This is a genomic window from Geodermatophilus arenarius (genome assembly GCF_042654585.1).
GTDB classification, from domain to species: domain Bacteria; phylum Actinomycetota; class Actinomycetes; order Mycobacteriales; family Geodermatophilaceae; genus Geodermatophilus; species Geodermatophilus arenarius.
In genome coordinates, this window is the sequence record NZ_JBHSGR010000030.1 from 1 (window position 1) to 48,403 (window position 48,403).

Here is a 48,403-nt window from a genome sequence, read left to right on the forward strand (position 1 = left end):
GCCGCCGAGAAGGGCCGCCGGGAGGCCGAGGCGGCGGCCGCGCGGGCGCGGGCGCTGCCGGAGCGGGCCGCGGAGGTCCGTCGCGGCGCCGCCTCCGTCCGCACCCGCCGCGAGGCGCTGGGCACCCGGCACGAGCGCCTGGCGCCGGTGATGAGCGAGCTGCGCCGCCGCTACCCGCTGACCGCGTGGTCCGACGTCGAGCGCGCACCGCAGCGGGCCGCCGAGGCGCTCGCCGAGGGCGACCGGGCGCTGGAGGCGCTGGAGGGTGCGCTCGGCGCGCCGGTCCTCGACGTGACCGTCGCCGCCGCGCTGCTGGCCCGGGTGCGGGCGGCCGCCGGCCGGGTCGACGACGAGGTGCGCGCCGCGACCGGGCGGCTGCAGCGGCTCGACGCCGTCGCCGCCGACCCCGGGTCGCTGCTCGGCGAGGTGCAGCGCGCCGTCGTCGACGCCCGCCGGTTCCTCGGCGGGCTGCCCGAGGAGCGGGCCCGCCGCTTCCGCCGCACGTTCGAGGACCTCGCCCGGCGGCTGCCGCCGCTGGAGGAGGCGGCCCGGGGCCGCCGCCCGGACTGGGGTGCGGTGCTGCGCGAGGCGCAGTCGATCGAGGACGGCCTGGACCGGCTGGTGCGGACCGCGCGGGCGGACTAGCCCGCGCGGTCGAGCAGCCAGCGGACGATCTCCTCGCCCGCGGCGGCGCCGCTGGCCGCGGTCACCGCGACTCGCGCGCCGGTCCAGCCCTGCTCGTGCAGCTCTCCGTGCGCGGGGCGGACGGCGGCGTCGGCGGCGAGCAGCATCGGCGCGTCGAGCAGGCTGTCGCCGGCGCACAGCAGCCGCGGCGCGGGCCCGCCCCCCGCCAGCAGCCGGCGCAGCCGGAGCAGCCCGGCGGCCTTGGACAGCCCGGCGGGGACGACGTACACCTTGCGGCCCTGCACCGACAGCGTCGCCCCGGCGGCGGCGACGGCCGCGCCGGTCCCGTCGAGCCAGTCCTGCGGGATCGCCTCGCGGGCGTGCGCGACCAGATAGCAGAACAGCCCCTCGGCGGCGCGCACGGTGCGCACCCACGGTTGCCCGGCCACCGCCTCGAGCAGGCCGAGCAGCTCCGGCAGCGGCGCGGCCTGCGCGGCGGTCGCCGCCGCCCAGTCGTCCCACCCCGGGTCGCGGACGCCGTCGGCGAGCAGCACCCCGCCGTTGGCGCACAGCGCGTACCGCGGGACGACGGGCAGCCGCACCCGCCCGTACTGCGCCACGGTGCGGGTGGTGACCGGGACCAGCAGCGCCCGCCCGGCCAGCTCGGCGAGCAGCCGCCACGACGCCGGCGTCGCGTGCGACAGCGGGGCGCCGTCGAGGTGCTCGACGACCTCCAGCCCCTCGGTCGTCCCCGCCGCGGCCGCCGAGTAGATGAGCGTGCGGTCGAGGTCGACGGCGGCCAGCGTCGCCGTGAGGACCGCGGTCACCGGCCCACCGGCCGGATCAGGCCGACGCAGGAGTACGGCAGGTCCGGCACCTCGACCAGCGGCACGCCGCGGGCCCGGGCCAGCGCGGCGACGTGCCGCAGGTCCTCGGCGCGGTCGGGGCGGACCAGCACCTGCCAGGGCACCCGGCGCAGCAGCACCCGCGTCGTCTCCCCCACCCCGGGCTTGACCAGGTTGACGTCGGCGATGCCGTGCTCGGCGGCGATCCGCTCCACCGCCGCCCACCCGGCCCAGGTCGGCCGGCGGTCGGCCGCGGGGACGTCGTCGGCCGGCGGCCGCGCCGGGAACGCGGCCGCGACGGTGTCGACGAACAGCGCGGAGACGTCGGCGCCGGCGAGCTCGGCGTAGTACTTCGCGCCGTGGAACATGCCGGGGCCGATGAGGTCGTCGCGCAGCACCGTCCGCGACACCAGCCCGGACACCGTGCTGTTGAGGCAGGCGCTCGGGATGAGGAAGTCGTCGCGGGTGCCGTACAGCTCGGTGCACAGGCCCGGGTCGGCGAGGACGGCGAGCCGGTCGTCGAGGGCGGCGTCCTCCGGGTGCGCGGCCCGCCAGCCGGCGACGGCCTCGGTGAGCTGCCGCTGGATCGCGCCCTTGCCGGTCCAGCCGTCGACGAAGCGCACCGCCGACGCCGGGTGCCGGGCGAGCACGTGCGCCGTCGCGACCTGGTCGATGCCGCGGCCGCGGATGATCGAGACGGTGTAGTGCGGCACCGCGACGCCGCGGGAGGCGAGGAACCAGCGGCGCAGCAGCACGCCGATCGGCGTCCCGGCGCGGGCCAGCGACACCAGCACCGGCGTCTGCCCGTGCGCGGCGGCGGCGTCCCAGACCAGCTCGCCGACCCGGGCGACGGCGTCGGCGAGCCGCCCGGCCGACTGCTCCAGCGCGGCGGTGAACAGCGCCAGGTAGTCGTCGTCGGGCTGGTACTCGACCGGCAGCATCTCCGAGTAGTGGGTGCCCGACTGGATCGCCTCCTCGCGGTCCTCGGTGCCGCGCTCCAGCGCGACCGAGGACAGGTCGGTGAGCAGCCAGGTCACCTCCTCGGGCGCGTAGGAGCCGAACCGGCCGGGGACGGCGGGCGCGAGGCCCGGCTGCACGGCGGTCACGGGGCCGGCTCCGCGAGCGGCACCGTCACCAGGTGCACGGCGCGGGTGGCGAACGGGCGCAGCGCCTGCACCATCGGCGCGCAGTCCTCCGCCGGGGCGTCCACGACCACGACCACGTCGTCGGCGCGCTGGTCGGCCCAGCGGCCGTCCGCGGGGACGGCGGCGGGGTCGGCCAGGTTGTGCACGCGGGAGACGCGGGCGGGCTCGTCGGGCGCGGGGAAGGACAGGCTGCGGCGCAGGGCGTAGCCGGGGTCGTCGGCGGCGTGCACGGGGCTCCGGGTGGTCGACTGGGTGGTGACGGGGACGCCGGGCAGCCGCCCGGCCAGGCGTGCCGCGACCACGGTGGGCGCGTGCATGAGCTCCTCGGTGCCCAGCACCAGCACCCCGCGGCTGCCGGCCAGCTCCGGCGCGAGCGCGGCCGCGACGGCGGCGGCCGCGGCGGCGAGCCGGGCGCTGCCGGCGGGGGTCAGGCCGTGGCGGGCGGTGGTCGGGACGCCGGCCGGCCACAGGCCGGCGTGCGTCCGGACGGCGCCGGGCGCACCGGCCGGGACCAGCGGCCGGCCGCGCAGGGCGGTGAGGTCGGCGAGCACCCGGTCGAGGACGTCGGCGGCGAGGGCGAGCTCCGTGGTGAGGACGGCGGCGACGTCGACCCGCACCCCCAGGGCCTGCGCGCGCCCGGCGAACGCGGCGCGGGCGGCCGGGGTGCGCGCGTCGAGCAGCGTGGCGACGACGTAGTGCTCGCGCGGCCAGCGGGCGTGCAGCTCGGCGACGGTGTTGAGCGCGGTGCGGCCGGAGGTGAGCTCGTCGTCGACCAGCACCAGCGGGCCGGGCGCGTCCAGCGTCACCGGCCCGGCCGGCTGCAGGGCGTGCGCGACCGCGTGCGAGTGCTCCTCCTCGAACGCGGCGGCCACCGGCACGCCCGGGTGCACGCGGCGGGTGGTGTGCAGGTAGGCCGCGCCGAGCCGGTCGGCGGCGGCGTGGCCGAGGCCGGTCGCCGTCTCGCAGTAGCCGATGACCAGGCCGGGTGCCTCGCCGTCCAGGACCGCGGCGACGGCGTCGCCCACCGCGGCCCCGGCACCGAGGACGGCGGCCGGTGCGACCGGCACGTGCTTGCCGAGCACGCGGGAGACGACCAGGTGCGCCCGGCGCGGGTTGTCCCGCAGCGCCAGGCCGCACAGGTCCGCGAAGCGGGCGGGGTCGGCGGCGGTGACGTCGAGCAGGCGGGAGACGGTGCCGTCGAGGCCGACGGCACCGGGGAGGGTCGCGGTCACGCGCGCTGCGCCTCCCCGCCGGCGAACACCTCGGCCAGCCGCCGCTGCCCCGCGGACAGCAGGTCGACCAGCGCGGCCTCGTCGGCGACGACGCCGTAGACCGCGGCGCGGCGGCTGATCAGCTCCGCCCACAGCGCGTGCGGGCCGATCTCGTTCATCCGCCCGTTCCCGGACACCGCGATGCCGCCCTGCCCGCGGGCCATGAGGATCTCGAGGGCGTCGTCGTACTCCGAGCGGGAGACGGTGAGCAGCGCGTTGACCACCGAGACGTGCGCCGGGTGGATGACGGTCTTGCCCAGCACGCCGTTGGCCTTGTCGAGGGTGACCTCGCGGATCAGCCCGTCGAGGTCGCCGGCGATCATCCGCTGCCGCAGACCGCCCTCGTGCTGGTCGCTGAACGGCGTCTGGCGCAGCTGCGGCTTGAACAGCCGGGGGCCCGGGATGTGCTCCCAGACCGCGCCGGTGACCACGTGCTCGCCGCCGCGGGTGAAGGTGTTGACCACGTCGGCCAGGCAGTCCCGGACGACGGCGACGTCCCAGATCGTGGTGTCGCGGTCGCGGCGCAGGCCGAACAGCCCGGACAGGTCGGTGCCACCCACCCGCAGGCACAGCACGGACTCGCGGTGCGCCTCGACCACCGCGGCCAGCGCGCCGAGCGCCTCGGCGCGGGTCTCCCGCCAGGCGAGGTCGGGCGTCTCCAGGATCGGCATGCCGTACAGCGGCTGCCCCAGCACGGCGGCGACCTCCTCGACCGCCGCGAGCATCGGCGCGAGCGTGGCGCCGGTGGCCTTGGGCAGGCTGAACCCGGTCAGCCGCGCCAGCGCCGGCCCGGCGGCGCGGGCCACCGAGCGGATCTGCTCGGGCGTGCGCACCCGCACGAACAGCAGCGGCAGCGCCGGCTGCTCCCCCTCGGCGGCGCGCCGGTCGACCCGCTGCAGCGCGGCGACGACGTTGGCCTCGGCGTCGGGGACGGCCGCGTGCGGGATGGCGTCCTCGAGGCACCAGACCATGCTCGTGGCGCCGACCGCGGCCGCGCGGGCGGCGTCGGCGTCCAGCGCCGGCCGCGTGCCCGGGCTGTAGAGCGTGGCGCCCAGGGCCAGCGCGAGCATGCCGCGCGGCGTCGCCGGGCCGACCTCGCCCGGGGGGACGGCGAACAGCTGCTCGCGCTCGCCGTCGGTCAGGTGGGAGAAGTGACGCACGGTCGGTCCCTCCTGCTGGGCGGTCACCGGAGCAGGCCCTGGGCGCGCGCCCGGCGCAGCCAGTCGGGGTACTCAGTCATGAGCCGGTCGAACAGCGCGTCGTCGCTGATCGGCCGCCGGCCCATGAGGTCGCCCTCGCTGACCGCGAAGAAGTCGGCGTTGTCGGTGTAGCGGCCCTCGAGGTCGTCCAGGCGCTGCAGGTAGCTGAACTGCCGCTCCGGGCCGATGCCCATGAACTGCCAGAACACCGGCTCGAAGGACGCCGCCTTGAGCTGCTTGGTCGCGACCGACTTGTCGCTGGGCGCGCCGTCGGTCAGGAACATGACGTAGACCGGCACCTGCGCCGGCTGCGGCTCCACCCGGTCGCGGCTGTCGCCGAAGTAGGCCTTGCGCACGGCGGCCATCGCCGCGCCGTAGCGGGTGTCGTACTCCAGCCGGTACTGCCGGGTGAGGTCGGCGATGTACTGCTGGTGGCCCTCCAGGCGCAGGCCCGGGGGCTGGTGCACGTCCTTGCCGAACAGGAAGACGTCGACGACGCCGTCGTCGTCGAAGCGCAGGCCGAGGGCGAGGACCCGCTCGGCCAGCCGCTGCACGGCGCCGGTGCGGTAGAGCTCGGCCATCGAGCCGGAGATGTCGAGGACCAGCGCGACCCGGGCGGTGTGCTCGCCGAGGCCGCGCTTCTCCAGGCTGACGCCGGCGGTCTTGACCAGCGAGAGCATCTGCGGGGCCGAGGACGACAGCTTCTTCTCGAGGTCGACCAGCCGCTTCTTCTCCATGCTGACCGGAGGAGCGGCCGGCGGCGGGGCCGCGGCGGGCGCTGCAGGGGCGGCGGCCGCGGGGGCGGGCTCGTCGTCGACGCTCACGCCGACGTCGGTGGCCATCCCGGCCAGGCCGGTGGTGAAGCCCTGCCCGACGGCGCGCACCTTCCACTCCGCGCCGCGGCGGTAGACCTCGGCGAACACCAGTGCGGTCTCGGGGCCGGCGGCGAGCTCGCAGCGGATCGCGGGCGCCGGGGCGCCGTCGGCGGCCACCTCGACGGCGAGCCCGGACAACCCGCCGAAGGTGCCCGCGCCGTCGAGGGAGGCGCCGATGACGACCTTCTCGACGTCGGCGGGCAGCGCGGCCGGGTCGATGCGGACCTGGTCGACGGTGGCGCCGCCGCGGGCGGTCTTGCCGAGGTGGCGCACCGCGCCGCCGGCGCCGCTGGGCTGGTTGTAGAAGACGAAGTCGTCGTCGCTGCGGACCCGGCCCGCCGCGGTGGTGAGGAACGCCGACAGGTCGGCGTCGACGCCGGGGGCCGGCGTCCAGGTGAGCGTGACGACGACGGGGCCGGTCAGGCCGGCCTGGGCCAGCCCGACGTTGCCGCCCCGGGTGAGGACGTGGACCACTCCGGTGCCGCTCAGACGGACCCGGCGGCGGCGGTCACGGGGCGGGTGCGGTCGGGCATGACGACGGGGACCTCCGGCTTCTCGGGGGCTGGTGCTTCTCGGGGGCGGGTACGGGCAGGGCGGGACCCCGGCGGGCGGGGTCCCCGCACCGCCGGGGGTGCCGGGCCCGGACGGGCGTCCGGGCCCGGCGGGGATCAGCCGACGTTGACGCCGAAGTCCTGGGCGATGCCGCGCAGGCCGGAGGCGTAGCCCTGGCCGACGGCGCGGAACTTCCAGTCGGCGCCGTTGCGGTAGAGCTCGCCGAAGACCATGGCGGTCTCGACCGAGGCGTCCTCGGTGAGGTCGTAGCGGGCGATCTCCTGGCCGTTGGCCTGGTTGACCACGCGGATGAACGCGTTGCGGACCGCACCGAAGTTCTGCTTGCGGTTGTCGGCGTCGTAGATGGACACCGGGAAGACGATCTTGTCGCAGGTCGGCGGCACGCCGGCCAGGTTCACCTGGATGACCTCGTCGTCGCCCTCGCCCTGGCCGGTGAGGTTGTCACCGACGTGGACGACCGAGCCGTCCGGGCTGCGGAGGTTGTTGAAGAAGACGAAGCCCGAGTCGTCGGGGGTGACCTTGCCGTTGGCGTCGAGCATGATCGCCGACGCGTCGAGGTCGAAGTCGCCCCCGGAGAACGTGTTGACGTCCCAGCCGAGGCCGACGTTCACCGCGGTCAGGCCCGGCGCCTCCTTGGTCAGCGAGACGTTCCCGCCCTTGGAGAGGCTGACACCCATCAGTTGGACTCCCATGTCACCGTCGGGGAGCGCAGCGGCGGTCGCCGCTGCACCGGACACCGGATGGACCGGCGCCGCCGGGGGACGCGGGCGGTGTGCCCGGCGCGTCCCCCGGCACCGCTGCGCGGGGTGCCGGTCGGGCACCCAGCGGAGCGGACGTGTCCTGGATCGTGCCGCACGATCACCGGGAGCAACAGGCACACCGGCGTCGTCGGCCTGCCGTCCTCCCGGTGGTCACCCGCGCGTCACCCGGAGCGGCCGTCCGTGCGCTGCGCCGGCGCCGCGGCGGGGCGCTCACCCGGCTCGTGCTGCACCGTCGGCACGCCGGTCTCCCCGGCGACCGCGGCGGCTCCCCGCCCGGCCTCGGCGTGCGGCACGGCCTCGCGGGCGTCGCGGCGGCTGCGGGCCAGGCTCGCGACCGTGGTGACCAGCAGGGTGACGACGATGACCGACAGCGACAGCCAGGTCGGGATCTCCGGGATGGCCGTGACGTGCTCGCCGCCGTTGATGAACGGCAGCTCGTTCTCGTGCAGCGCGTGGATCAGCAGCTTGATCCCGATGAAGCCGAGGATGACCGCCAGGCCGTAGTGCAGGTACACCAGCCGGTCGAGCAGGCCGTCGATGAGGAAGAACAGCTGCCGCAGGCCCAGCAGCGAGAAGGCGTTGGCGGTGAAGACGAGGAAGGTCTCCTCGGTCAGCCCGAAGATCGCCGGGATCGAGTCGACGGCGAAGAGGATGTCGGCACTGCCGATGGCGACCAGCGCGATGGCCAGCGGGGTGATGTGGCGCTTGCCGTCCAGCCGGGTGGTCATCCGGTCGCCGTGGTAGTCCGACGTCGTCGGGATCACCCGGCGGACCAGCCGCAGGAAGCCGTTCTCCTTGAACTCCTCGTCCTCGTCCCCGCCGGCCCGCGCCTGGGCGACGGCGGTGTAGATGAGGAACGCGCCGAACAGGTAGAAGACCCAGCTGAAGTTCTCGATCGCCGCGGCGCCGAGGAAGATGAAGACGGTCCGCAGGACCAGGGCGAACGCGATGCCGAACAGCAGCACCTTCTGCTGCAGCTCCCGGGGCACCGCGAAACTGGCCATGATCAGGACGAAGACGAAGAGGTTGTCGACCGACAGGCTCTTCTCGGTGATGTAGCCGGCGAAGTACTCCCCGCCGTACGTCCCGCCGGCGAAGACCCACACGCCGATGCCGAACAGCACCGCGATGGCGACGTAGACCGCCGACCAGGTCGCCGCCTCCTTCAACGACGGGGCGTGCGGCGTCCGCACGTGGCCGACGAAGTCGAAGACGATCATGGCCACGATCGCGGCGATCGTGATCGCCCAGACGAAGAAGGGGACGTCCAAAGTGGTTACCTCCGGTCCACTGGCAACAGTCAGCACCGGAGGTCTCTCCCACCGGCCGCGACGGCGGCCGGCCGGTGGCGCCGGGGTACGCGTACCCGTGCTGACGACGCCACCGCGGGCGGGATACTCCCCTCCACGGCTCCGCGGGCACGGCGCAGCGCACCCGGCGGAGTCACAGGGCAGAACGGACGAGGGGCGCCCGGGGTTCCCGGACGCCCCTCTCCCCGTCGACCGGGGTCAGCTCACCCCCGCGCCGGCCGCCGCTGGCTAGGCGTGGGCGGCGTCGAACTGGCGCAGCTCCTTCTTGAGCTCGGCGAGCTCGTCGCGCAGCCGGGCGGCCACCTCGAACTGCAGCTCCCGGGCGGCGGCCAGCATCTGCTCGTTCATCTGCGTGATGAGGTCGGCCAGCTCGGCGCGCGGCAGACCCTGGACGTCGATCGCGCCGGCCTTGGACCGGCCCTTCGACGACAGCCCCGGCACCGGCGCCTTCCCCCGCGACTGCTGCCGGCCCGACCCGCCGATCAGCTCGGTGGCGGCCTCGGCGTCCTCGGACTCGCGGTAGATGCCGTCGAGGATGTCGACGATCTTCTTGCGCAGCGGCTGGGGGTCGATGCCGTTGGCGGTGTTGTAGGCGATCTGCTTCTCGCGGCGCCGGTTGGTCTCGTCGATCGCCTGCGCCATCGACGGGGTGACCTTGTCGGCGTACATGTGCACCTCGCCGGACACGTTGCGCGCCGCGCGGCCGATGGTCTGGATCAGCGAGGTGGTCGACCGGAGGAAGCCCTCCTTGTCGGCGTCGAGGATCGCCACCAGCGACACCTCGGGCAGGTCGAGGCCCTCGCGCAGCAGGTTGATGCCGACCAGCACGTCGTACTCGCCCTGCCGCAGCTCGCGCAGCAGCTCCACCCGGCGCAGCGTGTCGACCTCCGAGTGCAGGTAGCGGACCTTGATGCCGAGCTCGAGCAGGTAGTCGGTGAGGTCCTCGGCCATCTTCTTGGTGAGCGTGGTGACCAGGACGCGCTCGTCCTTCTCGGTGCGCTCGCGGATCTCGCCGACCAGGTCGTCGATCTGGCCCTTGGTCGGCTTGACCACGACCTCCGGGTCGACCAGGCCGGTGGGGCGGATGACCTGCTCGACGAACTCGCCGCCGGTGCGGCCGAGCTCGTAGGGGCCCGGGGTGGCCGACAGGTAGACCGTCTGCCCGATCCGGTCGGTGAACTCCTCCCACTTCAGCGGGCGGTTGTCCATCGCCGAGGGCAGCCGGAAGCCGTGCTCGACCAGCGTGCGCTTGCGGCTCATGTCGCCCTCGTACATGCCGCCGATCTGCGGCACGGTCACGTGCGACTCGTCGATCACGAGCAGGAAGTCGTCGGGGAAGTAGTCGATGAGGCAGGCACCCGCGCTGCCCGGCGCCCGCCCGTCGATGTGCCGGCTGTAGTTCTCGATGCCGGAGCAGAAGCCGACCTGGCGGATCATCTCGATGTCGTAGGTGGTGCGCATGCGCAGCCGCTGCGCCTCCAGCAGCTTGCCCTGCTTCTCCAGCTCGGCCAGCCGCTCCTCGAGCTCGGCCTCGATGGTGCGGATCGCCCGCTCCATCCGCTCCGGGCCGGCGACGTAGTGGCTGGCCGGGAAGACGAACAGCTCCTGGACCTCGCGCACGACCTCGCCGGTGAGCGGGTGCAGGTAGTACAGCCGCTCCACCTCGTCGCCGAACATCTCGATCCGGACCGCGAGCTCCTCGTACACCGGGAAGACCTCGATCGTGTCGCCGCGCACGCGGAAGGTGCCGCGGGTGAACGCGAGGTCGTTGCGGGTGTACTGCTCGGTGACCAGCGTGCGCAGCAGGTCGTCGCGGTCGCGCTCCTCCCCCACCCGGATGCGCAGCGCCCGGTCGACGTACTCCTCCGGGGTGCCCAGGCCGTAGATGCACGAGACGGTGGAGACCACGACCACGTCCCGCCGGGTGAGCAGGCTGTTGGTCGCCGAGTGCCGCAGCCGCTCGACCTCCTCGTTGACCGAGGAGTCCTTCTCGATGTAGGTGTCGGTCTGCGGGACGTAGGCCTCGGGCTGGTAGTAGTCGTAGTACGACACGAAGTACTCGACGGCGTTGTCCGGCAGCAGCTCGCGGAACTCGTTGGCCAGCTGCGCGGCGAGGGTCTTGTTCGGCGCCATCACCAGGGTGGGCCGCTGGACCTGCTCGATCAGCCACGCCGTGGTGGCCGACTTCCCGGTGCCGGTGGCGCCGAGGAGCACGGTGTCCGTCTCGCCGGAGTTGACCCGCTCCGCGAGGGCCTTGATCGCCGCCGGCTGGTCGCCCGAGGGCTGGAACTCGCTGACGACGCGGAAACGCCCCTGGGTGGGCCGGATGTCGGAGGTCGCGCGCACGGGGACGACGGTACGACCGCCCGGTGACAGGACGCCGCGAGTGACGGGTGGTGATCACGGGACCGACGGGGCGTGTCGCTTGCGGACGCGTCGCCCTCGTGCTCGTGCTCGGCCCCCGGACCCGCTAGCGTGCCCTCCTGCAGGCGCGGTGCCGCGCCGGGGACCAGTGCCACCCGGGATGCCCGGACGAGGTCGGACCCCGGCGCCCCGCGCCTCGGTACCTGGTGTGCCCGGCCCCGCGCCGGGGCGCCGGACCCGCACACGACGCCCTCCGCGGCCTCCGCCGCGGAGGGCGTCGTCGTCCCCGGGCCCCCTGCCGGGCCGCCGCCGTGATGTCCGCCGCGTCAGGTGTGGAGCCGCCCGGTTGGGGCTAAGGAGCCCGCGGGCACCCGTGTGCCCCGACCCCCCTCCGACGGCCGCGGCGGGGGGCCACCGCGCCCTGGACCACCGAGGGCGCCCGCGCAGGAGGAAACACGTCGATGACCCAGGTGTGGCCTGGAAACGCCTACCCGCTGGGTGCCACGTACGACGGCACCGGGACCAACTTCGCCCTGTTCAGCGAGGTCGCCGAGAAGGTCGAGCTGTGCCTGTTCGACGAGCAGGGCAACGAGGAGCGCATCCGGCTCCCGGAGATGGACGGCTACGTCTGGCACGCGTTCCTGCCCGGCATCCAGCCCGGGCAGCGCTACGGCTACCGCGTGCACGGCCCGTACGACCCGGAGAACGGGCAGCGCTGCAACCCGAACAAGCTGCTGCTCGACCCCTACGCCAAGGCGATCGACGGCGCGATCGACTGGGACGAGGCCTGCTTCGGCTACCGGTTCGGCAGCGGCGAGCGCAACGACGACGACTCGGCGCCGCACATGCCGAAGTCCGTCGTCATCAACCCGTACTTCGACTGGGGCGTCGACCGCCCGCCGAAGACCCCCTACAACAAGACGGTCATCTACGAGGCCCACGTCAAGGGCCTGACCATGACCCACCCGCGGATCCCCGACGAGCTGCGCGGGACCTACGCCGGCATCGCCCACCCGGCGGTGATCGAGCACCTCCAGTCGCTGGGCATCACCGCGATCGAGCTCATGCCGGTGCACCAGTTCGTGCAGGACGACACGCTGCTGCAGAAGGGCCTGCGCAACTACTGGGGCTACAACACGATCGGCTTCTTCGCGCCGCACAACGAGTACGCCCAGGCCACCGACGGCCAGCAGGTGCAGGAGTTCAAGGGCATGGTCCGGACCCTGCACGAGGCGGGCATCGAGGTGATCCTCGACGTCGTCTACAACCACACGGCCGAGGGCAACCACAACGGCCCGACGCTGTCGTTCAAGGGCATCGACAACCGGGCCTACTACCGGCTGGTCGAGGGCGACGAGCAGTACTACATGGACACCACGGGCACCGGGAACTCGCTCAACGTCCGGCACCCGCAGTCGCTGCAGCTGATCATGGACTCGCTGCGGTACTGGGTCACCGAGATGCACGTCGACGGGTTCCGGTTCGACCTCGCCTCCACGCTGGCCCGCCAGTTCCACGAGGTGGACCGGCTGTCGGCGTTCTTCGACCTGGTGCACCAGGACCCGGTGGTCAGCCAGGTGAAGCTCATCGCCGAGCCCTGGGACGTCGGCGACGGCGGCTACCAGGTGGGCAACTTCCCGGCGCTGTGGACCGAGTGGAACGGGAAGTACCGCGACACCGTCCGCGACTTCTGGCGCGGCGAGGACGCCACCATCGGCGAGTTCGCCAGCCGCATCTCCGGCTCGGCCGACCTCTACAAGCACTCCGGGCGCCGGCCGGTGGCGAGCATCAACTTCGTCACCGCGCACGACGGGTTCACCCTCAACGACCTCGTCTCCTACAACGAGAAGCACAACGAGGCCAACGGCGAGGACAACAACGACGGCGAGAGCCACAACCGCAGCTGGAACTGCGGCGTCGAGGGGCCGACCGACGACCCCGAGGTGCTCGAGCTGCGCGCCCGGCAGCGGCGCAACTTCATCGCCTCGCTGATGCTCAGCCAGGGCGTGCCGATGCTGCTGCACGGCGACGAGCTCGGCCGCACGCAGCAGGGCAACAACAACGGCTACTGCCAGGACTCCGAGCTGACCTGGATCGACTGGGAGTCGGTCGACGAGGGGCTGCTGGAGTTCACCAAGCTGGTCACCCGGCTGCGCACCGAGCACCCGACCTTCCGCCGCCGCCGGTTCTTCCACGGCCGCCCGGTGCGCCGCGAGGAGGGCGACCCGGTGCAGGACGTCGCCTGGTTCACCCCGTCCGGCGAGCTGATGAGCGACGAGGACTGGGACGCGGGCTTCGCCAAGTCGCTGGCCATGTACCTCAACGGCCACGGCATCCGGGAGACCGACGAGCGCGGCGAGGACGTCCTCGACGACTGCTTCTACCTGGCGTTCAACGCCCACCACGAGCCGATCGACTTCACCGTGCCGCCGTCGGAGTACGCCGAGGGCTGGACGGTCGTCGTCGACACCGCGGAGCTGGGCGAGGTCGAGCCGGTGCAGGTGAAGGCCGGCGACGTCGTCACCGTCGCCGCCCGCGCCACCGTCGTGCTGCAGGCGGCCCCGTGAGCCAGGCCGACGACCTCGAGCGCCGGCGGGCCACCCCCGCGGCGACCTACCGGTTGCAGGTGACCGCCGAGTTCACCCTCGACGACGCCGCGGCCGTGGCCGGCTACCTCGCCGACCTGGGTGTCACGCACGCCTACTCCTCCCCGCTGCTGCGCTCGGCCGCGGGCAGCACGCACGGCTACGACACCGTCGACCACGCGCACGTCGACGAGCCGCGGGGCGGGCAGGAGGGCTTCGACCGGTTCGTCGCCGCGCTGCACGAGCACGGGCTGGGCCTGGTGCTCGACCTGGTGCCCAACCACATGGGCGTGGCCGACCCGGCCGAGGCGCCGTGGTGGTGGGACGTGCTGCAGCACGGGCGCGACAGCGCGCACGCGTCGGCGTTCGACGTCGACTGGGACTTCGGCGGCGGGCGCATCCGCATCCCGGTGCTGGGGTCGGCCGACGACGTCGAGAAGCTCGAGGTCGTCGACGGCGAGCTCCGCTACTACGACAACCGCTTCCCGATCGCGCCCGGCACCGGCGAGGGCACCCCGCAGGAGGTGCACGACCGGCAGCACTACGAGCTGGTCGACTGGCGGCGGGCGGACGCCGACCTCAACTACCGGCGCTTCTTCGCGATCAACACCCTCGCCGGGCTGCGCGTGGAGGACCCGGAGGTCTTCCGGGCCACCCACGAGCTGGTGCTGCGGCTGGTGACCGACGGCGCCGTCGACGGGCTGCGCATCGACCACCCCGACGGCCTGGCCGACCCCAAGGAGTACCTGGACCGGCTGGCCGAGGCGTCGGGCGGCCGGTGGACGGTGGTCGAGAAGATCCTCGAGCCCGGTGAGGACCTGCCGGAGAGCTGGCGGGCGGCCGGCACCACCGGCTACGACGCGCTGGCCGAGGTCGGCGACGTCCTGGTCGACCCGGCCGGCGAGGCGGCGCTGACCGCGCTGGACACCGAGCTGTCCGGCCGGGCGGTCGACTACGGGCAGCTGGTGCACGACTGCAAGCGCGAGGTGACCGACGGGATCCTCGGCTCGGAGGTCGCCCGGCTGGTGCGCGTCATCGGCGAGCTGCCGGGCGTCGACGTGGAGACGGAGAAGGAGGCGCTGGCCGAGCTGCTGGCCTCCTTCTCCGTCTACCGCACCTACCTGCCCGACGGCCGCGAGCACCTCGACGCCGCCGTGGGCGACGTCCGCGACCGCCGTCCCGACCTGGTCGCCGCGGTCGACACGCTGCACCCGGTCCTGGCGCAGGCCGGCACCGAGGCGGCCACCCGGTTCGAGCAGACCAGCGGCCCGGTGATGGCCAAGGGCGTCGAGGACAGCGCCTACTACCGGTGGGCGCGGTTCGTGGTGCTCAACGAGGTCGGCGGCGACCCGGCGCGCTTCGGCAGCACCCCGGAGGAGTTCCACGAGGCGCAGGCGCGGCGGCTGGAGCGCAAGCCGGAGTCGATGACGACGCTCACCACGCACGACACCAAGCGCAGCGAGGACACCCGGGCGCGCCTGGCCGTCCTCGCCGAGGTGCCGACGGAGTGGGCGGACCTGGTCCGCGGCTGGCTGTCCCGCCACCCGCTGCCCGACCGGCCGCTGGCGCACCTGGTGTGGCAGAACCTGGTCGGCGCGTGGCCGCTGTCCCGCGAGCGGGCGCACGCCTACGCGGAGAAGGCGGCCCGGGAGGCCGGGCAGTCGACGACGTGGACCGACGTCGACGAGGCGTTCGAGGCGCAGCTGCACGCGATGGTCGACGCCGCCTACGACGACGAGGCCACGAACCGCGAGATCGAGGCCTTCGTCGCGCGGATCGGCCCGGCGGGCCGGTCCAACGGGCTGGCGCAGAAGCTGCTGCAGCTGACGATGCCCGGCGTCCCGGACGTCTACCAGGGCACCGAGCTGTGGGACCACTCGCTCGTCGACCCCGACAACCGCCGCCCGGTCGACTACGACGAGCGGCGCGCGCTGCTGGCCCGGCTCGACGGCGGGGAGGTGCCGGAGGTCGACGACACCGGCGCGGCCAAGCTGCTCGTCGTCTCGCGGGCGCTGCGGCTGCGGCGGGACTCCCCGGAGCTGTTCACCGGCTACACCCCCGTGGCGGCCACCGGGTCCGCCGCGCAGCACGTCGTCGCCTTCGACCGTGGGTCCGGGGAGCAGGGCGGCGCGGTGACCGTGGCGACCCGGCTGCCGGTGGCGCTGGCCGCCACCGGCTGGGGCGACACCGCGCTGACGCTGCCGACCGGTGCGTGGCGCGACGTGCTCACCGGCACGCGGGTCGTCTCCGACGCCGGCGGAGCGCCCGTCGGCGAGCTGCTGGCCCGGCTGCCGGTGGCCCTGCTCGTCCGGAACTGAGACGGAGGTCACGGCGGCGCCTGCCGGCGCCGCCGTGACCTGCGGCCCCTGCCGGCGATCTCGTGCGCGCCGCCCGGCACGGGCCGGGCGACACGCCGTGACGGGTGGTGCCGGTGTGCCGTCTCGTGATGCTCCCGTTACCTTTGCGACCGCACGCGGGCCAACCGACTGCCGCGTGCCGGAGCCGGTCCGCCGAACCCCGTCCGCCGGGCTCCGTTCCTCGAGCACAGCCAGGACGGGGGTGGGGGACCCACTTCGGCGCCTGCACCGCGGTCACGGGGGGACCGGACGCAGCGCCTCGGGGTGAAGCCGCACGCCGTGCGGCCGGGGCACCGATCGCTCCGAACCCGACAGCTCACCTCGCAGGCGGCGGATCGGAGATCCCCCATGCGCACGTCCACGTCCCTGCTCCGCCGTGCCCTCGTGACGACCGGCGTGGCCGCGGCCGCGATCGGCGTCACCGCCGGCCCGGCCTCGGCCGCCGCTCCCAACGACTGGGACGCCGTCGCCCAGTGCGAGTCCAGCGGCAACTGGAGCATCAACACCGGCAACGGCTACTACGGCGGCCTGCAGTTCAGCCAGTCCACCTGGGCGGCCTTCGGCGGCACCGAGTACGCCGCGCGCGCCGACCTGGCCACCAAGGCACAGCAGATCGCCGTCGCCGAGCGCACGCTCGACGTCCAGGGCCCGGGCGCCTGGCCCACCTGCGGCAAGGGCCTGGACCCGGGCGCCCCGGAGGCCGGCTCGCCGGCCGCTGAGCCCGCCGCCGCGCCCGCGCCGGCCGAGCCGGACACGGCCGCCCGGGCCGGGGAGTCCGCCGCCGGGGCGTCCGGCGGCTCGTACACCGTGCGGTCCGGCGACACGCTGGGCACGATCGCCCGGGACCAGGGCGTCGAGGGCGGCTGGAAGGCCCTCTGGTCGGCCAACAGCGGCACCGTCAGCGACCCGGACGTCATCCACGTCGGGCAGGTCCTGCAGCTGCCGTGACCCGGGGCGGCAGCCGGGGGACCCGCTCCCCCGGCTGCCGCTCGCGGTTGACCGCGCCCGCAGCGGGCAAGAGGGACCGGTCAGCCGCACTACCGCTGGGAGGCCCCCGCATGTCCGCACCCGTCGAGTTCGCCGTCTGGGCGCCCGTGCCCGAGCGTGTGCGCCTGCAGGTCGACGGCACGGTGCACGACATGCGCCGCGACGACGACGGCTGGTGGCGGGCCGAGGTCGAGGCCGGCCCGGAGTCCGACTACGGCTACCTGCTCGGCGACGACGACACGCCGCGCCCCGACCCGCGCTCGCGTCGCCAGCCCGACGGCGTGCACGGCCTGTCCCGCCGGTTCGACCCGTCGGCGTACGCCTGGGGCGACACCGCCTGGACCGGGCGCCCGCTCGCCGGCGGCGTCGTCTACGAGCTGCACGTCGGCACGTTCACGCCCGAGGGCACCCTCGACTCGGCCATCGACCGGCTGGGCCACCTCGCCGACCTCGGCGTCGACTTCGTCGAGCTGCTGCCGGTCAACGGCTTCGACGGCACGCACAACTGGGGCTACGACGGCGTCCTCTGGTACACGGTGCAGGAGAGCTACGGCGGCCCCGCGGCCTACCAGCGGTTCGTCGACGCCTGCCACCAGCGCGGGATCGGCGTCATCCAGGACGTCGTCTACAACCACCTGGGCCCGTCGGGGAACTACCTGCCCCTGTTCATGCCGATCTTCTCGGAGGGCGGCGCGAACACCTGGGGCGAGTCGGTCAACCTGTCCGGGCCGGACTCCGACGAGGTCCGCCGCTACATCCTCGACAACGCCCTGATGTGGCTGCGCGACATGCACGTCGACGGGCTGCGGCTGGACGCCGTCCACGCGCTGGTCGACGAGCGCGCCACGCACGTGCTCGAGGAGATGGCGCAGGAGGTCGACCGGCTCTCGGTCGCCGTCGGCCGGCCGCTGACGCTCATCGCCGAGAGCGACCTGAACGACCCCCGGGTGGTCACCCCCCGGGTGGCCGGCGGCACCGGCATCCACGCCCAGTGGAGCGACGACTTCCACCACGCGCTGCACGCGACGCTCACCGGGGAGGGGCAGGGCTACTACGGCGACTTCGCCGAGGCCGGGCTCGCCGGGCTGGCCAAGACCCTCACCGGCGCGTTCTTCCACGACGGCACGTGGTCCAGCTTCCGCCGCCGCTCGCACGGCCGGCCGGTGGACACCGCGCGGCTGCCGGGCTGGAAGTTCCTCGGCTACCTGCAGGACCACGACCAGATCGGCAACCGCGCCATCGGCGACCGCGTCTCGGCGACGCTGTCCCCCGGCCTGCTCGCCGTCGGCGCGACCCTGGTGCTGACCGGCCCGTTCACGCCGATGCTGTTCATGGGCGAGGAGTGGGGGGCCTCGACGCCGTGGCAGTTCTTCACCAGCCACACCGACCCCGACATCGGCCGCGCGACGGCCGAGGGCCGCAAGAACGAGTTCGCCGAGCACGGCTGGGACGCCGACGAGGTGCCCGACCCGCAGGACCCGGAGACCTTCCGCCGCTCGAAGCTGGACTGGTCCGAGCCCTCGCGCGAGCCGCACGCACGGCTGCTGGAGGTGCACCGGACGCTGCTGGCGCTGCGCCGGCAGCACCCGGACCTGGTCGACCCGGACCTGTCGGCGGTCGAGGTCGGCTGGGACGACGACGACCGCGTGCTCGTGCTGCACCGCGGCGCGCTGCGGGTGGTGGCCAACCTGTCCGGGCAGCCGCAGCAGGTGGAGCTGGACCGGCCGGCCACCGGGGTGCTGTTCGCGACCGCCGACGAGCCGTCCGTGGACGGTGCGACGGTGACGGTCCCGGCCGAGAGCGCGGCCGTCGTCACCACCTGATGCGCCGGCTGCTCCCCTCCCCCAGCGGGGCGGACCTGACCGACGACGACCTGGCCGACGCCTACGCCCTGCTGCCGGGGCGCTCGTTCCGCGTCGACTTCGTCGCCTCGCTGGACGGCGCGGTCACCGTGGACGGCGTGAGCGCCGGGCTCGGCTCGCCCGGCGACCGGCGGGTGTTCTCGACGTTGCGCGCGCTGGCCGACGTCGTCCTGGTCGGGCACGGGACGGCGGCCGGCGAGGGCTACCGCCCGGTGGCGGCGGGCTCGCCGGTCGGGCGGCGGCGCGCCGCGCTCGGCCGGCCGCCGGAGCTGCCGATCGCGGTGGTGTCGCGCCGGGCCTCGCTCGCGCCCGGGGACCGGCTGGCCCGGCCCCCGACGCTGCTGGTGACGTGCGCCGCGGCCGACGCCGGCCGACGGGCCGCGCTGGCCGACGCCGGGGTGGACGTGCTGGTGTGCGGGGACGCCGACGTGGACCTGCCGCTCGCGGTCGACCGGCTCGCCGGGCGCGGGTTCGAGCAGGTGCTGTGCGAGGGCGGGCCGGCGCTGCTGTCGGCGGCGCTGGACGCCGGCGTCGTCGACGAGCTGGACCTCACCGTCTCCCCCGCGCTGGTCGGCGGCCAGGCGCGGCTGCTGGACCGGGCGCTGCGCGACGTCGTCCGCCCGCGGCTGGTGCAGGTGCTCGAGGAGGACGGCGTCCTGTTCACCCGCTACGCGGTCGGCTCCTGAACGCCGCGAGGGCGGCCCGGGGACTCCCGGACCGCCCTCGCGGTGGAACGCGTGTCAGACCGCGGGCACGGTGGCCTGCTGGGTCTTCTGCACGAGGGAGAAGTCGATGCGGTACTCGGCGGTGTCCCCCTGGACGACGTTGCCGGCGGTGGGGGGCAGCGTGACCTGGACCAGGACGCACGCCTTCGCACCGGCGGCCACCTCGGTCACCACGGCCGGGTCGGCGACCCAGGAGTCGATGGAGCGGCTCGGCGCGATCGGGGTGCCGGTGGTGGCGGCCTTGCAGGCCTCGGCGGTGCCGGCAGCGTTGTACAGCAGGGTGGCCTGGGCCAGGCTGGTGAACTCGCCACCGGTGGTGGTCCCGCAGGAGCCATCGACCTGCCGCTCCGGCTCGGTGCAGTCGTTCTCGGCGTTCTGCTGAACGACCGCGTCGGCCGACAGCATGCCGGGCAGGGACCCCGTGTTGGCGATCCAGAAGGCCTGGGTCGTGGACTGCCCCGGGTTGAGGGCGAGCGGCTTCGGCGCGGTCTGCGTGGGGGCGGCGTCGAGGACGAGGTCCAGCGTGCCGGCACCGGCGGCCGACGTCGCCTGCTCGCTGTCCTGGAAGGCGGCGAAGGTGCCGCCGGCGCCGAAGGCGACGAGCGCGGCCCCGCCCATGGCGGCAGCGGCGAGGGCGATCTTCTTCATGGTGGTTCGGTCTCCCTGTCGGTGTCCCCGTCGATCGACGGTCGTCCGGCCGGCTCACGGTCCGGCGGTCGACAACGAGGTTCCGGCCAGGCCCCGGCGGGGGGCATCGTCAGTTCTGACGATGCGCGGCCGCGGCGACTCGTCCGTCACACCGGACCCGTCCGGCGCACGTCCCCCTCGGCCCCCTGTCGTCCGTCGTCCGACGTGGTCCCCCGTGGTCTCCTGCCCGGGCTGACGACCACGGGGGGACCTGTGAGCACTGGGAACAGCGGCATCGTCGCCGCGGGGGCGCACCGCACGCGCCGGGTCCTGACCGCCGGACGGGCGACCGCGCTCGCCGCGGCCGCCGGCGCACTCGTCCTGCTGCGGCCCGAGGCCCGGCACACGGCGCTGGTGGTGCTCGGCGCGCTCGCGCTGTGCGCGGCCGGTGGCTGCTTCCTGCTCCGGTGGCGGGTCACCGGCACGTCCGACAGCGGCCGGGTGGGCACCGGCCTTGCCCTGCTGGGCCTGCGGGTCCCCGCCGTGGTGGTGGTGGAGGACCTGCTCGTCGACGGGGGCCTGCTGGCGCCCGCCGTCCTCGCCCCCCTCATGAGTCTCGCGGTCGTGCTGGCGGCGGCCGGCGTGACCCTGCGGGCCTTCGCCGACGGCCGGCGGGCGCGGCGGACCACCGCAGTCGCGACCGTGGTGGGGCTGGCCGGCGCGGTCGTGGTGACCGTGGTCCCCGACGGGCGGGTGCCGGGCCTGCTCGGGAGCGCTGCCGCGGCCGCCGCGCTGTGGACGGCGGTCTGTGTCGCGGCCTGGCGGCGGCGGGCGGTCGCGGCGGGTGTCTCGGCGCGCACCCTCACCGGAGTGGCCGCGGTCGTCGCCGTGCTCACGCCGGTCCAGGTCGTGCCCGCACTCGCACCGGGCCTGGCCGGCATCGCCACCGTCACCGGTGACCTCGGGCTGGTCGCGGTCGGGCTGCTCTGCGCCGGGACCGCCCTGGTCCGGCTCACCGACGCGCTGGCCGGGCAGGAGCGCTACGTGGCCGGGCTCGTCGGGCAGCTGGCCGGCCACGAGCACCAGCTGCAGCAGGCTCGCGCGTGCCTGCACGACGCCCGGGCAGCGGTGGCCGGTGTCCGCGCCGGCAACTCCGCCGCCCGGTACGCGACGGGAGCCGACCGGGCCGACCTCGAGGAGTCGGTCGCCGTCGAACTGCGCCGGCTGGAGCGGATGCTGCGGCTGCCCGACCGGACACCCACCGTCCGTCCCGTCGAGGTCGACGCCGTGCTCCGCGCGCTCGTCGTGGCCCACCGCGAGCGCGGCCTGCGGGTCAGCTGGGCGCCGTCAGGGTGCGCCCCGGTGGCCGCCGACGGCGATGCCCTGGCCGTCATCGTGGGCAACCTGCTGGGCAACGCCCTCGAACACGCGCCTGGCGCCCTGTGCCGGGTCACGGTCTCGCGCACCGGCACCGAGCTCCGGGTGGTCGTCGACGACGACGGTCCCGGCCTGGACGCCGCCCAGCGGGCCGGGGTCTTCGAGGCCGGCACCCGGCGTGCGGGCAGCCCCGGCGAGGGGCTGGGTCTCACCATCTCCCGTGACCTGGCCCGCCGGCACGGCGGCGACCTCGTCCTGGCAGACGGCCCCGCCGGTGCACGGTTCGAGGTCACCCTGCCGGCCACGTCGCTCCCCGTCCCGGTGGCGCGGCTGGTGCCCGCCCCGCGGTCGGGGGCCGAGCCGCTGCCCACGGGTGCCCGGTGACCGGCGTCCCGGAGGGCCCGGTCCTCCTCGTCGACGACCACGCGCTGTTCGCTGCGGCGGTCCGCGTGGGCCTGCGCGCCGCCGGCATCCCCGCGGAACGGGTGCACCCGACGACGGCGGCAGCTGTCGTGGCGGCGTGCGCGGCGGCCGCACCGGCGACCGTGCTGCTCGACCTCCGCCTGGGCACCGATCCCGACGGTCTCCCGATCGACGGCCTCGACCTCGTCGCACCGGTCACCGCGGGCGGGTGCCGGGTCGTCGTCGTGACCGGGGAGGTGGGTGACGCGACCTGGGGCGCGGCGCTCGAGCGGGGGGCGGTGACCGTCGTCGCCAAGGACACCGACCTCGACGACCTCGTCGCGGTCGTCACCGCGGTGCGGGCCGGTGAGCGGGTGCTCGGCGAGGGCCGCCGGCAGGACCTGCTGGCCGCCGCCCGGCGGGCGCGGGCGGAGGAGACGGCCAGGCTGGCCCCGTTCCGCAGCCTCACGCCACGGGAGGACGAGGTGCTGCGCGCCCTGGCCGCCGGGACGCCCGCGGCCGCGATCGCGACGGCGGCGCACGTGAGCGAGGCGACGGTGCGGACCCAGATCCGCGCGGTGCTGGCGAAGTTGGCGGTGTCCTCGCAGTTGCAGGCCGTCGCGCTGGCCCGCCGCGCGGGCTGGCTGGACGCGCCGCTGTCCTCCCGCTGAGGCCCGGCGCGACGCCCGCCGCCCGGGCGTCCGGTCAGTCCCTGCCGTTCCTGCCGCCGTTCCCGCCGCCGGGGCTGCCGTCGTTCCCGTTCGCGTTCCCGGACAGCTGACCGGGGGGCAGCACCACGTGGACGTCCAGCCGCCGCTCGTCGCTGAACCCGGCGGGGTCCTGCACGAGCGTGAGCACCAACCCGTCCGGCCAGGTGACCTGGCGCAGGCCCGGCGGCGGCGTCCCGGTCCCGGCCACGGACACGGACAGCTCCGCGGTGGGGTGCTCCGGGCCGAGGTGCGCCACCTCGAGCGGGTCGCCGGCGAGGCGGCAGACGTCCCTGGACCGGGTGCCCTCGGGCCCGGTGACGGTGAGCCGGGCGGGCAGGTCCGCGCAGTCCCCGGCAGTGGGCGCGAGCGACACCTGGAGGACCGCCGGGACCCCGCCGGTCACGGTCGCCCGCACCTCCTGTGGCGTCCGCTGCGGACCGAGCTGGAGGAGGGCGGGCGCTTCCACGTCGAGGCGCAGGGAGGCCGCACCGGCCGTGGCGACCGCCTCCTCGCTGTCACTGAGGACCGCGAACGTGCCACTGGCGCCGAGGACCACGGTCCCGGCCAGCACGCCCCCGAGCAGCCACGGTGTCCGCCGCCTCACGCGCTCCGCTCCCGTCGTCTCCGCCGCAGTCCGAGCAGCAGCCACCAGCCCAGCGCGACGGCCGTGAGGAACCCCCCACCCCACACCAGCGCGGTGCCGACGACCGACGACCCGGCGGCCTGGGTCTGCACCTGCGTCCCGTTCTCGTCGAGCGACACCGAGGCGTCCACCCGGCCGACGACCTCACCGGCCGTCTCCTCGTCCGCGGCGCCCGCGGCCCGCTCGGCTGCGGTTCCATCGGCTGTGACCCCACCGGCCGCGACTCCACCGACTGCTGCGCCGGCGGTCCCGCCGTTGCCGCGGGCACCGATGCCGTTGGGCGACCCGTTGCCGTTGGCCGACCCGTTGCCGTTGGCCGACCCGTTGCCGTTGGCCGACCCGTTGCCGTTGCCGTTGCCGTTGCCGTTGCCGCGGGCGCCGTTGCCGTTGGGCGACCCGTTGCCCGCAGCGCTGGAGCCGGCCGCCCCGTTGCCGTTGGTCGAGCCGTCGGGACTGCCGCTCGGAGTCCCGCCGCCGACGGGGACCTCGAGCCCCTCGGCGACGATCGCGAAGTCGAACGCGAGGGTGTCGGACTGAGCCCGGTCGTCCAGCGCGTCCTCGCGAAAGGCCATCACCAGGCGCAGGCACTCGACCCCGTCGACGGCGAAGCGGCTCGATCCCCGCCCCGTCAGCGCCAGCGGGACCGGCGAGGTCCCGGGCGCGACCGCGCAGTCGCCGTCGTCGAGGCGTCCGGGCGCGACCGTCACGTCGAGGAAGCCCGCCAGGTCACCCTCCGCCTCGGTGCAGGTCGTGTCACCGGCGCCGACCTCGGGATCGAGGCAGTCGTTCTCGCGCTGGCGCAGGCCGGTGACCGAGACGTCGAGCCGGTCGGCGGCCTCCGCCCACGCCGGATCGAGCCGGAGGACCGTGGTCGTGCTGCCACCGGGTGCCAGGAGGCCGTCGGCCGTGGCGGGCGCGACCGGCAGCAACAGGCATCCCAGCGCCGAGGCGGCGACGAGGACGGCAGGGCGGCAGCGCACGGAGGGAGGCTCTCGTCATCGACGGGCCCGCACATCGTCGAAATCGATGATGCCGGCCGCCCCAGGGACTGCCGAGGATGGCAGCGTGCCGACCCCTGCCCCCGCATCGCCGACCGCGGCCCGTGCTCCGGTGGTGCGCCGGCTGCGGCAGGCGGTGGCGTGGGTCCTCGGGCTGGTGCTGCTCGCCGGGACAGGGTCGGCGCTGGCGGTGGCCGTCTACCCGGTGGTGACCGGCGGCCAGGCGCTGGCGGTGCTCACCGGCTCGATGCGGCCCGGGCTCCCGGTCGGGGCCATGGTCTTCACCCGTCCCGTCGACCCCGCGGACCTGGCGGTCGGCGACGTGGTGACCTTCCAGCGCACCCCCGACGCCCCTGAGCTGGTCACGCACCGGGTCGTCGCGGTCGACGACCAGGGCGGGACGCCGGTCCTCGTCACCCAGGGCGACGCCAACGACGCGCCGGACCTCGACCCCGTGCCCGCCGACGCGGTGCGCGGGGAACTGTGGTTCAGCGTGCCCGGACTGGGACGTGCGGCCGCGGTCCTGCACTCCCCCAAGGGGGTCGGCCTGCTCGTCGTGCTCGTCTGCGGCGTCCTGGCCGCCGCTCCCGGCCGACCCTCGGCCGAGGACACCGTCGCTCCCTCGCCGGGCGCGGGAGAGGTCGACGCGGACTCCGCGCGGACAGTCGTCATGGCACCCGTGGACGTGGCGCTCCTCGACGACCCCACGATGGCCGGCTGGGCCGCGGCGCACCCCTCGTTGCCGCTGCCCGTGCGGCCGGTCCGGCTGGCCGGACCGCCCGCACCTCCTCTCCCCCGCGCCTGATCACCCCGCACCGGCGTCCCCGCCGCCACCCGTCCGGTCGACGGTGGTCTGCCGGTGCGGGAGGCCGCTGGTTGACTGACCTGCATGGACCTGCCCGTGCTCCCGCCGGTCAAGCCGATGCTGGCCAAGGCCACGACGAAGCTCCCGACCGGGGACGGGCTGTTCTACGAGCCCAAGTGGGACGGCTTCCGCTGCATCGTCTTCCGCGACGGTGACGAGGTGGAGCTCGGCAGCCGCAACGAGCGCCCGCTGACCCGCTACTTCCCCGAGGTCGTGGCCGCGGTCAAGGAGGCCCTGCCCGAGCGCTGCGTCATCGACGGCGAGATCGTCGTGCCGCAGGGCGACCGGCTGCACTTCGAGTCGCTGCTGCAGCGCATCCACCCCGCCAAGTCGCGGGTGGACCTGCTCGCCGAGCAGACGCCGGCGCACTTCGTCGCCTTCGACCTGCTGGCCCTCGGGGACGAGTCGCTGATGGAGACGCCGTTCGCGCAGCGCCGGCAGCGGCTGCGCGAGGTGCTGGACCGCCGGCACGAGCGGGTGCACGTCACCGCGGTCACCCGGGACGCGGCGATCGCGCAGCGCTGGTTCGACGAGTTCGAGGGCGCGGGCCTCGACGGCGTCGTCGCCAAGGACGCCGACCTGCCCTACGGCCCCGACCAGCGGCTGATGACCAAGGTCAAGCACGTGCGCACCGCCGACTGCGTGGTCGCCGGGTTCCGCTGGCACAAGAGCGGGCCGGTCGTGGGCTCGCTGCTGCTCGGCCTCTACGACGACGGCGGGCTGCAGCACGTCGGCGTCGCGGCGTCGTTCCCCATGGCGCGGCGGGCCGAGCTGGTCGAGGAGCTGGCGCCCTACCGGGCCCAGGCACTCGACGGGCACCCGTGGCAGGACTGGGCGAACGCCGAGGTCCAGGAGAACGGCGAGCACCGGATGCCCGGCGCGCAGAGCCGGTGGAACGCGAAGAAGGACCTGTCCTGGGTGCCGCTGCGGCCCGAGCTCGTCGTCGAGATCAAGTACGACCAGCTCGAGGGACGGCGACTGCGGCACACCGGGCAGTTCCTCCGCTGGCGGCCCGACCGTGAACCGCGCAGCTGCACCTACGACCAGCTCGAGGTCCCGGTCCGCTACGACCTGGCCGAGGTGTTCAACGGGTGACCGGCACCTGCGGGGCGGCCGGCCTGCCGCGCCTCCTACCGTCGTGACCATGCGTCTGCGCCGCGGCCTGCTCGCCGCCTCGACCGGACTGCTCGTGGCGGTCGCCGGCTGCAGCTCCTTCTCGGACCCGGACGCGTCGTCGGCGGACTCCTCGTCGGCCGCCTCCTCGACGCCGGCCGAGCCGGAGGCCGCGCCGATCACCTGGACCGACTGCGACGCGCAGATCACCGAGCTCGTGGCCGGCACGCCCGGCAGCGAGCGCGACCTCGCCTTCGAGTGCGGCCGCACCGAGGTGCCCATCGACCACGACGAACCCGAGGGCGCGACGCTGCCGCTGTTCCTCGTCCGCGCGACGCTGGCCGGGCAGACCGACCGGATCGGCTCGCTGCTGGTGAACCCGGGCGGTCCCGGCGTCTCGGGGGCCGACCTCGGGCTGAGCCTGGCGCTGTCGCTGCCCGAGGACGTGCTGCGCCGCTTCGACGTGGTCGGCTTCGACCCGCGCGGCGTCGGCCTGTCCACGCCGGTGGAGTGCATCCCCGCCGAGCTCAAGGACCGCATGACCGCCGCGGAGCCCCGGCCGACCGACCAGCAGCAGATGGACGACGTCCTCGCGCTCAAGGACGAGGCGGCCAACGCCTGCGCCGAGGAGTACGGCGACGCGCTCGGCACCTTCAACACCGTCGCCACCGCGCGCGACATGGACCTGCTGCGCGAGTCGCTGGGCGACGAGCAGCTGACCTACCTCGGCTACTCCTACGGCACCACGCTCGGCTCCACCTACGCCGAGCTGTTCCCGGAGAACGTGCGCGCGATGGTGCTCGACGCCGCGGTCGACCCCGACGCCGACCCGCAGGCCGACGCGGAGGCGCAGGCCGCGGGGCTGGAGGCCGCGTTCGACGCGTTCGCCGCCAACTGCGTGGGCCTGGTGTCCGGGTGCCCGATCGGGGGCGACCCCCGGACGTTCGTGCAGGACCTGCTGACCGTGGCGGCCACGACGCCCATCCCGAGCAGCCGGCCCGGGGAGACCCGCACCGCGACTCCGGGCGTCGTCCTCACCGCCGTCACCGCGGCCCTCTACGACACCGGGTCGTGGCCGCAGCTCTCGCAGGCGCTGGCCGCCGCGCGCAACGGCGACTCGGCTGGCCTCTTCTCGATCGCCGACCCCTCCGCCGGCCGGCTCCAGGACGGCACGTACACCAACCGGCTCGACGCCGACTTCGCGATCAGCTGCGCCGACACCCCCGAGGACGAGACGTTCTCCGAGGAGGAGGTGCTGCAACTGGCCCAGGAGTGGTCGCAGCGGTACCCGCTGTTCGGCGCCAAGGTCGCCTCCAGCCTCTACACCTGCGGCGTGTGGGACGCCGCGCGCACGCCGCTGCCCGAGCGGGACGCCGAGGGCAGCGCGCCGATCCTCGTCGTCGGCACCTCCGGGGACCCGGTGACACCGCTGCCCGGCGCCGAGGACATGGCCGAGGACCTCACCGCCGGCACGCTGCTGGTCTGGCAGGGCCAGGGGCACACCGCCTACCCGAAGACCGACTGCGTCACCGCGGCGGTCAACGCCTACCTGATCGACCTCACGGCGCCGCAGGACGGGCTGACGTGCCCGGCCTGAGCCGCCCCGGACCGGGGAGCTGAGCAGATGGCGAGCAGCAGGGACGCGGTCACGCTGACCGTCGACGGGCACGAGGTGCGGGTCTCCAACCCGGAGAAGCCGTACTTCGCCGAGCGCGGCATCCGCAAGATCGACGTCGTCGAGTACTTCGTCAGCGTCGGCGAGGGCATCCTGTTCGCCCTGCGGGACCGGCCGACGACGCTGGAGCGCTGGCCCGGCGGCGTCTTCGAGGGCGCGCGGCTGTCGACCCGGATGGACAACACCGGCGACGCCTTCTACCAGAAGCGGGTGCCCAAGAACGCGCCCGACTGGGTGCCGACGGCGCACATCACCTTCCCCAGCGGGCGGACCGCGGACGAGATCGCGCCGGACTCGGTCGCCGTCGTCGCGTGGTGCGCGAACCTCGGCACGCTCACCTTCCACCCGTGGCCGGTGGACAAGACCGACGTCGAGTCGCCGAACCAGATCCGCATCGACCTGGACCCGCAGCCGGGCACCGACTTCGCCGACGCCGTGTGGGTCGCGCCGCACGTGCGGGAGCTGCTGCACGAGCTCGGCATGGAGGGCTGGCCGAAGACCTCCGGCGGCCGCGGGGTGCACGTGTACGTGCCCATCCAGCCGCGGTGGACGTTCACCGACGTGCGCCGTGCGGTGATCGCGTTCGGCCGCGAGCTGGAGCGCCGGCTGCCCGACCGCGTGACGATGTCGTGGTGGAAGGAGGAGCGCGGCGAGAAGATCTTCATCGACTACAACCAGATGGCCCGGGACCGCACGATCGCCTCGGCGTACTCCATCCGGCCCAAGCCGCACGCGCCGGTGAGCGCGCCGCTGGACTGGGACGAGCTGCCCGACGTCTCGCCGTCCGACTTCACCGTGCTCACCATGCCGGAGCGCTTCCGCGCGGTCGGTGACAAGCACGCCGGGCTGGCCGGGCACGCCTACTCCATCGAGCCGCTGCTCGAGCTGGCCGAGCGCCAGGCCGCGGACCAGGGCCTGGGCGACCTGCCCTATCCGCCGGACTACCCGAAGATGCCGGGCGAGCCGATGCGGGTCCAGCCCAGCCGCGCCAGGCGGCCTGCCAGTGCAAACGAGTGATCCGGCGCTCGACGCAAGCGAAGCGCAACGCTCACTCGACAGGCACCCCCCGTCCTCCGGTGCTGCTCGCGTACTCCCCCGTCGCTCCGTCGCACACCTCTCCCTCCGGAGGTCGCCATGGATCTCAGAGACCGTCTGCTCCGGTCCGCGATCGCGGCTGCCGCGGCCGTCGCGGCCGGCCTGCTGACCCGGTCGATGGTGAAGGCCGTCAGCGCTCCCGAGGACGCGACCATCGGCTCCCCTCCTCCCGAGTGATCCCGACTGAACGACCGGCATGGTCCGCGTGTCAGGGGGCACGACCTCACGGGTGGAGGACGACTGGAGAAGCCTGCTGGCGGGCCTACCGCTCGAGCAGCGCCTGAAGGCGCTCGCCGTGTACGAACTGGCAAGAGATCGAGCGATGGGCCAGCCACCCGAGACGGCGGCAGCGACCCTGCGCGCCGCAGCTACCGCCGAGGGACTCGATGCCAGTCACGACTGGATCCCGGCGGCCGCGGCCCGCATCAGCGCTGACACGGGCCCGTGACCACGCAAGGCCGGCTGACCGCCGCCCGGCGGCGCGGTGGGGAGGGAGGGATCAGGCAGCCTTCCGACTGCTCTTGGCGAGCACCTTGTCGGCCTTGTCCAGCTTGACCAGGCGGCGCTTCTTGACCGTGTAGCCCGGCGGGAGCGTCCCCTCGGCGAGGGCGCGGAGGGGACACCGCTTGCAGCGCGGCCTGTCCTGGCAACACTTCTTCTTGGGCATGCCCGCCGACTTGGCCACCCGGTGAGGCTAGCCTTCCCTTTGCGGGTGATCCACGGGCACCGGAGGGTCACCGGTTAACGTCCGGTGACCGCCACCGCACACGTCCGGGAGTCCCGATGGCCGCCCCCGCCTTCGTCGAGCTGCTGAACACGCAGATCGGCAACGAGTTCGCCGCGCACCAGCAGTACGTCTCCTGCGCGGTGTACTTCGACCAGCTGACCATGCCCCGGACGGCGCAGCTCTTCTTCGACCAGGCGCTCGAGGAGCGGCAGCACGCCATGATGATGGTCCGCTACCTGCTCGACTCCGACGCGCCGGTGCGCATCCCCGCCGTCGCGGCCCCGGTCAACGAGTTCCCCGACGTCGTCGCGCCGGTCGCCCTGGCGCTGGAGCAGGAGAAGCGGGTCACCGAGCAGATCGGCGCGCTGATCGGGATCGCGCGGCGGGAGAACGACTTCGCCTCCGACCAGTTCATGCAGTGGTTCATCAAGGAGCAGATCGAGGAGGTCAGCAAGATGAGCGACCTGCTCACGATCGTGAAACGCTCCACCCACGACCTGGAGACCATCGAGGACTACGTGCTCCGGGAAGTCACGACCGAGGCGGCCGACCCCACCGCACCACCGGTGGCAGGGGCCTGAGCCGAGGGCATCCCGCTGACCGACCTGTTGGCCCCGGTATGCATCCTCGTCGCACTCGTGCCGGCGTTCGTCCTCGTGCAGACGTTCTCGTCGTACGAGGACACCACGACGCCGCCAACGACGAGGCCGGCGCCGTGGCGACGGAAGCCGGAGGGGCGGCGCTCCTCCCGTCGCCGACCGGTCCCGACCTCGGCGGCCTGCTGCGCTGCCATGCCCGCGCCGTCGCACGGCCGGGGTGGGCTTCGCTCGAGGCGACTCGCCACACGTCATCGATCTCCAGTGACGCCGATGCGCGGGTCGCGGTCGCGGTCGCGGTCGCGGTCGCCCGAGCGCAGCAGGCCGGCATCAGCGAGACCCTGGTGGCCCAGGTCGTGGCCGCCGAGCGCGGCCGCGTCACAGCGCGGTGGGACCGTCTCGCCGAGGCCGCGCCATCGGTGATGCTGGCCGGCTGGCGCAGCGACGACATGCTGTCCCGCTACGCCGCCTCGACCGCCGTCGAGCGGGCCCAGGCTGAGGCCCACCGGCGCCTCAGCCTGGGCGATCGACGGTGAGTCGGCGGACTACTCGTTGACGTCCGCGATGCCGTTGCCGTTGGCATCCGCGCCGGGTCCGAAGCACTCCTCGACCGTGGCCGTGCCGTCGGAACACCGCACCTCCAGGTCGTTGATCTCAGCGTCCTGCTCCGGGCTGCACCCGTAGCCGATGCACTCCTCCTCGACGACGGTCGCCTCCTCACCGGCCGCCGCCTCCGCCGCGACAGCCCGGGCGGCCGCTGCTGCCGCCTCCGCCTGTTGCTGCTGGTCTTCAGCCGCTCGTCGCTGCTCCTCCAGGGTTGCCCGCGCCTCCTGTTCTGCTTCGACCTCCAGACCCGACGGGCTCTCGAACAGCGCCCACGTAGGCGTGGTCGGGGTCGCTGTCGGAGCGGCGGATGGAGCCGCCTCAGTACAGGCGGACAGCAGGAGAACACCGGCTGTCAAGGTGCCGATCATCGTCAGGCGCATCCGTTGCCTCTCGCGCGGGGTCGTCTCGAGGAGGCTCCTTGCGCTTGGTTCCATCGGCACACCTGGACCCCGCTTGAGCGGAGCGACGGGCCACCCCAGTCGTCGACGGCTTGTCCGGCAGTTGATCTAGGGGTCGTCGGCAGCGGTAGATCGGCGATGAACGTTCGGGTGAGCGACCGGTCACGCCGTCGCTTGACGTTGGTCATCGTCGGGCGTCGAGAGGGGTTCGTTGGTCGAAAGCTGGTCGCGGGGCTTCGTCGCCTCACCGCGACAGAGCCGGATTCGTCCAACTCGCGCGTCGGTCGCAGACGCGAACGGCTCCCCGTCGCGCGCCCAGGGCTCCGGAGCGGATCAGCTCCCAGGTCAGTCCGACCAGACCGGTGGTCGTCTGCCGAGGAAGGCGGCCAGTCCCTCGCGGAAGTCCGCCGTCGCGCCGAGCGCCACCGCCTCCTCCCGCTCGATGGCCAGGCCCGCCTCGAAGGGCAGGTCGAAGCCCTCGGTGATGCAGCGCCGGATCGCCGCCAGCGCCCGCGCCGGCTTCCGGGCCAGCCCCTCGGCGTAGCCCTGCACCTCCTCGCGGAGCCGCTCGTCAGCCACCACGACGTCCACGAGGCCGATGGCGGAGGCCTCCTCTGCGCTCAGCAGGGTGCCGTCGTAGAGGAACCGCAGCGCCTGAGGCCGACCCAGCAGGCGGGCCAGCGCCTGCGTCGCGCCGACCGGAGGGATGAACCCGATGCCAATCTCCGGCTGCCCGAGCCGGGCGGTACGCGCGGCGAAGCGGATGTCGCAGTGCAGCGCCATCTCCAGGCCGCCCCCGACCGCGGTGCCGTGCACGGCCGCCAGCAGCGGTTTCGGCGACGCGCGCATCCTGCGGACCAGATCGTGGCACACGTCCACCCAGCGACGCATGCCTCCGTCGTCCATGTCGGCGAAGACCCGCAGGTCCGCGCCGACGCTGAAGTGGGTGTCGAGGGCGCTGCCGATCACCACCACCCGGACGGTGGGGTCCGTAAGGTGTCGCTCCAGGGCCTCCGGCACCTCGCGGAGCATCTCCCAGTGGAAGGCGTTGACCGGCGGGCGGTCGTACTCGATCCACCCCACCCGGTCGTGCACCGTGACTCGCAAGAAGTCGACCATCCGCCCCCACCTTCGCACCGTTGACCGACCCTGGAAGCCAGGCTCGATCCAGGGTCGCGGCCGGGCGGAGCTTCGAGCAAGGAGAACGAGCAACAGCTCCCCGATGCCTTACCGAAGGTCCTACGGCCGTCAAGACCGGTTGGGCCGGGGTGACCGCTGGTGCGGTGAGCGGACATCTCTTGCCCGGGACGGGGTCGAGCCGTCCTGTGGCCCACACCGTGTGGCCGTCGTCCGTTGCCTCACGACCAGGACCTCCCGCTGTGGCCTCGCTGCTACGTTGCCCTGCCATCGATCGGGCCCAGCGGACCCGAGCAGCACCTGAGGCACCGGTCCAGCCCTGGCAGCCGAGGGGGCGTCTCCGACGGCCGTTCGGTTCTCAACACCACTGTGATTGCAGCGCGGGCACCCTTCGACAACCGGACAGAGCCCAGCAGCCATCCAGGACACCGTTGGATGCCGTCCTGCACGGTCCGTGCGTCCACGAGCCACCGGACCTGCTCCGCGCTCGACGTCGTGGTCAGGAAGCGACGACCTCGATCGGCAGCGCCAGAGACGAGCGACGGTCTGTCCGACCGACATGCTCCTACTCCCTCGTCAAGCGACGAGGACGTGGTGCATTCTCCGGGCGATGTAGCGCTCGAGGCAGCGGATGATCTCGAGGTCGCTCAGGCCATCGGCTCGTCGGCATGTCGCATAGCCCTGAGTCGCTTGGTGAGGCGACAGCCGGACCAGAGCGATGATGTGCAGGGCGCAGTCGGCGTGCCGGTCCCCGCCGCGGTCGAGCCGATGGCGGATGGTGCGGCCACTGCTGCCCTGTAGTGGCGCAGGGTCGCAGAGTTGGGCGCAGGCGGCCTCGGAGCGCAGCCGCTGGGGTTGTCCCCGGCGGTCACCAGCAGCTGGGCGGCGACTCCAGTGCCGACGCCGTGGACTGCCCGGTCAGCGCCGGCGCCAAGGGGTGCCGGCGAAGCGCAGGTCTCGGCTCCGTTGGATTCGGACGTGCCGGACATCGTATTCGTCAGCCCGTGGCGCGACTCCGGCAATCGTCAGTGGCACTACCGGGTCGAGCTGCTTGGCTTCCCGGCCGACACGGTGGTCGAGATCAGCGGCCATGACATCTACGTCAACGTCCAGGTGGCTCCGCTGGCTCCAACCGCGGCGGAGAGTTCATAGCACCCGTTCACCGCCCGCTGCGGGCGTCTTCGACCGCGCGGTGTTCCTCGGTCGCCGCGACGAGGTGGTGCCGAGGCTGCTGCCGACACCGGCGTACGGGTGTCGGAGCTGTGTGGGCCGGACCTGACCGACGTCGACCCGGACCGGGAGCCGGCCCGCGTCACCGGCAGGGGCTCCCGTCCGCGGGTCGTGCCGTTCGGCGCGAAGACCGCCCAGGCCGTGGGCCGCTACCTGCGGGTACGCGCGCTGCGCCCGTATGTCCGGTCCCGACGGCTGCTGCTCGGCCGGCGCGGCCCGATGCCCCCCCGCCGGCGGGCTCGGTCCGGGCGATCGCCTCGAGCCGGCAGTGCAGGTCCACGCGAGTGCCGAACCAGAGTTCGGCCTCACGGGGTCGGGCTCGAGCCGCATGGTCCTGCGAGTCGATCCCGTGCGGGGTGGCGGATGGTGGTCAGCATCGAACGTGCAGCTGAGAGGGGTCGCTCCTCAACGGAGGTGGCGGGCTGTCGTCGGCTCCCGAGCGCCGTTCGTCGGTCGCGAGTCGGTCGCGCCGAGCCCCGTCGTACCCGTCATGGGCCGGCCGTCGCGTGGTGGCCGGTCGGCGCGTCGGCCGCACATACCGTGGAGGCGTGCCCACCTGGCCTCCGAACCGCTCCATGCCGTACGCACGCATCCCGCAGCGGGCCTGGCGCGCGATCGCGGGGACCAGCCCGCCGACCGCGCCGATCGGCCTGCGGGCCCAGGCGAGCCGGATGGACGACCTCACCGCGCACGCCGCGCTGGGGCTGGCGCTGCGCATCGGGGCGTCGATGCTGGCCGTCGGGGCCTCAGCGGCCGACGCGACCGCGACGGTGCTGCGGGTCGCTGCCGCCTACGGGCTCACCAGCTGCCAGATCGACATCACCTTCACGTCGATCACGGTCAGCTACGACCGCGAGAACGCGGTACCTCTCACCGCGATGCGGATCGTGCAGACGAGCCGGCTCGACTACACCCGCCTGCAGGGCATCACCGACCTGGCCCGTGCGGTCGGCGCCGGCGACCTCGACGTCGAGGAGGCGCACCGCCGGCTGGACCGGGTGGTCTCGGCGCCCGCCACCTACCGCCGGAGCGTGACCGCGCTGGGCTGGGCCGGCGTCGCCGGGTGCTTCGGGCTGGTCCTCGGCGGCGGCTGGCGGGAGGCCCTCCTCGCGGCGCTGACCACCGCTCTGGTCGAGCAGGTGATGCGCGCGCTCAACCGGCGGAGCCTGCCGCTGTTCTTCCAGCAGGTGGCCGGGGCCGCGCTGGCTACCGGGGTCGCCGTTCTCCTGCTCACCTGGGACGTCGACGTGCAGACCTCCCTGGTCGTCGCCGCCGGCATCGTCGTGCTGCTCGCCGGGTTGTCCCTGGTCAGCGCGGCCCAGGACGCCATCAGCGGCTTCCCGGTGACCGCCGGGGCGCGGGCCTTCGAGGTGGTGACCCTGACCGCCGGCATCGTCGTGGGCATCGCCGGCGTCCTCGATCTGGCCCAGCGCGCCCAGCTCCCGCTGACCGTCATCGACACCTCTCCCGCTCCCGTGCCGTTCGCCGTCGCGCTGGCCGCGTCGGCCGGGATCGCCGGGTTCTGGGCCCTGGCCACCCATGCCCGGCCGCGCGCCGTCGGTCTGGCCGCGGTGGCCGGAGCGCTGGCCTGGGCGACGTTCTGGGCAGCCGGCGAGCTGGGCGCCGGTCCCGCGCTGGCCGCCGGGGTCGCGGCCGTCGTCCTGGGGTCGTGCGGTGAGGCGCTGACCGAGCGGCTCCGGGTCCCACCGCAGCTCGTCGCCGTCTGCGGCATCGTCCCGCTGCTGCCCGGGCTGGCGGTCTACCACGGCCTGTTCACCATCGTCGTCGAGGCACGGATCGACGACGGGCTCGGCGCCCTCGTCGGGGCCGGCGCCGTCGGGCTCGCCCTCGCTGCCGGCGTCACGCTGGGCGAGTACCTCGGCAGGCCCCTCAGCGGCGAGCGCGACCGCTACGACGAGCGCGTCCGCCGCCGGGCGATGACCATCGAGTGAGCAGTGCCCTGAGCAGGGCCCGCGGGCGGGCGAGCCCCCTCACCCGCCGGACCACGCTGCGGCCCGAGCTCCTCCTACAGGTGCCGGTGGACGCGGTCGAGCGCGGGCGAGGGCACGCCCGCCGTCGCGGTCGGCACCAGAGCTCTCGCGGCCGGGTCAGCGGAAGACGACGGTGCTGTGCCCGTTGAGGAGCACCCGCTGCTCGCTGTGCCACCGGACGGCGCGCGACAGTGCCAGGGCCTCGGCGTCCTGGCCGACCGTGGCGAGGGCGCGCGGGTCGTAGGTGTGGTCGATGCGGATGACCTCCTGCTCGATGATCGGCCCCTCGTCGAGGTCGGGGGTCACGTAGTGGGCCGTCGCGCCCACCAGCTTCACGCCGCGGTCGAAGGCCTGGTGGTAGGGCTTGGCGCCCTTGAAGCCGGGCAGGAAGGAGTGGTGGATGTTGATCGCCCGGCCGTGGAGGGCGGCGCAGGCCTCGTCGGAGAGGACCTGCATGTAGCGGGCGAGCACGACCAGGTCGGCGCGGTGCTCGTCGACCAGCTCGAGCAGTCGCACCTCGGCCTCCCGCTTGGTCCCCGGCGTCACGGGCACGTGGTGGAACGGCAGCCCGGCCGCCTCCGCCATCGGGCGCAGGTCCTCGTGGTTGGAGACGACGGCGACCAGCTCAGCGCCGAGGCTGCCGGCCCGCCAGCGGAAGATCAGGTCGTTGAGGCAGTGGCCCAGCCTGGAGACCAGGACGAGCACGCGCTGCGGCTGGTCGCCGGAGACCTGGTAGGACATGCCGAACTCGTCGGCCACCGCACGGAAGTCCGCCGTCAGCCGGGCGGCGTCGGTGTCCTGCGAGCAGACGAACGCCGTCCGCAGGAACAGCTGGCCGCGGACGGCGTCGTCGAACTGCTGGTGCTCGACGATGTCGCAGCCCTGCTCGAACAGGAACGTGCTGACCGCGTGCACGATGCCCGGGCGCTCCTGGCAGCTCAGCGTGAGGGTGAACGGGTGGGACACGGGTGCCTCCTCAGCACTCGACGACGTTGAGCGCCAGCCCGCCACGGGCGGTCTCCTTGTACTTGTCCTTCATGTCCGCGCCGGTCTCGCGCATCGTCTTGATGGCCTTGTCCAGCGGGACGTGGTGCCGTCCGTCCCCGCGCACGGCCATCCGGGCCGCGGTGACGGCCTTGACCGCGCCGACGGCGTTGCGCTCGATGCACGGGATCTGCACCAGCCCGCCGACCGGGTCGCAGGTGAGGCCGAGGTTGTGCTCGATGCCGATCTCGGCGGCGTTCTCCACCTGCTCCGGCGTCCCCCCGAGGACCTCGGCGAGGCCGGCGGCCGCCATGGAGCAGGCCGAGCCGACCTCGCCCTGGCACCCCACCTCGGCACCGGAGATGGAGGCGTTCTCCTTGAACAGCAGGCCGATCGCCGCGGCGGTGAGCAGGAACCGCACGACACCGTCCTCCGAGCAGGAGTCGACGAAGTCGCGGTAGTAGTGCAGGACCGCCGGGACGATGCCGGCGGCACCGTTGGTCGGCGCGGTGACCACCCGCCCGCCGGCGGCGTTCTCCTCGTTGACCGCCAGGGCGTGGAGGGTCACCCACTCCACGGCACGCATCGGGTCGTCCTCGTCCGGGTGGTCCTCCAGCTGGGTGCGCAGTGCGGCCGCGCGCCGGCGGACCTTCAGGCCACCGGGCAGGACGCCGGTGGTCCGGGTGCCGCGCTCCACGCACTCCTGCATCACCGACCAGATGTGCAGCAGGCCGGCGCGGACCTCGGCCTCGGTGCGCCAGGCGAGCTCGTTGGCCAGCATCACGTCGCTGATCCGCAGTCCGGTCTCCCGGGTGTGCGCCAGCAGCTCCCTGCCGGTGCGGAAGGGGTGGCGCACCGGCGTGCGGTCCTCGACGACCACCGGGTCGCCGGCCTCGTCCTCGTCGAGGACGAAGCCGCCACCCACCGAGTAGTACTCGCGGCGGGAGAGTTCTCCCCCGGCGGGGTCGAGGGCCGTGAAGAGCATCCCGTTGCTGTGGAACGCCAGGCGCCTGCGCCGGTGCAGCACGACGTCGTCGTCCACCGAGAAGGCGATCGGGTGTTCGCCGGCCAGCCGGAGCTTCCCCTCGCGGCGGACGGCCTCCACCCGCGGCCCGGCCGCGACGGGATCGACGACGTCGGGCTGCTCGCCCTCCAGACCGAGGACGACGGCCCGGACGCTGCCGTGGCCGTGCCCGGTGGCGCCGAGCGAGCCGAACAACTCGCACCGGACGCCGGCCACCCGTTCGAGCAGCCCCTGCTCGGACAGCCGCGCGACGAAGGTCGCGGCGGCCCGCATGGGACCGACGGTGTGGGAGCTGGACGGACCGATCCCCACCTTGAACAGGTCGAAGGCGCTGGTGGTCACCCGTGCCTCCCTCTTCCGCTGCCGGGATGACGACCAACTGCGGAGGCAGGTACACAGTTGGTATATCAGATGTACGCTGACGGTATGTCGATCCCTCTCACGAGGCAAGAGCCGGTGGCCACCAAGCCGTACGATCTCCTGGTGGCCCTCGCTCCCCTGGATCTCGACCCGTCGGCCGCCACGTCCCTGGCGGACAGGGCCTACGTAGCGATCCGGGACCGGCTGATCATGCTCGACATCCGCCCGGGCGACCCGATCGACGACGACGAGCTGGCCAAGGACCTGGACGTGGGCCGGACGCCGGTCCGCGAGGCGCTGAAGCGGCTGGAGGGCGACCGACTGGTGGTGTCCTACCCGCGGCGCGGCACGTTCGCCTCGGGCATGGACATCTCCGACCTGGCGCACATCTCCGACATCCGCGCCCAACTGGAGCCGCTGGCCGCCCGTCGGGCCGCCGAACGCGCTCCTCGGACGAGGCAGCCCGACCTCGAGGAGCTGGCCGCACACATCGCACAGCTCGACGTCACCCGGGTCGACCGGACCGAGCTCATGCGCTGGGACCTCGCGGTGCACCGGGCGATCTACCGGGCCGCGGGCAACCCGCACCTGGAGGACGTCCTGATCCGCTACGACAACCTGGCCACCCGGATCTTCTGCCTCTTCCTCGATCGGCTGCCCACGGTCGACGCGCACGTCAGGGAACACGTGGAGCTGCTCCGGGCGATCGCCGCCGGCGACGCCGACCGGGCCGACGACCTCGCCCGTGAGCACGTCCTCGGCTTCGAGAAGGCGATCCGCGAGGTGATCTGACAGGACCGGTCAGGGAACCGTCGCCCCCGTGCGGACGGCGTCCCGGACGGCCAGGACGTCGCGCGCGGCGGCGTCGTGCACGCGCACCACCGACGCGCTGCGCCGGACCGGGACGAGGGCCGCGGCCAGGGAGCCGGGCAGCCGGTCCCCCGCACTCCGTCCGGTCAGCCGGCCGAGCACCGGCTCGCGGGACAGGCCCACCACGACCGGCACACCGAGGCCGGTGGACGCACCCAGCGACGCGAGCAACGCCACGTCGTGTGCCGACGTCTCGCCGAACCCGAACCCGAACCCGGGTCGACCCGGACGTGCTCGAGGTGGACGCCGGCGTCGAGGCACGCAGCAGTGCGTGCGGCGAGGAGGGCCCCACCTCGGGCCGCGAGGTGTCCACCGACAGCGGCACGGTGACCTGCCGGGCGAGGGCCTCGACCACCGGGACGACCCCGCCCGGTACCGCGGGGGCGGGCTGCTCCAGGAACGTCTGGAGGGTGCCGGTGCGCACGGGCGGGTCCAGCTTCAGCCCCGGATCCGGGACATCCCGGGGTCGACCAGCGGTTCGGTGGCGACGGTCGCGCGGATGCGGGCCCCGAAGTACTCGATCTCGACGCTCGTGCCGACGGTCGCGGAGGCCGGCAGCCAGGCGTAGGCGACCGGCCGGCCGACGGTGTGCCCGAAGGCCGCGCTCGTCACGTAGCCCGCCGGGCGGCCGTCGACGAACACCGGCTCGTGGCCGAGGACGACGCTGCGGCCGTCGTCGACCGTCAGGCAGGACAGCCGGCGGCTCACCGTGTCGTCGCCCCTCCCGGCGAGGGCCTGCCGTCCGACGAAGTCGGCGGTCTTCTGCTTGCGCACCGCGAACCCGAGACCGGCCTCGTAGGGGTCGTGCTCGGTGGTCATGTCGTGGCCCCACGCGCGGTAGCCCTTCTCCAGCCGCAGGCTGCTGAACGCCGCCCGGCCCGCGGCGACGACGTCGAGGTCCTGGCCGGCCCGCCACAGCACGTCCCACAGCCGCTGTCCGTGGTCGGCGCTGGTGTAGAGCTCCCAGCCGAGCTCCCCGACGTAGGACAGCCGCATCGCCGTCACCGGCACTCCCCCGATCCGGACCCGCTTGGCGCGGAAGTACCTCAGCCCGTCGTTGCTGAGGTCGTCGGCACAGACCCGCTGCACCAGGTCGCGGGCCCGCGGGCCCCACAGCCCGATGCAGCAGGTGCCGCCGGTGACGTCCCGGACCTGCACGCTGCCGTCGTCCGGCGCCTCGCGCAGCAGGAGGTCGTGGTCGAGGGGGCCGTTGGCGCCGACCTGGAAGAGCTGCGCGCCGAGCCGGGCGACGGTGAGGTCGCTGCGGATGCCGCCGGCCTCGTCGAGGGCGAGCGTGTAGGTCACCGACCCGACGGACTTGTCCATCTCCCCGGTCGTGAGCCGCTGCAGGAGGTCGAGGGCGCCGGGGCCGCTGACCTCGAGCCGCTTGAGGGGGGTCATGTCGTACAGCGCCACGGCGGTGCGGGTCCGCCACGCCTCCGCGGCTGCGATCGGGGACCAGAACCGCCCGGCCCACGCGTCGCGCTCCGGCGGCACCCACTCCGCGGGCAGCTCGTCGACCAGGTGCGCGTTGGCCTCGTACCAGTGCGGCCGCTCCCAGCCGGCGGCCTCGAGGAAGACCGCGCCGAGCTCCTGCTGCCGGGCGTGGAAGGGGCTGACCCGCAGGTCGCGCGGGGACAGCCGGGGCTGCAGCGGGTGGATGACGTCGTAGACCTCGACGAAGTTCTGCTGCGAGGTCTCGCTGACGTACTCGGGCGTGAGCTGGACGTCCTCGAAGCGGTGCACGTCACAGCCGTGCAGGTCCACCTCGCTCCGGCCGTCGACCAGCAGCTGGGCCACCGACCGGGCGACGCCGGCCGAGTGCGTCACCCAGACCGCCTCGGCGATCCAGAAGCCCGCCACGTCCCGTGACTCCCCGATCAGCGGGCCGCCGTCCGGGGTGAAGGAGAAGACCCCGTTGAAGCCGGAGTCGATCTTCGAGGACCGCAGCGAGGGCAGCAGCAGCCGGCTCTCCTCCCACGCGGCGGCGAAGTCCTCCTCCGTGAAGGGCAGCATCGAGGGCATCGACGACTCCCGGACGCCGTCCCCCTGCGGCAGCTCCCCCAGGTCGACCGGCATCGGCCGGTGCGCGTAGGAGCCGATGCCGAGGCGGTCGGCGCGCTCCCGGTAGTAGAGGTCCTGGTCCTGGTGGCGCAGGATCGGCAGGCTCGCCTCGCTCAGCTCGTCGTTGCGGCCGACCAGGCCGGGCACCTGGCCGGTCCAGACGAACTGGTGGGCCAGCGGCAGCAGCGGCACGCTCATCCCGACCATCGCGCCGAGCTCCTGCCCCCAGAAACCGGCGCAGGAGACCACGACGTCGGCGGGGATGACGCCGTCCGGGGTGCGGACGCCGGTCACCCGGCCACCGGTCTGCTCGATGCCGGTCACCCGGGTCGAGCCCTGGAAGCGGGCGCCCCGCGCCTCGGCGCGGCGGGCCAGCGCGACGACCGCCCGCGACGCCTTGGCCAGGCCGTCGCTGGGGACGTGCAGGCCGCCGAGGATGCGGTCGCGGTCGACCAGCGGGTGCAGCCGCACGCACTCGTCGACGTCGACCACCTGCGCCTCGACGCCCCAGGAGGTGGCCCAGCCCTGCTTGCGGTGCAGGTCGGCGAGCCGCTCCGGCGTGGTGGCGACCTCGAGGCCGCCGACCTGGTTGAAGCACCAGGCACCGTCGACGTCGATGTCCTTGAGCTTCTCCACCGTGTAGCCGGCGAACGCCGTCATGGTCTTCGAGGCGTTGGTCTGGAAGACCAGCCCCGGCGCGTGCGACGTGGAGCCCCCGGTCAGCGGCAGGGGCCCCTGGTCGACGACGGTGACGCGGTCCCAGCCACGGGCGGTCAGCTCGTCGGCCAGGTTGGCACCGACGATCCCCGCTCCGATGACGACCACGCGAGGGGTGGTGGACATTGCTTCGCTCCTGACGTGCCGGTGGGACCCGGGACTGCCGACGGGGCCGGTCAGCCGTGGGGGGTCGGGGTGAACTCGAGGGCCGCGTCGAGCAGCCAGTCGGCGAGGTAGCCGGCGAAGGAGGACCGGACGAGGACGACGAAGTCGTCGGCGGCGTCGGAGAGGGCCAGCAGCACGACCCCGGCCTGGCCGAGCGTCGTCTGCGCGCTGCGCCCCCGGCCGAACACCCGCGGGTGCAGGTCGATCGAGCAGCCCTTGGCCAGGACGTCGCGCACTCGCGCGCCCGTCAGCCGGAGACCGATCCGCTGCGCGGAGACGTCGGTCGCGGAGCCGCCCAGCGGGAGGACGGCGGCGCGGACCCGGGCCTCCAGCTCCTCCGGCGCGCCGGTGGTGCTGGTGAGCAGCCACTCGTCGGGGCCGAGCCACACGGCCCGTCCGGTGCCGGCCGCCACCCAGGTGTTGGGGACCACCGGCAGCTCGACGCCGAGCGCCGCCGCCGCCGCGGCGCCGCCCGCGCCGAGCCGGACGTCGACCATCGCGACGAACGGCTCGACGGCGACGGCCACGGTGTCGGGCAGGCGCTCGAACGCGGTGTTCCAGGCCGTGAGCGGGTGGGTGCGCAGCAGCTCAGCCATCGCGACGGGCTCCTTCGGGATCGACCAGCACCGAGCCGGTGACCTCGACCGGGACGAGGGTGCCGTTGACGGGGACGTGGACGGTGTCGCCGATGCGCGACCGGCCGCCCTTGACCAGGGCGAGGGCGAAGGGGCGGGCGAGCTCGGCACTGCGGTAGCTGGACGTGACGTGCCCCAGCATCGGGACCGGCGGGGGCGGCAGCCGGCCGTCGGCGCGGAACTCCACGATCTGCGAGCCCTCGGGCAGCACGGTCTGCCGGTCGACGGGCAGCAGCCCGACCAGCTGCTTGCGCAGCGGATCGGCGTTGGCCTGGCGGGCGAAGGAGCGCTTGCCGATGAAGTCGGGCTTCTTCTTCGACACCGCCCACGCCATGCCCAGGTCGTGCGGGGTGACGGTGCCGTCGGTGTCCTGCCCGATGATCGGGTAGCCCTTCTCCGCGCGCAGGACGTGCATGGTCTCCGTGCCGTACGGGGTGATCCCGTACGGCCGGCCGGCCTGGAGCAGCCGCTGCCAGACCGCGACCGCGTACCAGGAGTTCACGTAGACCTCGAAGGCGAGCTCGCCGGAGAAGCTGATCCGGGCCAGCCGGACCGGCACCCCGTCGAGGGTGGTGTCCCGCCAGGTCATGAACGGGAGGGCCTCGTTGGAGACGTCCACGCCGGGGAAGACCGCACCGACGACGTCGCGGGAACGGGGGCCGACGACGGGGAAGGTGACCCACTGCTCGGTGACCGAGGTGCAGTGCACCCGCAGGTCCGGCCACTCGGTCTGGACCCACTCCTCCATCCAGTCGAGGACCTTCGCCGCTCCGCCGGTGGTGGTGAGGACGAGGAAGCGGTCCTCGGCCAGGCGCAGCACCGTGCCGTCGTCGATGACCATGCCGTCCACGCCGCACATGACGCCGTACCGGACCGAGCCGACCTTCAGGCTGCTGATCAGGTTCGTGTAGAGCCGGTCCAGCAGGACCGCGGCGTCGGGACCCTGGACGTCGATCTTGCCGAGGGTCGAGCCGTCGAGGATCCCGACACCGGTGCGGGCCGCGGCGCACTCGCGCAGGACCGCGGCCTCGATGTCCTCGCCGGGCCGCGGGTAGTAGCGCGGGCGCTTCCACTGGCCGACGTCCTCGAAGACGGCCCCGGCCGCCACGTGCCACTCGTGCAGGGCGGTGACCCGCTCGGGGTCGAAGAGCCGGCCGCGGTCGCGCCCGGCCAGTGCGGCGAAGGCGACCGGGGTGTAGGGCGGCCGGAAGGTGGTGGTCCCGGTGTCCTGCACCGGGATGCCGAGCAGCTCGGCGGTGATCCCGGAGGCGAGGACGCCGGAGGTCTTGCCCTGGTCGTGCGCCGTCCCGATGGTCGTGTAGCGCTTGACGTGCTCGATGGAGCGCAGCCCGGCGCCGACCGCGCGGGCGATGTCGGCGACCGTCGCGTCGCGCTGCAGGTCGACGAACGAGGTGGTGCCCTCGGCGCCGGAGGTGTCCGGCACCCGCCACAGCACCAGGGACGCCGCCGGGACGACGGGCTCCGGGGCGCTGGGCAGCCGGTCCTCCCCCGCCGGCGCGATCGCCAGGGCGGCCAGTGCCGCGCGGGCCACCCGCTGCCCGTCGGCCAGGCACCCCGCCAGGTCGAACACGCCGGCGGCCGAGCCGGCCACCGACAGGCCGTCGAGGTCCTCCCCGGGGACGAACGCGCCGAGGGTCTCGTCGTAGCGCAGCCGGCCGCGGGCCTGGCTGAACAGGTGCACCGCCGGGTTCCAGCCGCCGCTGACCAGCAGGAGGTCGCAGGCGATCGCGGTGGCGGCCCCCACCTGCCCGTCCACGAAGGGGGCGACGAGGGCGTGCGTGACCCGCCCGCTCCCCCGCGTGCCGGTGACGACGGCCCCGGGGAGGACGCGGATGCCGGCACGCTCGCACTCCGCACGCCGCTGCGGGGAGCCCTCCGGCCGCGCGTCGACCACCGCCTGCACCCGCACGCCGGCGCGGGACAGGTCGAGGGCGGCGTCGTAGGCGCTGTCGTTGGTGGTGAACACGACGGCCTCACGGCCGGGCAGCACGCCGTAGCGGTGCAGGAAGGTCCGGGCGGCGCCGGCGAGCATGGTGCCCGGCCGGTCGTTGTCGGCGAAGACGACCGGGCGCTCGTGCGCTCCGGTGGCGATGACGACGGAGCGCGCGCGCAGGCGCCACACCCGCTGGCGGGAGATGCGCCGGGGCGCGGCGGCGCCGAGGTGGTCGGTGCGCCGCTCCAGCGCCAGGACGAAGCCGTCGTCGTAGCCGCCGAACGCGGTGGTGCGCTGCAGGTGCAGCACCTCCGGGTGCGCGGCCAGCTCCGCGACCGCGTCCGCCACCCACTCCGGCGCCGGGACCCCGTCGAGGCGGTCGGTGCCCGACAGCAGCGAGCCGCCGGCCTCGGACTGCTCGTCGACCAGCGCCACACGGGCCCCCGCCCGGGCGGCGGTGAGCGCGGCGGCCAGACCCGCGGGCCCGGCCCCCACGACGAGGACGTCCACGTGGTGGTGGACGGCGTCGTAGCGGGCGGAGTCGGGGACCTCGGCGAGGCGACCCTGCCCCGGCAGGCCGTGGGCGACCAGTCCCTCGTGGAGCTCGACGGTCGTGGCCAGCAGCATGGGCTCGGGGAAGGGCTCCTCGATCTGCACGAGGCCACCGGGGTCCTCGGCCCAGGCCGCGGCGATGCCCCGCGGGCGGCCGAACGTGGTGCTCGTGGCGACCTGGTGCCGGCCGGAGGCGAGCAGCGCCGAGGCCAGCGTGTCGCCGGGGTGGCCGGTGAGGGTCTGCCCGTCGAAGGTGAACTCGAGGGTGGTGGCGCGGTCGATGCGCCCGCCCTCGGCGGTGCGGAAGGGACTGGTCACGGGGTCACCGGCTTCGGGTCATCGAGGCGGTAGACGCGCTCGAAGCGGTAGGTGGCGGTGTCGCGGATCGCGTTGAACCAGCGCCGGCAGCCGGCGCTGTGGTGCCAGCGCTCGGCGAAGCGGCCCTTGGGGTTGTCGCGGAAGAAGACGTAGTGCGCCCACTGCTCGTCGGAGAGCGCGCCGGGGGCGTCCGGGTACGGGACGTGGGCCTGGCCGCCGTAGCGGAACTCGACCTCCTCGCGGGGGCCGCACCACGGGCATTCGATGAGTTGCACGGAGGGCTCCCCGGGGTCAGTGGGCGACGGCGGCCGCGCCGTGCTCGTCGACGAGCGCGCCGGTGACGAACCGGTCGAGGGTGAACGGCGCCACGGTGGGGTGGGGCTCGTCGTGGGCGATGGTGTGCGCCAGGGCCCAGCCGATGCCGGGGGTGGCCTTGAACCCGCCGGTGCCCCAGCCGCAGTTGAGGTAGAGGTTGTCGTAGGGGGTCCGGCCCACGATCGGTGAGGCGTCCGGGCTGACGTCGACGATGCCGCCCCAGGTGCGCAGCAGGTGCGCCCGCGCGAACACCGGGAAGAGTTCGACGGCGGCGGCCATCTGGCGCTCGATGACGTGGAAGGCGCCGCGCTGGCCGTAGCCGTTGTAGGAGTCCACGCCGGCGCCCATGACGAGCTCGCCCTTGTGCGCCTGGGAGACGTACACGTGGACGGCGTTGGACATGACCACGGTGGGGTGCACCGGCTCGAGCAGCTCGGAGACCAGCGCCTGCAGCGGGTGGCTCTGCAGCGGGACCCGGATGCCGAGCATGTCCGTGAGCACGGAGGTGTGGCCGGCCGCGCAGAGGGCGACCCTGCCGGCGGCGATGGTGCCGCGGGTGGTCTGCACCCCGGTGACCCGGTCGCCGTCGGTGGCGAACCCGGTGACCTCGCAGTCCTGGATGAGGTCGATGCCGGCCCGGTGGGCCCGGCGGGCGAAACCCCAGGCCACGTAGTCGTGCTTGGCGATGCCGGCGCGCGGCTGGTACGTCGCGCCCAGGACGGGGTAGCGGATGTCGCCCGACGTGTTGACGACCGGGCAGATCTTGCGGACCTCGTCGGGCTCCAGCCACTCCGCGTCGACGCCGTTGAGCTTGTTGGCCTCGACCCGGCGCACGCTGTCGCGGACGTCCTGCAGGGTGTGGGCGAGGTTGAGCACGCCGCGCTGGCTGAACAGGATCGGGTAGCCGAGGTCCTCCTCGAGCCCCTCCCACAGCTTCAGCGCGTGCTCGTAGATGGCCGAGCTCTCGTCCCACAGGTAGTTCGAGCGGATGATCGTGGTGTTGCGGGCCATGTTGCCGCCCGCCAGCCACCCCTTCTCCAGCACCGCGACGTTCGTGATGCCGTGGTTCTCGGCGAGGTAGTGCGCCGTGGCCAGGCCGTGCCCGCCGCCGCCGATGACCACCACGTCGTAGGAGCGCTTCGGCTCGGGGTCCCGCCACAGGAAGTCCGGGTGCTCCGGCAGGTCGGCGCCGGGGGTGCGGGGGCTCATCGGGGGACCTCCGTCAGGTCGGGGTAGAGCGGGTGACGGTCGGCCAGCCGGGTGACCCGCCCGCGGAGCCCGGCGAGCTCGGCCTCGCCGACCGAGGGCCGCAGCGCGGCGGCGATCACGTCGGCGACCTCGGCGAAGTCGTCGAGGGTGAAGCCGCGCGCCGCCAGCGCCGGCGTGCCGATGCGCACCCCGGAGCTGACCATCGGCGGGCGGGGGTCGAAGGGCACCGCGTTGCGGTTGACGGTGATCCCGATGGAGTGCAGCCGGTCCTCGGCCTGGCGGCCGTCGAGCTCCGACTCGCGCAGGTCCACGAGGACCAGGTGGACGTCGGTACCGCCGCTGACCACGCCGATGCCCGCCGCGCGGGAGTCGGCGGCCAGCAGCCGGTCGGCCAGGATCCGGGCGCCGGCGAGGGTGCGCTCCTGCCGCTCGCGGAACGCGGGCTCCCCGGCCAGCTTGAAGGCGACGGCCTTGGCGGCGATCACGTGCTCCAGCGGGCCGCCCTGCTGGCCGGGGAAGACGGAGGAGTTGAACTTCTTGGACAGCTCTGCGGTGGCCAGGATGACGCCGCCCCGCGGCCCGCCGAGGGTCTTGTGGGTGGTCGAGGTGACGACGTGGGCGTGCGGGACGGGCGAGGGGTGCAGTCCGGCGGCGACCAGGCCGGCGAAGTGGGCCATGTCGACCATCAGGTAGGCGCCGACCTCGTCGGCGATCCGGCGGAACGCGGCGAAGTCGAGCTGCCGTGGGTAGGCCGACCAGCCGGCGATGATCAGTCTGGGTCGGCGCTCGTGGGCCAGCCGGTCGACCTCGGCCATGTCCACGCGGTGGTCGTCGGGCCGCACGTGGTAGGCGGCGACGTCGTAGAGCTTGCCGGAGAAGTTGAGCTTCATGCCGTGCGTCAGGTGACCGCCGTGCGCCAGGTCCAGCCCGAGGATGGTGTCGCCGGGGTGCAGCAGGGCCGCCATCGCCGCGGCGTTGGCCTGGGCGCCCGAGTGCGGCTGCACGTTGGCGTACTCGGCGGCGAACAGCGCCTTCAGCCGGTCGAGGGCCAGCTGCTCGACGACGTCCACGTGCTCGCAGCCGCCGTAGTAGCGCCGGCCCGGATAGCCCTCGGCGTACTTGTTGGTCAGCACCGAGCCCTGGGCCTGCATGACCGCCACCGGCGCGAAGTTCTCGCTGGCGATCATCTCCAGCGTGGTCTGCTGCCGGACCAGCTCCGCGGAGACGGCCTGGTGGACCTGCGGGTCGGTGTCCGCCAGCGAGCGGTCGAGCACGCGGTCGGGAACGGTCGGGGCCTGGGGCGCTGCGTCGACGTGGACGACCATGCCGGGTCCCTCCTGTAAGGAAATGACGCTGAGGACTGGTATATCAGTCGTGCAACACCGTAGGGTCGGCGCTGCGCGGGGTCAAGGGGCGACCGGGGGCGGATGTCCCGCCACTCCCCCGATCGCCCGCGACCCGCACAGCAGGGACCACCGCGTCCGCTTCGCACATCCCGAGAGGAACCACCGGCATGGCCTACGAGGTGAGGGGCGTCGTCGCCCGCGGCAAGGGAGAACCGGT

At 74.1% G+C, this 48,403-nt stretch carries 42 protein-coding genes, 1 pseudogene and 1 riboswitch; of the genes and pseudogenes, 19 read left to right on the forward strand and 24 right to left on the reverse strand.

Annotation, left to right across the window (positions count from 1 at the left end):
* The coding region (locus ACFO3M_RS20830; protein ID WP_387993511.1) for a hypothetical protein at positions 1-645 on the forward strand (645 nt) is incomplete at its 5' end.
* On the opposite strand, the gene ACFO3M_RS20835 is transcribed toward ACFO3M_RS20830, so the two are convergent.
* The 8 genes from ACFO3M_RS20835 to uvrB all read right to left on the reverse strand — a co-directional run bounded on the left by ACFO3M_RS20835 (position 642) and on the right by uvrB (position 10,949).
* Positions 642-1,451 carry an HAD family hydrolase gene (locus ACFO3M_RS20835; RefSeq protein WP_387993514.1) on the reverse strand — a complete coding sequence of 270 codons (810 nt, stop codon included), beginning with the start codon at positions 1,449-1,451 and terminating at the stop codon, positions 642-644. The genes ACFO3M_RS20830 and ACFO3M_RS20835 overlap by 4 nt on opposite strands.
* The gene (locus ACFO3M_RS20840; RefSeq protein ID WP_387993517.1) at positions 1,448-2,575 is read right to left on the reverse strand and encodes a cysteine protease StiP family protein; all 1,128 of its coding nucleotides are present in this window, start codon (positions 2,573-2,575) and stop codon (positions 1,448-1,450) included. The genes ACFO3M_RS20835 and ACFO3M_RS20840 overlap by 4 nt, the downstream gene beginning before the upstream one ends.
* Positions 2,572-3,846 carry a phosphoribosyltransferase domain-containing protein gene (locus tag ACFO3M_RS20845; RefSeq protein WP_387993520.1) on the reverse strand — a complete coding sequence of 425 codons (1,275 nt, stop codon included), beginning with the start codon at positions 3,844-3,846 and terminating at the stop codon, positions 2,572-2,574. The genes ACFO3M_RS20840 and ACFO3M_RS20845 overlap by 4 nt, the downstream gene beginning before the upstream one ends.
* A complete protein-coding gene (locus tag ACFO3M_RS20850) occupies positions 3,843-5,045 on the reverse strand; it encodes an HpcH/HpaI aldolase/citrate lyase family protein (RefSeq protein ID WP_387993523.1) in 1,203 nt (400 codons plus the stop codon). Before ACFO3M_RS20850 ends, ACFO3M_RS20845 begins: the two co-directional genes overlap by 4 nt.
* Positions 5,046-5,068: 23 nt before the next feature.
* Positions 5,069-6,433, reverse strand: coding sequence for a VWA domain-containing protein (locus ACFO3M_RS20855; protein WP_387993526.1), 1,365 nt, complete (start codon positions 6,431-6,433; stop codon positions 5,069-5,071).
* Positions 6,434-6,627: 194 nt separating this feature from the next.
* Positions 6,628-7,224 carry a TerD family protein gene (locus ACFO3M_RS20860; protein ID WP_456903571.1) on the reverse strand — a complete coding sequence of 199 codons (597 nt, stop codon included), beginning with the start codon at positions 7,222-7,224 and terminating at the stop codon, positions 6,628-6,630.
* 230 nt (positions 7,225-7,454) lie between these two features.
* Complete coding sequence (locus tag ACFO3M_RS20865; protein ID WP_387993529.1) at positions 7,455-8,564, reverse strand: TerC family protein; 1,110 nt, start codon at positions 8,562-8,564, stop codon at positions 7,455-7,457.
* Between the two features lie 267 nt (positions 8,565-8,831).
* Positions 8,832-10,949 carry an excinuclease ABC subunit UvrB gene (uvrB, locus tag ACFO3M_RS20870; RefSeq protein ID WP_387993532.1) on the reverse strand — a complete coding sequence of 706 codons (2,118 nt, stop codon included), beginning with the start codon at positions 10,947-10,949 and terminating at the stop codon, positions 8,832-8,834.
* Positions 10,950-11,428: 479 nt separating this feature from the next.
* On the opposite strand from uvrB, the gene glgX reads away from it, so the two are divergent.
* The 5 genes from glgX (at position 11,429) to ACFO3M_RS20895 (ending at position 19,444) form a co-directional block, all read left to right on the forward strand.
* A complete protein-coding gene (gene glgX, locus ACFO3M_RS20875; RefSeq protein ID WP_387993534.1) occupies positions 11,429-13,534 on the forward strand; it encodes a glycogen debranching protein GlgX in 2,106 nt (701 codons plus the stop codon).
* Entirely contained in the window at positions 13,531-15,870 is a 2,340-nt protein-coding gene (treY, locus tag ACFO3M_RS20880) for a malto-oligosyltrehalose synthase (protein WP_387993537.1), read from the forward strand. Before glgX ends, treY begins: the two co-directional genes overlap by 4 nt.
* 249 nt (positions 15,871-16,119) lie before the next feature.
* Positions 16,120-16,254: riboswitch (cyclic di-AMP (ydaO/yuaA leader) on the forward strand.
* A gap of 3 nt (positions 16,255-16,257) precedes the next feature.
* Positions 16,258-16,857, forward strand: a complete 600-nt coding sequence (locus tag ACFO3M_RS20885; protein WP_387993540.1) for a transglycosylase family protein — start codon at positions 16,258-16,260, stop codon at positions 16,855-16,857.
* A gap of 110 nt (positions 16,858-16,967) precedes the next feature.
* Positions 16,968-18,719 carry a malto-oligosyltrehalose trehalohydrolase gene (gene treZ, locus ACFO3M_RS20890; RefSeq protein WP_387993542.1) on the forward strand — a complete coding sequence of 584 codons (1,752 nt, stop codon included), beginning with the start codon at positions 16,968-16,970 and terminating at the stop codon, positions 18,717-18,719.
* Positions 18,719-19,444: a dihydrofolate reductase family protein gene (locus ACFO3M_RS20895; RefSeq protein WP_387993545.1), complete on the forward strand. Its 726-nt coding sequence runs from the start codon at positions 18,719-18,721 to the stop codon at positions 19,442-19,444. The genes treZ and ACFO3M_RS20895 overlap by 1 nt, the downstream gene beginning before the upstream one ends.
* A 54-nt stretch (positions 19,445-19,498) precedes the next feature.
* On the opposite strand, the gene ACFO3M_RS20900 is transcribed toward ACFO3M_RS20895, so the two are convergent.
* Positions 19,499-20,131, reverse strand: a complete 633-nt coding sequence (locus tag ACFO3M_RS20900; RefSeq protein ID WP_387993548.1) for a TasA family protein — start codon at positions 20,129-20,131, stop codon at positions 19,499-19,501.
* Between the two features lie 252 nt (positions 20,132-20,383).
* Between ACFO3M_RS20900 and ACFO3M_RS20905 the strand changes: the two genes are divergently transcribed.
* Both ACFO3M_RS20905 and ACFO3M_RS20910 read left to right on the forward strand, forming a co-directional pair.
* Positions 20,384-21,871, forward strand: a complete 1,488-nt coding sequence (locus tag ACFO3M_RS20905; protein WP_387993551.1) for a sensor histidine kinase — start codon at positions 20,384-20,386, stop codon at positions 21,869-21,871.
* Positions 21,868-22,560: a LuxR C-terminal-related transcriptional regulator gene (locus tag ACFO3M_RS20910; protein ID WP_387993553.1), complete on the forward strand. Its 693-nt coding sequence runs from the start codon at positions 21,868-21,870 to the stop codon at positions 22,558-22,560. Before ACFO3M_RS20905 ends, ACFO3M_RS20910 begins: the two co-directional genes overlap by 4 nt.
* Positions 22,561-22,594: 34 nt before the next feature.
* Here ACFO3M_RS20910 and ACFO3M_RS20915 read toward each other — a convergent pair whose 3' ends face one another.
* The gene (locus ACFO3M_RS20915) at positions 22,595-23,203 is read right to left on the reverse strand and encodes a hypothetical protein (protein ID WP_387993556.1); all 609 of its coding nucleotides are present in this window, start codon (positions 23,201-23,203) and stop codon (positions 22,595-22,597) included.
* Positions 23,200-24,222 (reverse strand): hypothetical protein, encoded by a 1,023-nt coding sequence (locus tag ACFO3M_RS20920; protein ID WP_387993559.1) that lies wholly within the window; start codon positions 24,220-24,222, stop codon positions 23,200-23,202. Before ACFO3M_RS20920 ends, ACFO3M_RS20915 begins: the two co-directional genes overlap by 4 nt.
* 85 nt (positions 24,223-24,307) lie before the next feature.
* Between ACFO3M_RS20920 and ACFO3M_RS20925 the strand changes: the two genes are divergently transcribed.
* The 6 genes from ACFO3M_RS20925 to ACFO3M_RS20950 all read left to right on the forward strand — a co-directional run bounded on the left by ACFO3M_RS20925 (position 24,308) and on the right by ACFO3M_RS20950 (position 29,436).
* Complete coding sequence (locus ACFO3M_RS20925; RefSeq protein WP_387993562.1) at positions 24,308-25,045, forward strand: signal peptidase I; 738 nt, start codon at positions 24,308-24,310, stop codon at positions 25,043-25,045.
* 84 nt (positions 25,046-25,129) lie between these two features.
* Positions 25,130-26,200 (forward strand): ATP-dependent DNA ligase, encoded by a 1,071-nt coding sequence (locus ACFO3M_RS20930; protein WP_387993565.1) that lies wholly within the window; start codon positions 25,130-25,132, stop codon positions 26,198-26,200.
* Positions 26,201-26,249: 49 nt separating this feature from the next.
* A complete protein-coding gene (locus ACFO3M_RS20935; RefSeq protein WP_387993568.1) occupies positions 26,250-27,815 on the forward strand; it encodes an alpha/beta hydrolase in 1,566 nt (521 codons plus the stop codon).
* A 27-nt stretch (positions 27,816-27,842) separates the two neighbouring features.
* Positions 27,843-28,910: a DNA polymerase domain-containing protein gene (locus tag ACFO3M_RS20940; RefSeq protein ID WP_387993571.1), complete on the forward strand. Its 1,068-nt coding sequence runs from the start codon at positions 27,843-27,845 to the stop codon at positions 28,908-28,910.
* A gap of 117 nt (positions 28,911-29,027) precedes the next feature.
* The gene (locus tag ACFO3M_RS20945; RefSeq protein ID WP_387993574.1) at positions 29,028-29,165 is read left to right on the forward strand and encodes a hypothetical protein; all 138 of its coding nucleotides are present in this window, start codon (positions 29,028-29,030) and stop codon (positions 29,163-29,165) included.
* A gap of 52 nt (positions 29,166-29,217) precedes the next feature.
* Entirely contained in the window at positions 29,218-29,436 is a 219-nt protein-coding gene (locus tag ACFO3M_RS20950) for a hypothetical protein (RefSeq protein ID WP_387993576.1), read from the forward strand.
* A gap of 51 nt (positions 29,437-29,487) precedes the next feature.
* On the opposite strand, the gene ACFO3M_RS20955 is transcribed toward ACFO3M_RS20950, so the two are convergent.
* A complete protein-coding gene (locus ACFO3M_RS20955) occupies positions 29,488-29,655 on the reverse strand; it encodes a hypothetical protein (protein ID WP_387993578.1) in 168 nt (55 codons plus the stop codon).
* 116 nt (positions 29,656-29,771) lie between these two features.
* On the opposite strand from ACFO3M_RS20955, the gene ACFO3M_RS20960 reads away from it, so the two are divergent.
* Both ACFO3M_RS20960 and ACFO3M_RS20965 read left to right on the forward strand, forming a co-directional pair.
* Positions 29,772-30,296 (forward strand): ferritin, encoded by a 525-nt coding sequence (locus ACFO3M_RS20960; RefSeq protein WP_387993581.1) that lies wholly within the window; start codon positions 29,772-29,774, stop codon positions 30,294-30,296.
* A 134-nt stretch (positions 30,297-30,430) separates the two neighbouring features.
* On the forward strand, positions 30,431-30,847 hold the full coding sequence (locus tag ACFO3M_RS20965) for a hypothetical protein (protein ID WP_387993583.1): 417 nt from the start codon (positions 30,431-30,433) through the stop codon (positions 30,845-30,847).
* Between the two features lie 9 nt (positions 30,848-30,856).
* On the opposite strand, the gene ACFO3M_RS20970 is transcribed toward ACFO3M_RS20965, so the two are convergent.
* From ACFO3M_RS20970 to ACFO3M_RS20980, 3 genes and pseudogenes are all read right to left on the reverse strand, one after another.
* Entirely contained in the window at positions 30,857-31,285 is a 429-nt protein-coding gene (locus ACFO3M_RS20970; protein WP_387993586.1) for a hypothetical protein, read from the reverse strand.
* Positions 31,286-31,660: 375 nt separating this feature from the next.
* Positions 31,661-32,434 (reverse strand): enoyl-CoA hydratase/isomerase family protein, encoded by a 774-nt coding sequence (locus ACFO3M_RS20975; RefSeq protein ID WP_387993589.1) that lies wholly within the window; start codon positions 32,432-32,434, stop codon positions 31,661-31,663.
* A gap of 594 nt (positions 32,435-33,028) precedes the next feature.
* A pseudogene (locus ACFO3M_RS20980) lies at positions 33,029-33,301 on the reverse strand (IS110 family transposase); the annotation flags it as partial.
* Positions 33,302-33,430: 129 nt separating this feature from the next.
* Between ACFO3M_RS20980 and ACFO3M_RS20985 the strand changes: the two are divergent.
* Together ACFO3M_RS20985 and ACFO3M_RS20990 are read left to right on the forward strand one after the other, a co-directional pair.
* Positions 33,431-33,604: a hypothetical protein gene (locus ACFO3M_RS20985; RefSeq protein ID WP_387993592.1), complete on the forward strand. Its 174-nt coding sequence runs from the start codon at positions 33,431-33,433 to the stop codon at positions 33,602-33,604.
* A gap of 626 nt (positions 33,605-34,230) precedes the next feature.
* Positions 34,231-35,634, forward strand: coding sequence for a threonine/serine exporter family protein (locus tag ACFO3M_RS20990; protein WP_387993595.1), 1,404 nt, complete (start codon positions 34,231-34,233; stop codon positions 35,632-35,634).
* A gap of 156 nt (positions 35,635-35,790) precedes the next feature.
* Here ACFO3M_RS20990 and purU read toward each other — a convergent pair whose 3' ends face one another.
* The gene (purU, locus tag ACFO3M_RS20995) at positions 35,791-36,639 is read right to left on the reverse strand and encodes a formyltetrahydrofolate deformylase (RefSeq protein WP_387993597.1); all 849 of its coding nucleotides are present in this window, start codon (positions 36,637-36,639) and stop codon (positions 35,791-35,793) included.
* A gap of 10 nt (positions 36,640-36,649) precedes the next feature.
* Entirely contained in the window at positions 36,650-38,023 is a 1,374-nt protein-coding gene (locus tag ACFO3M_RS21000; RefSeq protein ID WP_387993599.1) for an L-serine ammonia-lyase, read from the reverse strand.
* 141 nt (positions 38,024-38,164) lie between these two features.
* Between ACFO3M_RS21000 and ACFO3M_RS21005 the strand changes: the two genes are divergently transcribed.
* Positions 38,165-38,833: a GntR family transcriptional regulator gene (locus ACFO3M_RS21005; RefSeq protein WP_387993602.1), complete on the forward strand. Its 669-nt coding sequence runs from the start codon at positions 38,165-38,167 to the stop codon at positions 38,831-38,833.
* A gap of 9 nt (positions 38,834-38,842) precedes the next feature.
* Here ACFO3M_RS21005 and ACFO3M_RS21010 read toward each other — a convergent pair whose 3' ends face one another.
* From ACFO3M_RS21010 to ACFO3M_RS21040, 7 genes are all read right to left on the reverse strand, one after another.
* Complete coding sequence (locus tag ACFO3M_RS21010; RefSeq protein ID WP_387993605.1) at positions 38,843-39,088, reverse strand: dihydropteroate synthase; 246 nt, start codon at positions 39,086-39,088, stop codon at positions 38,843-38,845.
* Between the two features lie 261 nt (positions 39,089-39,349).
* Positions 39,350-41,818, reverse strand: a complete 2,469-nt coding sequence (locus tag ACFO3M_RS21015; RefSeq protein ID WP_387993608.1) for a GcvT family protein — start codon at positions 41,816-41,818, stop codon at positions 39,350-39,352.
* A 50-nt stretch (positions 41,819-41,868) separates the two neighbouring features.
* Positions 41,869-42,453, reverse strand: a complete 585-nt coding sequence (locus tag ACFO3M_RS21020; RefSeq protein ID WP_387993611.1) for a sarcosine oxidase subunit gamma — start codon at positions 42,451-42,453, stop codon at positions 41,869-41,871.
* Positions 42,446-45,316, reverse strand: coding sequence for a 2Fe-2S iron-sulfur cluster-binding protein (locus ACFO3M_RS21025; RefSeq protein WP_387993613.1), 2,871 nt, complete (start codon positions 45,314-45,316; stop codon positions 42,446-42,448). The genes ACFO3M_RS21020 and ACFO3M_RS21025 overlap by 8 nt, the downstream gene beginning before the upstream one ends.
* A complete protein-coding gene (locus ACFO3M_RS21030; protein ID WP_387993616.1) occupies positions 45,313-45,591 on the reverse strand; it encodes a sarcosine oxidase subunit delta in 279 nt (92 codons plus the stop codon). Before ACFO3M_RS21030 ends, ACFO3M_RS21025 begins: the two co-directional genes overlap by 4 nt.
* Positions 45,592-45,607: 16 nt before the next feature.
* Complete coding sequence (locus ACFO3M_RS21035) at positions 45,608-46,840, reverse strand: sarcosine oxidase subunit beta family protein (protein WP_387993619.1); 1,233 nt, start codon at positions 46,838-46,840, stop codon at positions 45,608-45,610.
* A complete protein-coding gene (locus tag ACFO3M_RS21040) occupies positions 46,837-48,165 on the reverse strand; it encodes a serine hydroxymethyltransferase (protein WP_387993622.1) in 1,329 nt (442 codons plus the stop codon). Before ACFO3M_RS21040 ends, ACFO3M_RS21035 begins: the two co-directional genes overlap by 4 nt.
* Positions 48,166-48,403: the final 238 nt, after the last annotated feature.

What these genes read in the sequence shown, in the direction of transcription:
- ACFO3M_RS20860 (WP_456903571.1), bottom strand. Translation starts at nt 7,224, where the DNA reads ATGGGAGTCCAACTGATGGGTGTCAGCCTCTCCAAGGGCGGGAACGTC.
- glgX (WP_387993534.1), top strand. Translation starts at nt 11,429, where the DNA reads ATGACCCAGGTGTGGCCTGGAAACGCCTACCCGCTGGGTGCCACGTAC.
- ACFO3M_RS20885 (WP_387993540.1), top strand. Translation starts at nt 16,258, where the DNA reads ATGCGCACGTCCACGTCCCTGCTCCGCCGTGCCCTCGTGACGACCGGC.
- treZ (WP_387993542.1), top strand. Translation starts at nt 16,968, where the DNA reads ATGTCCGCACCCGTCGAGTTCGCCGTCTGGGCGCCCGTGCCCGAGCGT.
- ACFO3M_RS20895 (WP_387993545.1), top strand. Translation starts at nt 18,719, where the DNA reads ATGCGCCGGCTGCTCCCCTCCCCCAGCGGGGCGGACCTGACCGACGAC.
- ACFO3M_RS20900 (WP_387993548.1), bottom strand. Translation starts at nt 20,131, where the DNA reads ATGAAGAAGATCGCCCTCGCCGCTGCCGCCATGGGCGGGGCCGCGCTC.
- ACFO3M_RS20930 (WP_387993565.1), top strand. Translation starts at nt 25,130, where the DNA reads ATGGACCTGCCCGTGCTCCCGCCGGTCAAGCCGATGCTGGCCAAGGCC.
- ACFO3M_RS20935 (WP_387993568.1), top strand. Translation starts at nt 26,250, where the DNA reads ATGCGTCTGCGCCGCGGCCTGCTCGCCGCCTCGACCGGACTGCTCGTG.
- ACFO3M_RS20940 (WP_387993571.1), top strand. Translation starts at nt 27,843, where the DNA reads ATGGCGAGCAGCAGGGACGCGGTCACGCTGACCGTCGACGGGCACGAG.
- ACFO3M_RS20945 (WP_387993574.1), top strand. Translation starts at nt 29,028, where the DNA reads ATGGATCTCAGAGACCGTCTGCTCCGGTCCGCGATCGCGGCTGCCGCG.
- ACFO3M_RS20955 (WP_387993578.1), bottom strand. Translation starts at nt 29,655, where the DNA reads ATGCCCAAGAAGAAGTGTTGCCAGGACAGGCCGCGCTGCAAGCGGTGT.
- ACFO3M_RS20960 (WP_387993581.1), top strand. Translation starts at nt 29,772, where the DNA reads ATGGCCGCCCCCGCCTTCGTCGAGCTGCTGAACACGCAGATCGGCAAC.
- ACFO3M_RS20970 (WP_387993586.1), bottom strand. Translation starts at nt 31,285, where the DNA reads ATGATCGGCACCTTGACAGCCGGTGTTCTCCTGCTGTCCGCCTGTACT.
- ACFO3M_RS20975 (WP_387993589.1), bottom strand. Translation starts at nt 32,434, where the DNA reads ATGGTCGACTTCTTGCGAGTCACGGTGCACGACCGGGTGGGGTGGATC.
- ACFO3M_RS21015 (WP_387993608.1), bottom strand. Translation starts at nt 41,818, where the DNA reads ATGTCCACCACCCCTCGCGTGGTCGTCATCGGAGCGGGGATCGTCGGT.
- ACFO3M_RS21020 (WP_387993611.1), bottom strand. Translation starts at nt 42,453, where the DNA reads ATGGCTGAGCTGCTGCGCACCCACCCGCTCACGGCCTGGAACACCGCG.
- ACFO3M_RS21035 (WP_387993619.1), bottom strand. Translation starts at nt 46,840, where the DNA reads ATGAGCCCCCGCACCCCCGGCGCCGACCTGCCGGAGCACCCGGACTTC.
- ACFO3M_RS21040 (WP_387993622.1), bottom strand. Translation starts at nt 48,165, where the DNA reads ATGGTCGTCCACGTCGACGCAGCGCCCCAGGCCCCGACCGTTCCCGAC.